The sequence below is a fragment of the Oenococcus oeni DSM 20252 = AWRIB129 genome, assembly GCF_000372485.1.
Classification (GTDB): Bacteria; Bacillota; Bacilli; order Lactobacillales; family Lactobacillaceae; genus Oenococcus; species Oenococcus oeni.
Map to the genome: position 1 here is coordinate 1 of NZ_AQVA01000008.1, position 56,016 is coordinate 56,016.

A 56,016-nucleotide genomic window follows, 5' to 3' on the forward strand; every position below is an offset into this window, starting at 1 on the left:
TTCCTAACCACTTTTAATGGTCCGGTGCACAGCTTTACTGTGGACCGTGGCACTGAGTTTAGTGGGCTAGTATCACTTGAATCACAATATGGTATTAAGACCTATTACTGCCATGCTTATACGCCAGCTGAACGTGGTAGTAATGAACGCTTTAATCGGAATTTACGTTATTTTTATCCTAAAGGGACTCGTTTTGAGCACATTAGTGCTCAAGATTTAACGACGACGTTACTCCAAATTAACCAGCGACCGCTTAAAATACTCGACTGGCAAACACCGTATCGGGTTATGCTGACAAATTTGTCCAAAAATTCGGATTAAATTTGCAATCTACCATTTCGAATTATTACGGTCGACTTGTTTTGAAATCCCGTTTTGAAACAGTAGAGGATCAACGGATCAAAATATTACCGTCTTTTGATAAAAATGGCTACTGTCAGCGCTGCCGACAACGGGCTGTTTGCTCCTTACCAGACCAAGAATACTTTTGTACTGTATGTTTAAAAATGGGCCGAAATTCGAGTTTAAACTGTTTTTGGCACGCTGAAGATATTCGTGGAAAAAAACAAGAGAGCTGTTTGAATTGGAATGGACAACTGACTCGGCAGCAGCAGAAAGTATCTAATGAAATAATTGCTTCGATTAACAATAAAGAGAACCGATTGATTTGAGCTGTAACAGGGGCTGGAAAAACAGAAATGATTTTTCCGGCGATCGATCATGTAATTAAAAAGGGTGGCCGGGTTGCAGTTGTTTCCCCAAGAATCGACGTCATTTTAGAGCTTGCGCCGCGCTTAAGAAAAGCTTTTTCCAAACTGGATTTAGTGCTTTTATATGGAGATACGCCGGAAGAGTATCATTATACGAAATTAGTTTTGGCAACAACCCATCAATTACTTAAATTTTCGCAGGCCTTTGATTTATTGATTATTGATGAAGTCGATTCTTTTCCTTTTCATGGCGATTTGATGCTGGAATCGGCTGCTTTACGAGCCAGGAAAAAAATTGATTCAACAATTTATTTAACAGCAACACCAACAAAAAAATTAATTAATGACTACCGAAAAAAGCGGTTGGATGCTTCTTTTCTCCCACTAAGGTTTCACCAACATTTATTACCGGAATTAACTTTTTCACGAATTGGCGATTGGCGCAAGCAAATAATAAAAAATCGTTTGCCAAGAAAATTGAAGATCCAAATCGAGAAATATCAAAAAAGCGGTCAGCGATTTTTACTGTTCGTCCCAAAGGTCAGCGATTTGAAAAATACTTTAGAAACTATTGAAAGTTTTTCGGAAATCAAGGGACTGTCTGTTCATGCGGCCGATCCTGAGCGCAAAAGCAAAGTTCAGCAAATGCGGGATCGAAAAATACAATTTCTTGTTACGACAACAATTTTGGAACGCGGGGTAACTTTTCCGGGAATCGACGTGATTATTCTTGGAGCCGACAATCAAATTTTTTCAGTTAACGCAATTGTTCAAATTGCCGGTCGGGTCGGCCGTAATAAAGATCGTCCGAGTGGTTTGGTTTTAGCTTTAATCGAAGAAAAAACGCAAGTTTTGATACGAGCGTCTCGACAAATTCGTTTTATGAATGAAAAAGGTCTAAAACAACTCAATAATGTTCAATAACTGTTTGGTTTGCGACAATTTATTTAATTCTGATCATCATTTTTCCGATTTAATCTGGCCAAATTTTAAGAATAATCCTTTGTGCCAGGAGTGCCGAAATAAAATCGAATTACTTTCCGGTGAAAAATGTGAAGATTGTGGACGCGTTACGTCAGAGAAAATTTGTCAGGACTGTTTATATTGGCGAAAGAAGTTTGATTTTAGTCTGTCCAATCATTCCTTGATTTGTTATAACGACTGGATGAAAAAATTTATGCATCAGTATAAATTCGTTGGTGATTATAGATTACGGCTGGTTTTTTTGGAAAAATTGTCCGACAAATTTAAAAATACAATTATTAAATCTGATTTTGTTATTCCGATCCCAATTAGTAAAAAAACATTGCAGATACGAGGTTTTAATCAAGTAACGGGTCTTTTTGATTTTGCTAGAAGTCGGATGTCGACGAAAATTCTTCAGGTTAAGCCAAAAGAACAGCTTTCAAAATTAAACCGTCGTCAACGTTTGAAAAAAGAGAATCTATTTTATTTGACCGGTTCCTCTATCGAAAATAAATCGGTGCTGCTGCTCGATGATGTGTACACTACCGGAACGACTCTTCATCAGACAGCGGCAGTATTATATGAAGCTGGAGCAAAAAAAGTTAACAGCATTACTTTGGCCCGTTAGAATATTTATGTCTTAGTTGCTATAATATTTATCAGTGAAAATGTGCCTTTTTGGGCAGAGGAGTTAATTTGGTTAATCCAGTTAGAAAGTTAATTGAAAATCCAAAACGTCAGTTACATAAATATGAACATTTAGCTGATTTGACAGAAGCGCATGCGGACGAAATGGCTGCTTTATCGGATAAGCAGTTACAGGCTAAGACCGACGAATTTAAAAGTCGTTATAAAAATGGTGAAACACTCGATCAACTTTTGCCAGAAGCCTTTGCGGCGGTTAGAGAAGCCGATAAACGCGTTCTCGGTCTTTATCCATTTAGAGTCCAAATTATCGGTGGTGCCGTTTTGCATGGTGGAAATATCGCCGAAATGAAGACCGGTGAAGGTAAGACGCTAACTGCCACGATGCCAGTTTATCTGAACGCCCTGCCGGGCGATGGTGTACATGTTGTTACCGTTAACGAATATTTAACCCAATATCAAGCCGAAGAAATGGGCCAGGTATATAAATTCATGGGTCTCTCGATTGGCGTCAATTTAAATGAAATGCCAAATGATGAAAAACGGGCTGCTTTTGCCTGTGACATCACTTATACAACCAATTCGGCAATCGGATTCGATTATCTGCGTGACAATATGGCTCAAACGATGGAAGAAAGGGTTGTCCGTTCTTTGAATTATGTCTTGATTGATGAGGCTGATTCTATTTTGATTGATTCGGCCCGTACTCCTTTGATTATTGGTGGCTCTTCCGATAATGTAAACATGTTCTATCAAAGAGCCGATCGTTTTGTTAAGACCCTTGATGAAGGGGAAGACAAAGATTATACGGTTGATGAAGAACAAAAGACTGCAATGTTAACCAATCAGGGAATTCATAAGGCCGAAATTTTCTTCAATATTGATAACTTGTACGATGATCAAAATGTTGCTCTGGCTCACTTTATCGAAACTGCTTTGCGGGCTAACTATTCTTTCTTCCGCGATAAAGATTATGTTGTCCGCGATGGAGAGGTTAAATTGATTGATCAATTTACCGGGCGTATTTCCGAAGGAACCAGAATGTCTGATGGCCTGCATCAAGCTTTTGAAGCCAAAGAAGGCGTCGAGATTCAGGGCGAAGGCACAACACTGGCTTCGATCACTTTGCAAAATTTCTTTAGAATGTACAAAAAAATCTCTGGTATGACTGGAACGGCTAAAACCGAAGAAGAAGAGTTAAAAGAAATTTATAATATGGAAGTTGTTCAGGTACCGACTAACGAGCCTGTCAGACGAGTCGATGAGCCAGATGTTTTGTATTTTAATTTACGCGGAAAATTTAATGCCGTTGTCGATGAAATCGACCGGCTTTATAAAAAAGGGCAGCCGGTCTTGGTCGGAACTGTTTCGGTTGATACTTCCGAGCTTCTCTCGCAGATGCTTGATAAAAAAGGTATTCAACATAATGTTTTGAATGCTAAAAATAATGCCAAAGAAGCGGAAATCGTTGCTCAAGCCGGTCAACGCGGTGCTGTAACGATTGCGACCAACATGGCGGGGCGTGGAACTGATATTAAGTTAGGCCCGGGAGTAGCTGATCTTGGCGGATTGGCCGTTATTGGAACCGAACGCCACGAGTCTCGTCGAATTGACAACCAGTTGCGTGGTCGTTCCGGACGTCAGGGAGACCCTGGATTTTCTCGTTTTTACCTAAGCCTGGAAGATGATTTGATGGTTCGTTTTGGTGCTGACCGAATCAAGCAGATGATGCAGCGGATGAATCTTGATAATGATGATTCGGTTGTTAAGAATCGTATGATTTCCCGTTCAATCGAATCGGCCCAAAAACGGGTTGAGGGAAACAATTACGATACTCGTAAGCAAGTCCTTCAGTATGATGATGTTATGCGCCAACAGCGTGAAATTATCTATGATGAGAGAACTCAAATCATGAAGTCGACCGAATCTTTGAAGAGTATTTTTTTGCCGATGGTTTATCGAACGATCGATCGGGTTGTCAATGCTCATACAACCGGTCAGCAAAAAGATTGGGATCTTCTATCAATTGTTGATTTTGTCGATAATGCTTTGGATAATTCCGGAGAAATAACGGTTGCTGATTTAAATGGTAAGAGTCTGAATGATATTAAAGTTTTGCTGTATGATTTGGCTAATCGTGAGTTTTTTGCAAAACAGGATGCATTGTCAGACAAAGAACAAATGGTTAATTTTGAAAAAACAATTATGCTGCGTTCGATCGATCAACACTGGATGCAGCACATTGACGATATGGATCGTTTACGCCAATCGGTTATGATTCGGTCTTATGGACAATATAATCCCTTAATCGAATACCAAACAGCAGCCTTTAGTACCTATAACAAAATGATTGACGATATCGAGTACGATACGACTCGTTTGTTTATGAAAGCTCAGGTTCGTCAGAATTTGCATTAAAAAAACGGAATTAATTTCCGTTTTTTTGTTGACTTGAATTCATTAATTTATAAAGCTGATAAAGAAAACTCCAAGCAAAAATCATGCTTAGGATAGCGCAAATTAATAAAGTAATCCGATTTCCGAGAAAAATCCCGGCAATCGTAATTATCCCGAGTACTAATAGGATTAACCCGTTGTAAAGGGTCATTTTTTTAACCTCTGGATATCTTTTTGCTTCCCAGAGCAATAATTTTTTTTGTTGAGTCAATAAAAAGGATCCTAAAAGCAAATCGACCCCTGCTAAGATGATTCCGATAATGTTCATAAATTAAATTCTACATTTTGCTTACAAAAAAAGCACCCGTTAAACGGATGCCGACACCGATGCTGCCGTTAGCTGACTTGCAGATTTTGACCCCTGAATAAAAGGTGGGAACCAAGATCATGCTGCGGGCGTCCAAATGAAAAGGCCTGCCTTAGACAATCACCGCTATTCCCTGGTCAATAGTTGTAAGGCAAAAACTGATAGTTAAGTCCAACGCGTACAGCCAAGTGCTTATACATATTATATCAGCTGCTTATTTTCATCAAGTAGCGATAACTTTTTTATTAAGATATCTCAAAAATTCATTCATTCTCGATTATTGATGGTCGCAGTTCCTCATTTATTTTCTTCACTATTATTCTTCCGGAAAATAAATCGATCAGTCGTTTTTGAAAATTTTTACTGTCACTTGTTTCAACCAAGATCACCGCTTGGACTTTTGTTTGATAGTTGGTTTCCATGACCACTGCTTTTTGTTTTTCTATAAAATATTTAAGCTTGTCGATTAAAGAGTAGTCAAAAATCAATTGAAGTCGATCATAATTGACCAAAGTGGCAAGTTGGGCATTTTCGATCGTTTGGGAGGCCGACTGGGAATAGGCTCGAATTAGACCGCCGGCTCCCAATTTTATTCCGCCGAAGTAGCGGGTGACGGTAATTAAAACATTAATCAAATTATTTTTTGTGATTGCGTCCAAAACCGGTTTTCCGGCAGTTCCAACAGGCTCTCCATTATCGGACATTCTTTGGATTTCCCGATTAAGGCCAACTGTGTAAGCGAAAACAACGTGGTTGGCGTTCGGATTTTTTTTCCGAACATTTTCGATGATTTTTTTAGCTTCTTGTTCTTCTTTGAGCGGGTAAATATCAGCAATGAAGCGCGACTTTTTAATTATTAATTCTTTTGTGGAATTTTGTTTTACTGTAATCAACTGTTTCAATTTTTTAGACCGTTTTGTTGGTTTTCTTTTAATTTGGTATACGTTTCGGATAAGATTTGTTCGAATTTAGAATTTCCTTTGGCCGCAAAATATCTTTTATTCTTTATCTTGTCGGGCAAATATTGTTGGGCTACCCAGTCGTTTGGAAAATCATGTGGATATAAATAATCGATTTGTTGATTCTTTGTTTTTCCCCAATTTCTTGTATTTTTTAAGTGAATCGGTACATCTCCGGTATTACCTTTTTCGATGTCGCCAATGGCACTGTTGATTGCTCCATAAGCAGAATTTGATTTTGGCGACAATGCTAGTTCGATGACTGCGTTGGCCAGTGGAATTCTTGCTTCGGGAAGGCCAAGTTGAAGAGCTGCTGTGACGGCCTGGACTGCATGGGCAGCTGCATTGGGATTAGCCAAGCCAACATCCTCGTAAGCGATCACTAAAAGCCTACGAGCAGCAATTGTCAGGTCGCCGGCTTCGAGAATTCTTCCAAGATAATAAATACCGGCGTCCGCATCTGATCCGCGAATTGATTTTTGAAAAGCGGAAATGACATCATAATGAGCGTCCCCATTTTTGTCGCCGGACATTGATTTTCGTTGGATGGTTTCCTCAATAATTGGTAGAGTAATATGAATTTCTTTTTCTTTTCCAACTGCTTTAGTCGATAAAACTGCTAGTTCTAAGCCGTTTAAAGCGCTTCTCAAGTCTCCGTTGGTTGCTGTTGAGAGATGATTTTTTGCCTGATCGTCCAATTTGATATTGTAATTTCCCAATCCGTTTTCTTTGTCCGATAAAGCGCGATTGATCGCAGTTTTGATATCTTTTTCCGAAAGTGCTTCGACGTGAAAAATTTGTGTTCGCGATCTAATCGCCGGTGTGACTGATAAATAAGGGTTTTCGGTGGTTGCACCTATTAAAACAATTCTTCCCGATTCCAAGTGAGGCAGAAGAAAATCCTGCTTTGTTTTATCCAATCGATGAATTTCATCAAGCAGCAAAATAACCGAGCCTGACATTTTTCCTTCTTCTGCAACTTCTTGAAGTTCTTTTTTTCCATCTGTTGCAGCATTTAAGATCCGAAAGGACAATTCCGTCGAGCCGGCAATTGCTGAGGCGATCGATGTTTTCCCGGTTCCTGGTTCTCCGTACAGTATCATAGAAGAAAGACGGTGTGCCTGTACCATCCGCCAAATTATTTTTCCTTTGCCAATTAAGTGCTGTTGGCCAACTACATCTTCAATTTTTTTAGGCCTCATTCGAAAGGCCAAAGGCTGCTTATTCATACATTTATTTTAGGTTAAAATATTCGATATTAAAAATATCTATTTTTGAGTTCGACCTTTGCTTATAGTTGACGGTTCGCCGGGGATGTTATACACTATTTACGTGCTTTCTTGCGCTTTTGTGCGGTTAAAAGCATTTTTTAAAGTCCAATTGAGGACACGCCTGGTACTGTGGACAGGCCATAAAAAAAGCAAGAAAAACCCAGTATTATCAATTATTTAGGAGAAATATATGCCAACTATTAACCAATTAGTTCGCAAGCCTCGCAAGCCAAGGACTTTCAAGTCCAAGGTTCCAGCTTTGAACTTTGGATATAATTCTATGTCCAGAAAACAAACCAACAATACTGCTCCGCAAAAACGCGGTGTTGCTACTCGTGTCGGAACAATGACACCTAAAAAGCCCAATTCGGCTCTTCGTAAGTATGCTCGTGTTCGTCTTTCAAACCAGTATGAAGTTACTGCCTACATTCCAGGAATTGGCCACAACCTTCAAGAACACTCTGTTGTTTTAATTCGTGGAGGACGTGTTAAGGATCTTCCTGGTGTTCGTTACCACATTATTCGTGGTGCCCTTGATACCGCCGGAGTTGAAGGCCGTATGAACGGACGATCAAAATATGGCGCAAAGCGGCCAAAGAAGTAAAGGAGTAGACCAATGCCTAGAAAAGCTTATACAAAGCAACAAGAAGTGTTGCCAGACCCAATTTATAATTCAAAACTTGTTAGTCGTTTGATCAACAAGTTAATGCTTGATGGAAAACGTGGAACTGCTTCATCTATCCTCTATAAAGCTTTCGATCGTATTCAGTCCGAGACTGGTAATGATCCGGTGGAAGTATTTCAGCAAGCAATGGAAAATGTCATGCCTGTCCTTGAAGTCAAGGCTCGCCGTGTTGGAGGATCCAACTATCAGGTTCCTATCGAAGTTCGTCCCGAGCGCCGAACAACCCTAGGCCTTCGTTGGATTGTTCAGTATGCACGCTTGCGTTCCGAACGGACGATGGAAGAACGTCTTTCAAAAGAAATCATGGATGCAGCCAACGGTACCGGAGCTTCAGTTAAAAAACGCGATGATACTCATAAGATGGCCGAGGCCAACCGTGCCTTTGCCCATTATCGTTGGTAATTAAGAAGGAGATTATATGGATACTCGTGAATTCCCTCTAGACAGGACCCGCAATATTGGAATTATGGCTCATATCGATGCCGGTAAGACGACAACGACTGAACGTATTCTTTATTACACGGGAAAAATTCATAAAATTGGTGAAACCCACGATGGCGCTTCACAAATGGATTTCATGGATCAGGAAAAGGAACGTGGAATTACTATCCAATCAGCAGCAACCACTGCGATTTGGCATGGTTTTCATGAACAATGGAAAGATACTCCATATCGTGTTAACATCATTGATACCCCTGGACACGTTGACTTCACGATTGAAGTTGAACGTTCATTGCGTGTTTTGGATGGAGCGATTGCCGTTTTGGATGGAGCTGCCGGTGTCGAACCACAGACTGAAACCGTTTGGCGTCAGGCGACTACCTATGCTGTTCCTCGTCTTGTTTTCGTTAATAAGATGGATAAAATGGGTGCCGATTTTCAAATGTCGGTTGATTCGTTAAAAGAGCGCTTGGATGTTAATGCCAAAGCTATCCAATGGCCGATTGGAGCAGAAGATGATTTTGCCGGTGTAATCGACTTAATTCAGCGAGAAGCTTGGTATCCCGACGATAAATTGGGAACTGAGTGGGAAAAGCGTCCAATTCCCGATGACCTAAAAGATTTAGTTGAAGAAAAACGTGACGAATTGATCGAAGCGGTTGCTGATGTTGATGATTCTTTGATGGAAAAGTATCTTGGTGAAGAAGAAATCACTGTCGATGACTTAAAAGCGGCTATTCGTCGTGCAACTCTTGCTTTGAAGTTTTATCCGGTTTTGGCTGGATCAGCTTATAAAGATAAAGGTGTTCAACTTTTGTTGGATGCTGTCGTTGATTATTTGCCGTCGCCGCTTGAAGTTCGCCCATATACCGCAACTGATCCTGATACCGGCGATGAAGTCGATTTGAAAGCCGACGACAAGAAGCCCTTTGCTGCTTTGGCATTCAAAATTATGACTGATCCTTATGTTGGCCGTTTAACCTTCTTGCGTGTCTACACAGGTACTTTAAAGTCCGGTTCTTATGTTCAAAATACGACTAAGGATACTCGTGAGCGTGTTGGTCGTTTGCTACAAATGCATGCAATTACTCGTCGTGAAATCGATGAGGTCTTTTCCGGCGATATCGCAGCTGCAATTGGTTTAAAAGCCACTTCAACCGGTGATTCGTTAACTTCGGTTGATCGTCCGCTTGTTCTTGAATCGATGGAATTTCCTGATCCGGTTATCCAGATGGCTGTTGAACCGAAGACTAAAGCCGACCAGGAAAAGATGGCCGAAGCTTTGCAGAAATTGTCTGAAGAAGACCCTTCTTTCCACGCTGAAACAAATTCGGAAACCGGTCAAACTTTGATTTCCGGAATGGGTGAGTTACATCTTGATATCATGGTTGATCGTATGCGTCGTGAGTTTAACGTTGATGTTAACGTTGGTACTCCACAGGTTGCTTACCGTGAAGCCTTCACAAAGACAGTTCAAGCTCAAGGTAAATATATTCGCCAGTCTGGTGGAAAAGGTCAGTATGGTGATGTTTGGATTGAGTTCTCGCCTAACGATGAAGGTAAAGGTTTTGAATTTGATAATGCAATTGTCGGTGGTGCTGTTCCCCGTGAATACATCCCGGCTGTTGAGCAGGGTCTAAAGGAAGCAATGCAGTCCGGTCCTTTGGCTGGTTATCCATTGGTTGATTTGAAGGCCAAACTTTATGATGGTAGTTATCATGAAGTTGATTCTTCCGAAGCAGCTTTCAAAATCGCCGCTTCTATGTCTTTGCGCGAAGCTTCTAAGACGGCTGGTGCTGTGATTCTTGAACCAATTATGAAGGTTTCTATTGTTAGTCCGATTGATAACCTTGGTGATGTGATGGGTCATGTCTCGGCTCGCCGTGGAATGATTGAAGACCAGGAAACTCATGGAAATACTGTTACTGTTACTTCCAAGATTCCTTTAGCTGAAATGTTTGGTTATACAACGACTTTGCGTTCGGCAACGCAGGGACGTGGAACATTCCAGATGTTCTTTGACCATTATGAAGCCGTTCCTCGTAATGTCCAAGAAGATATTATCAAGAATGCCGGTAAAGAATGATTATATAAATTAAGGCGAACCTTGGCTCGTCTTTTTTTATGGAAAATATCTTTTAATCCGGGCAAGTGCCAACCTGTTAACTGTAAAAAATTCCTTCGTAAAATGTTTTTTAAAGTTCCTGTCACTGAAGTAAAATTGTAGTCGTGGGTTGTTGGATTTATGAAAAATACTGATTTTTTAGATGGCTTTAATCGCCGATATTTTTTAGTGGGTCTCATTAAATAAATAATTTGGCAGGGAGATGGAATGTATAACGGAATTGTTTTGGTTGATAAGCCAGCAGGTTTGACCAGTTTTGATGTGGTTGCTAAATTAAGAAAAATATTCCAACAAAAGCAAGTTGGACACACCGGGACACTTGACCCTTCTGTTACCGGATTGCTTGTGATTGTACTGGGCAAAGCAACGAAATTAATTGATTATCTTCAAGAAAATCAAAAGCAATATCGCGGTACTTTGATTCTCGGATTAAAAACCGACACCCAGGATATGGATGGTCAGGTAACTGAGATGCAGTTTTTAAAAGAAGCGATCGCCGATTTTAAAAAAAAAGCCGCTTTCGATAGTTTCCTTGGAAGTTCCGACCAGCTTCCACCGATGTATTCGGCTGTTAAAGTTGGTGGAAAACATTTATACGAATTAGCTCGAAAGGGTGAAACTATCGAACGAAAATCCAGAAAAATAAAAGTGATGGAATTTCAACAGGTTGGCGGTTCAAAATTCGATGCTAGCAAGGGCCAGGAATATATTAATTTTGTTGCAACTGTATCAAAAGGAACTTACATACGAACTCTAATCGAAGATTTTGGCGCAAAATTAGGTTTACCGGCCACAATGATGAGACTGAGGCGTATCGAGGCGGATGGATACGATGTTAAAAATTCGATTAATTTAGAAGAAATATTAGCCAGCAAAACACCTAGGAAATTTATTATTCCAATGGAAAAGCTCTTACCAACGCTACCGAAGTATTCGGTTGGCAGCGATGACTGGCAGCTTATTAAAAATGGCGGTTGGCTAAAAGAATTACCGATTTCTGTTTCACCAGTTAAAATTTTTTACAATAATAGTTTTCAGGCTATTTATGAAAAACAGGATGGATTTTATAAGCCAAAAAAGATGCTGATTCATGAAGATCATTAATTTACAATTTCCGAATAAATATAGTGCCAAGAAAAAAGAATTTGTTTTGGCAATGGGATATTTCGATGGACTTCACTTAGGCCATCGAGCAGTTATTCAACAGGCAAAAAGAATTGCCGATAAACAACATTTAAAACTTGCTCTTTTAACTTATTCTCAATCTCCGGCTGGATTTTACGTTAATGACCCCGTTTTAAAGGTTCCAATTCTTCCTTTTCGGCAAAAAATGCAAATGCTTGAGAAATTAGGCGTTGATACCATTTTTTTGATTGATTATAATTTAACGTTCGGTTCGCAAAGCCCGGAGGATTACGTTGATAATTATTTGGCAAAACTCGGTGCCTCGGTTGTAGTTGCCGGTTTCGATCATACATATGGTTCTCTGAAGGACAAGGCTGATATGAAGCATTTACCAAGATATGCCAATGGACGTTTCGAGGTTTATACGGTCGGAGAATGTTCGGATTATTTTGGCAAGATATCATCAACGAGAATTCGTCGCTTACTATCTGAGGGAGATCTTCAGGCTGTTAACGAATTACTAGGTTATCAATTTCAGACAGTCGGTTTCGTTGTTCATGGCAATCAAATCGGCCGCCGGATTGGTTTCCCGACTGCTAATCAGGCTTTGGAGGAGAAACAATTATTGCCCAAAAGTGGTGTTTACGCTGTCAGAACAAAAATTGTTACCGGTCCGCTTGCCGGTAGGTCTTTTAACGGCATGGCTTCAATTGGCCGTAATGAAACTTTTGGTAGTGACAATCCAATAACGATTGAAATTAATTTGTTCGATTTTTCAGCCGATGTTTATGACGAAGAAATTATCGTTTATTGGATTTCCTTTCTGCGCGAACAGGTGAAATATGCTAATGCCGAAGCATTAATTGATCAATTAAAGCAGGATCGAATCGATAGTCTGGATCTTTTAAAAGAGATACCAAAAAGCAAGAATTACTCTTGATCCCATATACTATTTATCAATTATTAACTGATAGGCAATTCTGGCATTGTCTTGATATTCATTCACGTAAATAATGCCTCGTTTTTGAAAGGATAATTTTTCTCCGAGATGCTGCATGGCATAATTAAGCCGATGGGTATCAAAACGAACTTGATTAAAACCAAGTTTTTTTGATTCTTCGATTAATAATTGAAAGAAAATTGTTGCCAGGTGGCGACCTGCAAATTGATCAGCAATTGCTATTCGATGGATTGTTGTGTAATGCAAGTTATTCTCCTGCAGCCAACTGCCGTTTTCTATTTTTTCATAACTTTTTTCTGGAATCTGCATCAAGGCGGCAACTCCGGCAATTTCTTTATCGACAATCAGCAAGTAGGACCAATTTTTATCGATATCCGTTTTGAAAGAATTTTCGTCTGGATATATGCCTTGCCATTGGGGAGATCCGGCAGCTTTCAAACGTGATTTGGCCGATTTGATAATCTCCATAATTTCCGGAATATCTTTGTCTTTGGCTAATCTGATTGAAATTTTTTTCATGATTTAATCTTATCTCAAAAAAATGTTTGACCAATCTTGACTATTTGACCAATATTGTTTATTATTTTCAGGTACGAATTGAGGTGATCTTTTGGTAGAAAAAAAGAAATCGCAGGCAGAAAAGAACAATCAGTCAGCAACTGAAGAGGAAATCGAAAAAGCAGTGAAAGGATCCAAGCGTGATTCGAATGCAGCCGATGAAAAAAATTCGGCTTCAGCAGCAGCTTCGTCTTCAGCTGTTTCCGATGCTGAACCGGCAGTTGACTATGAGGACAAGTTCTATCGCGCTGAAGCGGAGATGCAGAATATGCAGCAACGTTTTAATAAAGAACGTGCCAGTATTCTCAAGTACGAGGGACAGGATTTGGCGAAAAGTATTTTGCCGGCACTTGATAATTTAGAGCGTGCATTGTCTGTTAGTGCTGACGATCCCGCTTCAAAAAAGATTCAGGATGGTGTTGAACTGACTTACAAATCTTTAAGCAATGCTTTGGCCGATAACGGTATCGTTAAAATTGGCAGAGCTGGTGATCAGTTTGATCCAAATCTTCACAATGCAATTCAAAAGACACCTATTGATGATCCCGAAAAGCAAAAAGAGGGTACAATTGCCGTTGTTTTGCAAAAGGGTTATCAATTGCATGACCGGGTTCTGCGTCCGGCAATGGTTAGTGTTTATACGAAATGAGGAGGACTTCGAATGTCAAAAATTATTGGTATTGATTTAGGAACTACTAATTCAGCTGTTGCCGTTATGGAAGGCAGCCAGCCAAAAATTATTACAAATCCAGACGGTGGACGTACCACTCCATCAGTTGTTGCTTTTAAAAACGGTGAAATTCAAGTAGGGGATGTTGCTAAGCGGCAGGCAATTGTTAATCCGGAAACAATTTCGTCTATTAAGCGTCATATGGGTGAAAGTAATTATCGTGTTAAGGCTAACGGCAAAGAATACCGTCCTGAGGAAATTTCTGCGATGATTTTGCAATATATCAAAAAGTATGCAGAGGATTATCTCGGAGAAACAGTTAATGATGCTGTTATCACAGTCCCGGCTTACTTTAACGATGCACAACGTCAGGCAACCAAAGATGCTGGTAAGATTGCCGGGTTGAATGTTCAGCGTATTATTAATGAACCGACTGCTGCTGCCTTAGCCTTTGGTTTGGACAAGCTGGACAAAGATCAAAAGATTCTTGTTTACGATCTTGGTGGTGGAACTTTTGATGTTTCCATCTTGGAACTGGGTGATGGAGTATTTGAAGTTCTTTCGACTAACGGTGATACTCATCTTGGTGGTGATGATTTTGATCAAAAAGTTATCGATTGGCTTGTCGAAGATTTCAAAAAAGAGAATGGAGTTGATCTTTCAACTGATTCTTTGGCTCTTCAACGTTTGAAGGATGAGGCTGAAAAGGCCAAAAAAACTTTGTCTTCTGCAAATGAAGCACAGATTTTGTTGCCATTTATTCATCAAAATTTGAATATCGATAAGACTTTAACGCGTGCACAATTTAATCAGTTGACTGCTGATTTGGTTGAACGTGCAAAGGGTCCAGTTCAAAATGCGATGAAAGATGCCGGTTTGAGCTTCTCTGACATTAATGAAGTTATCTTAAATGGTGGTTCGACTCGTATTCCGGCGGTTCAAGATTCGGTTAAAGAATTAACCGGTAAGGAACCAAACCATTCGATTAACCCGGATGAGGCCGTTGCTCTTGGTGCCGCAATTCAAGGTGCCGTTATTACCGGGGATGTTAAAGATGTTGTGTTGCTTGATGTTACTCCTTTGTCATTAGGTATTGAGACAATGGGTGGAGTAATGACCAAGTTAATTGACCGTAATACGACTATTCCAACTTCTAAGTCGCAGGTTTTCTCGACTGCTGCCGATAACCAGCCGGCTGTTGATATTCATGTTTTGCAAGGTGAGCGTCCAATGGCTGCCGACAACAAGACACTTGGAAATTTTCAATTGACCGATATCCCTGCTGCACCACGTGGTGTTCCACAAATTGAAGTCAGTTTCGACATTGATCGTAACGGGATTGTTTCTGTTTCTGCCAAAGATAAAGGAACCGGAAAGAGTCAAAAGATTACGATTCAAAATCCTGGAAATCTATCTGAAGATGAAATCAACAAGATGGTTAAAGATGCTGAATCCAACGAGGAAGCAGATAAGAAGAAGAAAGAGGAAGTCGACTTGCATAACCAGGTTGATCAATTGATTTTCTCTAGTGAGAAGACTTTGTCCGATGTTGGCGATAAACTTGGCGATTCTGATAAGAAACCGGTACAAGATGCTTTGGATGAGTTGAAGAAAGCCAAGGACTCAAATAACATCGAGACCTTAAAAGAGAAGAAAGACGCTCTTGAAAAGGCCGCTCAAGCATTGGCTGTGAAACTTTATCAACAGGCTGGGCCACAATCAGGTGCTGCCGGACAAACTGGCAAGGCTGGACAAGCCGGACCTAACAGTGATGGCAAGACTGGTGACGATGGAAAAACGGTTGATGGCGATTTTAAAGAAGTCAATCCAGACGATAAAAAGTAATTAATAAATTGTTGGGTGAAATTCCCAACCTACATAATTATGGATAATGAAGAATATTACAAAATTCTTGGCGTGGCAAAGAGTGCCAGTCAGGATGAAATAAAACATGCTTACCGGAAGATGTCAAAGAAATATCATCCGGATTTGAATCATCAGCCAGGAGCGGAAGACAAGTATAAGCAAGTTCAAGAAGCTTACGAAACTTTGGGCGATCCTCAAAAACGAGCGGCTTACGACCAATACGGCAAGGCTGGTGCAAATGCCAACAATGGCCAAGGTGGTTTTGGTGGTTTCCAACAGAGTGGATTCAATTTTAATGGTCAGGATTTTGGTGATTTTAGTGATATTTTCAGCCAGATGTTTGGAGGATCTTTTAATCCAAACGCACCAAGAAAAGGCCGCGATTTACAATATCGAATTAATTTAACTTTCGAAGAGGCTGTTTTTGGCAAAGAAACCGAAATCAAGTATGTTCGTCAGGAAAGCGGTGGCAATTCCAAAGAACACACCGTTAAGGTCACAATTCCAGCCGGTGTTGAAACTGGTCAGCAAATGCGTTTGGCTGGCCAAGGAGAAGCTGGAACGCACGGTGGCCCTTATGGTGATTTATATGTTGAATTTATTGTTGGCAAGTCCAAGGATGGTTTTGAACGTCAGGGAGCAAACATTTATCTTGAAGAACCGATTAATTTTGTGCAAGCTGCTCTTGGTGACAAGATCAAGGTTAAAACCGTTCACGGTGATGTCGAACTAACAATTCCGGCCGGAACTCAGACAGATACTGAATTCAGGTTGCGAGGAAAAGGCGCTCCGTATGTAAATTCTTCGCGAATTGGGGACGAATATGTTAAGGTCATTGTCCAAGTACCAAAGAGACTAAATGAGAAAGAAAAGAAGGCATTGAAAACTTATGCCGATCTGCGTGGAGAAAATGTTAATCCACAAAAAAGAAGGGGACTGTTTGGCTAACAAATAGTCTTTTTATTATGAAGAAAAATGTATATAAAGTTCAATTATTTTATGGTTTTCCAGTTGAACAGGATAATAATGGAAAATACTTCTGCTCTAATGATCAGGTTAAATTAAGTGTTTGGCGAACCGGTAAACATTCCACCGGACATTTTCAGCAAATCGGACAATTATTCTTGACAGAAAATAATTTTTTTGTAGTTATATTAAAGGTTGAGGATATTAATTTTAATAAACGTCACGCTTACACACCTTTGGCACGATTTTTGAATAAAAAAATAGACGATTCGGAACTGAATCGTCTGAGGAAATTATTGGTGTGAATCAATCCAAGCTTGGATGTCGAATAATCTTTTAATCCGAAGACTGGGCAGCCCATCTCGAGAAATGCCGTGAAAGCTTTGTGGATAACGGATAAATTTGGTTTCGTTGCCATTTTGTTTTAGAGCAGTATAAAATTGTTCGGATTGTTCAATTGGACAACGCATATCCCATTCGCCGTGCTGGATCAATAATGGAGTTTTGACATTTTTAGCGTAGGCTAGTGGCGATCTTTTCCAGTATTCAGTTACTCCCTGGGAATCGTATAAGTCGAGACCTAATTCAGATTTATTGAAGTACCAGCCGATATCAGAAGTACCCCACATCGAGATCCAGTTTATTACCGAACGTTGAGTAACCGCTGCCTTGAATCGATTGGTATGGCCAACAGCCCAACTGGTCATAAAACCGCCATAAGAACCACCGGCGATATATTGTCGCTTTCGATCTAGTTCTGGAAAATGGTCAAGTGCATAATCCAAACCCGAGAGCACATCGCTGTAATCTTTTTCTCCGTAATGACCAATAACGGCTGTTTCAAATTCCTGGCCATAAGTTGTTGATCCACGGGGATTAACGAAAACAACGGCGTATCCGTGATTCGCGTGAACTTGAAATTCATGGAAAAAGCTTTCGCCGTAGGCCGCGTGCGGGCCACCATGGACATACAAAAGAACTGGAATATTTCTTGGATCTTTCGGATTAACAGCCTGCATATACCAACCATCGTGGTTCCAACCATCTTCCGTTTGAAAATTAAAATGTTCGACATGGGCATATTCGTGTGTTGTCTCGAATTTAAGATTTGGATTATAAAGTTTAAAACGACCGTTATTTTTTAAGTCTAATTTAATTATTTCGTTAGCTTTTTCCTGTGCGGAAATGGAAAAAGCTATCTGTGCATTAGGCAGCAGAGCAAAATCGTAAATTTGATTTGTTTCATTATAAACAATCCTGAATTGTGTCCCGGATCCGGTAAAAGCCTGTGAATGTCCATGGTAACCGGCAGTGAAGAAATAGTTTGCATTATCAAGCCAGGCAATTACGTGACCGGAAGTCTGCTGCTCAAAATCCGCGGCCAGATGGCAGTCGATATCAAAATCGGCATGGCGGGTGAGGTTGACCAACTTTTTGTTCTCGATAGTATAAAGATATAATTCTTGTTTTGTATTGTTAACGAGGTGCTCGTCGTTGCCGACCAGAAGAATTTTTGTCAGATCTGGTGAAAATTTTGCATCGTAAAATTGCCCAGCTGGTTCCGACTCGGTAACAAAAGTTGTTTTTTTATTTGTCAAATTGTAGGCATAAATTCCTTCGCCGAAATCCAGATCGTTTTTTGGTTGGTTTTTCTCCGAAAAAAGTAACTGCTGATTATTGCTAGAAACGTCCAAAAAATTGATTTGGTCGTCTTTTTCAAAGATTTGACTGGAAGCCTGATTTTCAACATCGAATTCGAATGTTCTATAAACAGCTTTTTCGTCAAACCAACCGGTCCCATCCAAGCGATTAATTAAACGATTAATTTCCCTTGTCTTTGGGAATTCACTGGTTTTGAATTTATTTTCCAGCTCGGATTCTTTTGTTTGATAAAAGACAATTGATCCATCGTGACTGGCGATTAAATTAATCACATCGGTTTTTTCAAAGGTTAATTGGGTTGGAATACCACCATGAAAATTTACCGAAAATAATTGATTTTTCCTGCTTGTTTCGTCATGAGCAGTGAAGTAAAGATTTTCCTGAACGACAACTAAATTTGAGTTGATTCCTTTTCCGTTGGCCCAAGTTTGTATAACCCCTTTTTCGTTAACCGATTTAATTTCGGTCTGATAACTGTTCCTCTTTTCGTCAACTGAATTTTCAACGAAAAAGACTTTTTCATCGGCATAAGTCAATTGTGAGGTAGATTTTAATTTAAAAAAATCGTTAGCTGTAATACCTGTCATATCTTCTCCCATTTTTCTTTTAATTCTAGCGTTTTCGTAATGCAATTGTTTATCTCAATCATTAAAATTAAGTAAGGAGGCGCCCGAATGCAAAAAAAGAAAATGCGATGGAAGAAAATTTTATTAATTGGCAACTGCCACGCCTTAATTGAGCATTTTACAAATATTGTCCAAGAATATCGCTTCGCAGTTTTATGGAAACTTTTTGGCGGACGAGCTCATCGATTATGTTTGTTAACAAATACGAACCAGCGATTATTCGGTTCGAAGGTTCCTTTTAAATCGTTGGATGTTTGGATTTATGAAAATAAAATTTGAGCAATTGGAGTTGAACTTAGCGATGGATGAAGAAAAAATAATACAAAAAGAAAAAGATGCGGGGATACCGGTGGTTGGTATCTTGAAGCGCAAGAGTAGAAAACCGGCGATGGCGGCCAAGAAAAAAAACGGCGACCAAACAGGCAACAAGGCTTCTGCCAAAGGTCAACCTGATGAAGCTGATCATTATCGTAATGGACAAGCAAAATTTCAGGACCGTGATGGCATTCGGACAATTTATTTCATGGACGGCAATATAAAAGCCCGTGGTCCTTTTGATGGCAAAAATTTGCAGGGAGAGTGGCAATTCTTTAAAAATACTACTCGTTTATGGCAGATTGGGCATTATAAAGATGGGTTAAAGGATGGGAAATGGATGCGTTTTACTGACGAGGGTGTGATTGAAAAAAAGCAAAACTTCAAGGATGACGAAATTCTTAAAGATTGATTTCTGCCTTGTTTAGAAAGTTGTTTAGCATCAGATTGATTAACGATTGTGAAAATCATTGTTAGAATTAAACTATGACTGACTCTGTGTATATGAAGCTTGCGATTGAGCAGGCCAATGAAAATATCGTTTTAAAAGAAGGCGGTCCTTTTGGGGCTGTGATTGTCCGCGATCAAGAAGTTATCTGTGCGGCTCACAATATGGTTTTAGCTAATCTCGATCCAACTGCCCATGCGGAAATTATCGCAATTAGAAAGGCCTGCAAAGTTTTAGCTACCTGTGATCTATCCGATTGTACTTTGTACACGAGTGCTTATCCATGCCCGATGTGTTTATCAGCGACTATTTGGGCCAACATTAAAGAAGTTCGCTACGGGAATACTCCTAAAGAAGCCGATAGAATTGGTTTTCGAGATGACTTCATTTATAAATTTATTCAAGAGGGTTCTAAAGACCAGCATGTTTTAAAAATCACACAAACCGGTCACGACCAAAGTATCGAAACTTTTAAAAATTACGTGGAGGAACTCCACGCATGAAATTTATTAAAAATATCAAATATGTTTCTGTAGCGATTCTGTTTTTATTAATTACCCTTGTTGCCGGATATTTTATTGGAAGCCTGCACGGTTCCTTGTTCTCTTCATCAACCAAACGCAGTTATGGTCCGACAGTTATTAAACAGATTAAAAACTCGGATAAATTAGAAATTTTAACCGTTTCAAATTACAAAATTACAACAATTAATCATCCTGATAAAGTTTTTGGTATTACGATTAACGGCTTGATTTCCGGTTCTTCGATGAAAATTTTCGCTCCCAGCAAGACTAGTATTGATTTGGATTTAAGTTCTCTGGATACCAAAAAATCTAATTTGGACAATAAGGGTACTTTGAAATTGGTTTTTTCAAGGGCTTTGGAATACAACACTAAATTAAATTTAAAAAAATTGGAAATTTTAAGTTCCAATGAAGGCATTATCACTTCGATTATTAGTAAGTTTGGTGACCAGGCAAAAGTTTTGACGAAGCAAAATGCTGAATATCAGCGGATTGAAAATCGGATCAATCTTTCTGTAAAAAAAGATCCAAAAGTTAAATCAAGAGCGGTTAAAAGTGCCGAGATTGATCTCCGTAGTTTATTTAAAATTAATTTTGATAAGGTAAAACATGTCAAGGTTGTTTTTGAATAATTTTAAGGGCGATCCAATTAATTTGATCGCTATAAAAGCCGGACAGACTTAATTTTTTCTGTAACGGCTTTTGGTCAGGAAATCGAGAAAATAAATTTATGAATTTTTTTATTAATTCAAATATGCAGAAGAATAAATCTGGAATCGAGCATGCTGAATTAAAAAGAGCAGCTTTGTTTCGCGATCATCATGAATCCTTTAAAATCGTTTTGAGGGATTGGTCGCAAACACTTCATAAGGATATTAAAGATTCCGGACTTTCGGACGCGGAAGTTATCAATATGTTTGATTATTTCCAAGGCACAGAAAAGGTGACAGAAAAAAATATTCAGGCGAAAGATATCGATTTTGGTGTCGCAGTTGATTTATACGAGAATGATCCGAAAAATAATCGTGTATTGGCATGGCAGGTCATCAAGAAAATCAACGGTGAAAGCCAACGCCGTCTACTTGGCAGAATCAATTATTTTTCTTTTGCCAAAGACCGAATTTCAAGTACGGAAATGTTCGATGCCTTTGGCAATTTATATGCCGTAAATTATTATGATATTCGTGGTTTTCTTTCCCTAACCCAGTGGTATACACCTGATAATAAAATCGGTACCGAGTCTTGGCAAACATTGGATAGGCGTTCTGTGCTGGAATCTTTTAATAAGTTTGATGCCAAAGGGGAGTTTAAAAAATCCGGTTGGCGTTTAGTTGATAAAAACGGTTCAATTTATACTTTCCAAACAATTGAAGAGTTGACTAAACATTTTCTTGATTCGATTAATTTTGATTATTCCAGCCAGGAAAGAGGAAATGTTTTCATTCTCGACCGCACTCATCTGGGCGACTGGGCTTTACGTGATTTAAAAAAACCAGCCTATACTGTGATTCACTTACATAATTCCCAGGCTGGGAATGCCGAAGATGAGATGCACTCTATTTTAAATAACCACTATGAATATTCTCTATGGAATACTAACGATTACGATGCGATTATTAGTGCAACCAGTAAACAGACTGCCGATGTTGCCAAACGTTTCAAACCGCAGGCAAGGCTTTTCACAATTCCAGTTGGCGTGATTCCGTCGAAACATTTTCAAGAGCAACGCATTCCAATGAGTGACCGTTTTTCCCATAAAATTGTTGCTTTGGCGCGAATCGCTCCCGAAAAGCGTCTTAACGATTTGGTTAAAGCAGTTGGAATTGCCAAAAAAGAAATTCCTGACATCAGCTTGGACCTTTATGGATATCGAGATAGTAGTGATAATTTCAAAGCTTATCAAGACATTAAAAAGGCTGTCGAAGATTATCGACTTGCTGATGAGGTTAAAGTACACGGCTATACGACGAATGTTTCCGTGATTGAAAAAAAGGCGCAAATTTTCGCCGTAACTTCGATTATGGAAGGTTTCAATTTATCTATGATGGAGGCCTTAAGTGAAGGGGATGTCGGCTTGACTTATGATGTTAATTACGGCCCAAACGAATTAGTTGTTGATGGAGAAAATGGTTATATTGTTCCAAATGGCGATTATCATGCGCTGGCCGAGAAAATTATTTTTCTTTTCAAACATCCGGATGAACTTCAAAAAAAGTCTGAGCGGGCATATGAACTTTCCAAACGATATTCTGAAACAAAAGTTTGGCAGGATTGGAGAGAATTGTTGGATGATGCTCAGGATAAATGGCCTGAGAAGATTTCTCATTACAAATCACCGCTGCTTTTCGGTTTGGCTGAAAATGGAGGAAAGCTATGATTTTTTATTTCACTTCGGAAAACATTTTTAGTTTTAATTCAGGGACCGAATTTTCCCAAGCCAAAAGGACGAAACTTTTTAATTTAGAAAGACAAACGGCTTTTTATGTTGCCCGTAACTATAATCCCAATTTCCATCAAGTAGCCTTGCAGATGGAACTTTCAGATGATCAGCTTATAAATATGTATGACTATTTTCAGGAAGCGATAAACGTTCCTCGCAAAAAAATAAATGTTCGTTTTGCACCTTTTATTTCTAAGCGCGATTATCATCTTGATAGCGTCAATCCAAATTATTCTCTGATCAAATATCATGGTCGAACGACTGCTAAAGTGAATATTGCACCACTTACAGTCGGTTTGGTGGGCAGTGTCGAATATTATGATTCTTTTGGTAATATAGCGGCGATCGATTATTGGGACTGGCGTGGTTTCAAATCTTCGACGCAGTATTTCCATCCAAACGGCCAACCCGGAGCACAAAGATTTTTCAGCCCGGAAGGAAAACCTGTAATGGAAATTGCCAGGATGAATATCAGTGGGAAACTGTTTCCGACTATGTACAAGCTTTTCGATTACAGAGGCAGGAATTGGCGGTTCGATTCTGAAAATGAATTATTTATTTTTTTTATGAATGAATTAATTGCGCAAAGACCGGGAGTGGTTATTAATGATCGACCGAGTATGACGGATGTGATCGCCAGAATCGGTGGAGCAATTAAAAAATTTCAATATCTGCACGATGTTCATACGGCTGATTCTGGGAATCCATTCAGAGGCGAGATCATGACTGGTTTAAAACCCCTCTTTACCACTTACTCATCTGCTTACGACGGCATAATTGTCGCGACAAATGAACAGAGAAATGATTTAAAAAAACGTTATCCGAAAATGAATATTTATCAGGCTCCGGATACTTATATCGATCAAGAACAATTGGCAAAGCGACCTAAAAATTACTCTTCGCGTGTTTCGCATAAGTTACTTTATTTTGGTCGTTTATCTGAAGAAAAACATCCTGAACAGGCAATTAGAGCCTTTGGTGTCATTAAACAGATTGTATCTGATGCCACGCTCGAATTCCGTGGTTATTCAAGCTCGCCCGATTTTATGGCCCAATTGAAAAAGCAGGTAGTGGACGCCGGCTTAAAGGGATCGGTTGCTTTTTGCAGTTACGCAACCGGAGTTCATCGTGATCGCATTCTTGATCAAGCTGAGCTTGTCATTCAGACTTCGACTGGCGAGGGCTTCAGTATGTCGCTTCTTGAGGCCATGAGTCATGGCCTTCCAGTAGTTGCTTATGATGCTAATTATGGGCCGAGAAACTTCGTTAGAGATGCTTTTAACGGTTATCTCGTTAATAATGGTAACGTTGTTGGCTTGGCCGATAATGTTATCAAAATTTTTCAGGACAATTCTCTTTGGCAAAAATTATCTGTTGGAGCTTATCAGACAGCCAAAGCTTTTGACGCGAAAAACGTTTGGGATAACTGGCAGAAAAGCGGTATTTTGAATTGAAAATTATGAGGATTTATTTTTTTTGTTTCTAATTAAAGATCTTACCAATAGATCGACTGAATTCTAAAAAGATCCAAAATCGATCTTTTTTATATCTGCTTTCATATGTTGATTGTGAAGAAGTAGGTTTGATTAATGGTTACGCTTCCACTAAAATGGAGGTGATCCGAAGGTTATCGATCAATTTTTTTCACATGATGAGGAGAAATGAATGGCATACCAAACAGTTAGTCCATATACAAATGAAACGATTAAAAAATATGATTTTTCGACTCAGGATGATATCGAAAGAGCATTATCCCAAGGACATACTCTTTATAAGAAATGGCGTAACGGTCCACTCGACAAACGTGTCGCTACGTTGCACACAATAGCCAAATTATTCCGTGAACATGAAGATGAACTTGCAAAGACCGTAGTTAACGACATGGGAAAACTTCTTCGCGAAGCAAAAGGCGAAGTTGAGCTCTGTGCAATGATTGCTGACTATTTTGCTGATCACGGTCCAGAAATGTTAAAACCGACGCCACTCAAGACAATCGCGACCGGCGATGCTGAAATTGTGAAGCATTCAACGGGAGTTGTTTTCGCGGTTGAACCGTGGAACTTTCCTTATTACCAAATAATGCGTGTTTTTGCGCCCAACTTTATTGTTGGAAATCCAATGGTCCTAAAGGGTCCCTCTAACACGCCAGGCTCTTCGGATGCCTTTGGCAAGATTGTTCAGGAAGCAGGAGCACCGGAAGGCAGTTTTACAAATCTATTCTTGAATTATGATCAAGCGTCTGCTTTGGTAGCCGATCCACGAGTTCAAGGTGTTGCTTTGACAGGATCCGAGCGTGGCGGACGTTCGATTGCCAAGGCAGCCGGGGAAAATTTAAAAAAGAATACGATGGAGCTTGGCGGTACTGATGCTTTTATCGTCCTTGATGATGCCGATATTGATCAGGTTGCCGATATTGCTTGGCGGGCACGTCTATACAATGCTGGTCAAGTTTGCACATCTTCCAAGCGCTTTATTGTAGATGATAATTTGTATGACGAATTTCTGACTCGTTTGAAGGAGAAGTTCGCTGCAGTCAAACCAGGGGATCCGATGGATGATTCGACTACTTTGGCACCGATGAATTCTAAACGGGCGAAAGAAAAGTTGCAGGAACAAGTTGATCAGGCAATCAAGAATGGAGCAACATTATATTACGGGAATGAGCCGATTTATTTGGATGGCCAGTTCTTCCAACCGACTATTTTGACGGACATTAGGAAAGATAATCCAGCTTATTCCGAAGAAATGTTTGGTCCGGTTGCTCAAGTTTATAAAGTTCATAGTGAACAAGAAGCCATTGATCTGGCTAACGATGCGAATTACGGATTAGGTGGTATTGTCTTTTCCGGCGATCCTGATCGTGGTGCTAAAGTTGCCTCTCAAATCGAAACAGGAATGGTTTTCGTTAACAACTTTATGAGTTCTTTGCCAGAATTACCATTTGGTGGAGTTAAGAATTCTGGTTATGGGCGTGAAATGAGCCAACTTGGAATCATGGCCTTTGTTAATGAGGAGTTAATTGTCAAGGCCGACAAGCCGGATCTCAGCAATCCAGCCGGTGGATTAATATTCCTTTAATTTTAAAATTGATTTTGAATCGAAAAACACCACTGGTTCACAAAACCGATGGTGTTTTTTATTTAATGCAATTGTTGTGCCAGCCAATATCCAAGGTAAAACCAGGATAAGATTCCATGCCAGAAGGTCGTAAAAACATTTTGATGGCTGGTAAACCAAGTAATTCCGACACTGAGCATTAAACCCAGGCTATAAAAGTCCGCGCCGTGATCAATCACGATATTACGGTGCTAATGGCCATGACGATAAGGCTTGCCGTCGACGATTATATGACGAGGGTGTTTTTTTGCCCAATTTCTAAACTGAATATCGATTCGTCGACCAATTTTTTCGTCTAAATCATCATCGATATCATCGTTAAAATCATCTTCAAAATTTCCATTTTCCATTTTTGCCATAATTACTCTCCCAAAAAATTAAATATTTATATGGATATCTCCATCATCGAATTTAAAGTGACGTCCTATTGAATCGTTAACCATTTTGCTGATATAATCGCCAAAATCGACATCATTGAGATTTTCGGACACTCTTTTCAACAGCCTTAACAGTGTATCCTTTTCTTCTTCTGATAATCTGGCAAAAATTTCTTCGCTCAGGTCATCGGCTTCGTCTTTTTTATTTTTCAAAAAGGCGTGGCCTTTTTTGGTTAATTTAATTAGAGTAATTCTTTTATCGATTTCATCGACGATTCTTTCGACAAAATCATTTTCTTCCAACTTGTCTACGAGACTCGTAACGGAACTTGGTCGGACATCAAGAATTTCAGCAATTTCGCCAACTGACCAACCATCATATTTTTCTAGTAAATGCATTAAACGAGCTTGACCACGATGGTGGCCTCGCTGTCCTCTATGGTGAGGGCCCATCATCAAATAAAAGTTGGGGTTCTTCGCCAAACCACTGATTGTCTTCATTAATTCATTTGTTACTTCCGACATAGTTTATTCCTTTTTTATTATTCATAAATATTACGATCTTATTTAGGAAATGTAAACAAAACCTAACTTTTATTTAAAATAAAACCATTTCATTTAAGAAATGGTTAATAAAATGTTTATTTTTATTTCAATGGAACATCGACCTGCCAGCCATCTGGTCCTTTTTGATCGCCATCTTGAATGCCGCTCAAACGATCATATAGTTTTTGTGTATAGGGACCGACTTCGGTTTCACTATAGAAAACATGCTTATTTCCGTTATGGGTGATTGAGCCGACGGGAGAAATTACGGCTGCAGTGCCCATTGCGCCGGCTTCGGAAAATTGATCCAAGTCATAAATGCTGATCGTCGTTTCTTCAGGCTCCATTCCGAAACTGTCAGCGATTTGCAATAGTGATTTTTTTGTGATCGATGGAAGAATTGATGGGGACTTCGGTGTTTTAAACTTACCGTCTTTAGTGATTCCGAAGAAGTTGGCACCACCAAGCTCTTCGATATTTTCATGCAAACGCGGGTCCAAGTAAACCACATCGGAATAACCGTTTTTATGAGCAAGCGAACCCGGTAGCAAACTTGCAGCATAGTTTCCGGAAACTTTTGATTGGCCGGTTCCACCATGTGCGGCTCGATCATAAGGACTTGTTACGTATTCTGTCGGTTTCATGCCGCCTTTATAGTATGGCCCGACTGGCGTAACCAAAATATGAAATTGGAATTTGTCGGCCGGATGAACACCGATTACTTCGCCGGTACCGATGATAAAGGGGCGAATATATAAAGTTGCACCGGAACCATACGGAGGAACAAAATTCTGATTAGCTTTAACGACCATTTTAACTGCTTCAACAAAACGGTCTTCTGGGAAAGGAGCCATCAACAAACGTTCTGCTGAATTATGTAGACGCTTGGCATTCATGTCCGGACGGAACAAATTAACGCCACCATCTTTTCGACGATAGGCCTTTAAGCCCTCGAACGCTTCCTGACCATAATGTAACACGTTGGCGGCTTCAGACATTTTAATCGTCGAATCGCTTGTCAGTTTTCCTTCATCCCATTTTCCATCTTTATATTCGGCATGAAAACTATATGGTAAATCATAGTAATTAAAGCCTAAATTTGGCCAATCAAAATTTTCCGCTTTTGCTTTTTCCATTTTTTTATTCTCCTTTATAATAAATAATTGAATTTTTTATTAAATTAAACAACGTCCAGATGTAAGTCGTTTTCTCTTGTTTTACCAACACTTTTCAGTAATTTATACCAAAGCCAGGAAATTGCTACGGGACCAACTAAACCAAATATCAGCATTGTTGCAAGACCGGACAATCCATTTGAAAAACCGGAATTTGCAGACATCGAAAGAATATTAAGCGGTGCTGTTAGTGAAGAAAAGCCGAGGCCGCCAAGCGTTGCAGGAACTTTGAATCCACCAACTGTAACGGCTAGCGATGCCATTAACATGGCGGAAACCATCGGGCCGATTGCTGTTAAGGGTGATTTGATGATATTTGGAAATTGGACCTTAGGTGTTATCAATCCTTGAGCTATATTAGCTCCAGGATCGTTTTGATTAAAACTCATTGCTGTATAACCCGAGAAAGCTGCGCAGCAACCGATTAATGCCGCACCAGCCGATATTGGATCAAGATTGACTGCGACTGCCAGTGCAGCTGAGGAGGCTGGTGTCATTAAGAACCAGAACCAGGCAAATGAGACAACTACGGCTCCAAGAACTGGATTTACTTTCATTGTGTTTGCGAGATTTTCTGAAACCCAATTTAAGAATGGCGTTGTTACCGACGCTGCTGCCAGACCGACTAAAGAACCAACCAGCGTCGCACAAAAGGGAACGATGAACATATCCAACGCTGCTGCCAGACCGACTAAAGAACCAACCAGCGTCGCACAAAAGGGAACGATGAACATATCCAAAGGTGTTTTTCCGGTCAGCCACATACCGACTAAAGCGGCCGCTAATCCGGCGATTACAGCCGAGACCGGTTGGCCGACAGTCACAATCGTTGCTCCGCTTAATTGTGGCGCAACCCATCCGGTGGCTGTTTTTGTTGCTTTGATTACTGCTTCGGTGAAATAAATCGAATTAGCACCGACGGTTGCGGCAATCATTGCCGAAAAGGTTGTTAAAGTTGTTGAACGTAACTGAATCGCTATCCCGGCTCCAATTGCCGGAGCCAGTAAATGTTGACCAAGAATTCCCACCATTTGCAATGGGGCCCAGTGCAGCAAATTACCGGCTGTATTTAAAAGAATTGAAATTCCAAGAATTACTAAAACAGCATTGGAAATTCCCTGGCTGACTGTATAAACCCAGTCGGAGATCTTCATCTTCTTTTCCGGCCTTGTTAAGGGACCAGAACCGGGTCTTAATTCCTCGGTTTGAGGTCGATCGTTTTTAAATTTAGCTGCCGCGGCAACGGCTGCTGTATAAGCGGCGCTGCGTTGTTCAGCTGTCATTGAAGCTGGATCTTGATCAAATAGATTCGATTGAGCTTCTGATTGCTTCCTTGCTGTCATCTTTCTCTCCTTAAAATAAAAACCTGTTTCAGTTAATCAAACTAACCGAAACAGGTTTAAAAAATTTTCAACCATGCCAGCCAGCTGTCTTTCGACGGCTGACAAAATGATCAGTCGTCATTGCCTAATTAGCAACACGAGGCTGATCAAAATAATTGATTCACTCATATTCATTTGTTTGCAATTATTTAACATGTACTCTCTTGCTCTTTCGAGTTGTAACTTAGATTACTCGGCAAAATTTGGATTGTCAAGCGTTTTTAAATTTGTAATACAAATGTAATTTTTTATTTTTTGTTCTATAAAAAATGTAAAATTAATGAGACTGGAGGGGATAAAAAGTGTCTCTTATTTTATTTGTAATTTTACTAATTGTCGCAATTATTTTCGGTGTGATTTCTTTCGGAATCGGCATCGCTTTGTTACCGGTGCTTTTGATTGTTTTAGCAATCGGTATTTTCTTCTTTTTGGTTAATCTCATTTGGCACGGTATTCAAATAATTATTCTTTTTATGATTGCTTTAGCAATTTATGATTGGATAAAAAAAAGAAACTAATTTATTTCTTTATCGTCGAAACTGATGAAATGATATTGCCTGTCTTCGTATACCAATTTCGAAACAGAACCGTTTTTTGGTCGCGCATGAAGACTGATTTTATTGTTTCCGTAACGATCAGCTAGCGATAGAAGGGTATTGCCGTGAGATATCAAAAGGACTTTAGCTCCATCTTTAACATTTGGATCTTCTAATAATTTTGTGAATCCTTCATCGAGACGAGCCCAATATTCGTCGTTATTTTCTGCATCGTGCCAAGGATCGGCTGCTTTTAAAAAATCTTTCGTCGATGCTACTCCGTAATCATCGACAATTTCGGCGTAACTTTTTAACCCATAGGGAGCACCAGCATTTAACCAAGCAATGTCCATATTCGATCCCTCATAAGATCCGTAAAACTCCTCTCTAAAATTTGCCAGACAGCTTAATTCGGGTTGAAAATCTGTTGTATTTTTGTCAAGAATAATTTTTGCAGTTTGCATAGCTCTGCTTGTGTCCGATGAGTAAGCCGCCTCGAAACGAACACCGCTGAGTTTTTCACCGACTTTTCGTGCGTCGGAAAGACCGTTTTCGGTCAGTGGAGAATTGCTCCAACCTTGTAGCTTGTTATAACGATTAAAATAAGTTTGTCCATGACGAACAAGATAAAATGTAACTTTCATAAGCACCTCTACTAAGTATTTTAGTTTGTTAGAATGGCCATATGGCAAAGATTTTTGATATTAAGTATGGAAATGACGAAAAACAAAAATTAGATCTCTATTTACAAGATTCAGTTGCACCACTGGTTTTTTATACACATGGTGGCGGCTGGTGGCAAGGCGATAAGAGAAAAGATACAAAAATTTTCGATAGTTTGTTTTCGGCCGGTTTTTCAGTTGCGTCGGTCAATTATCGTTTAGCTGATAAAAATAATCCTTATCCGGCTCAATTGGATGATTGCCATTCTGCCTTAACCTTTTTGCAGCAAAGCGATTACAAATTCAGGAAAGATAAAATTGCTTTATTGGGGGCTTCCTCAGGTGCTAATATTAGTGTTTCCCTTTCGATAGAAACCGGCTATCCGACCGTTTCCTGGTCCGGCCAGTTTGATTTCAAAGGTTTTTTGAAAACACATACCGCGATTACCGGCCGAAAAGCTGTCGATAATCCTGATCCTGATAAAGGCAGCCGCCAACAGTCTTATTATAAGTGGCTTTTGGAAAAACTTTTCAATGGCGATCTCTCCAGAGTCGGAGAAGCTACTTTGCAACATAAAATTACTTCGAAAACTGGTCCCGTTTTGTTGATTAATTCAGCTGCCGAATTAGCTCCGGTTATGGAGGTTTACAAAATGCAGGAAGCCTATCTTGAAAACGGTATTGAAGTCGATACAATAATTTTCCCTGGTGATCGTCATGCACTTGGCTATGCCGATGATGCCCTTAAACCAACGATTGATTTTTTGGAAACTCATTTGCAATAATTTTTAAAAGCGAAAATTTTCCGCGTTATTATTTGGATGCAAAAAATATGAATGAAGATAAAATTCCAGAAACAATTCAAGATATCAAAGAACGTGCTGCTTTAATGAAATCGCGTGGTTTTTCAATTGGTGAAGAACAGGTTATGAGCCAGGCAATCAAAGATGGCTTACAGGCGATTGTTAATGATTTGATGGATGGGGAATATTTTACCGTTCAGTTAATAAATCCGAAGACCTTTATGATCCTTGGTGTTAATGGCAGGACCGAAGGAAAAATAATCGCTCGGGGAGAAAGTTTCAATAGCGATTTTAAAGAAAGCTCAGACAGGCTTTGGAATTATTTTTGGGACCAAGCGGAAAAAATAGTTGGTAGATAGAGAAAGGCTGCTTTAGCAGTCTTTCTCTATAGTTCAAGGATCAATTTCCCTAATGGATGGTCATTTTCAAATTCTTTATGCATACTCCGCAGATTTTTCAAACTAAATTGCGATATTTTCGCGATTTTAAGTACTGTCAGTCCTTGACTCATGTCTTTTAACAATTCAGTCAGGCAACTGCCTGAATCCAAATAAATTGCATCTGTATCAAAAGGGGACTTTTTTGCTTTATCAGTCAAACCGACAGTTGAACAAAGCTTGCCGTTTTCTTTTAAAAGCTTTAGTGATTTATCTTGTGTTTCCCCACCGACTGTATCAAGAATTGCGTCTATTTTTTCACTTATATTGGTAAAATTTTCTTTTTTATAATCATAAACAGCAATTGCCGGATTGAAACCATTTAAAAAAGCTTTTCCTTTTGTACCTGCAGTAGTATAAATTTTACCGGCACCGATTTTTTCAGCTGCCTGAATTGCTGCAAATCCAACTGCTCCGGAACCCCCATGTATCAAAATCGATTGACCTTTTTTTAATTTAATTTCCTTGATAACCGCCTGGTATCCAGTTTGGTACCCTAAGGCAACACCGGCAGCCTGAACAAAAGTCAGATTATCAGGAATTAGGGCAAGCTGCTTTTCTGATACTAAAACCTGTTCGGCATAACTTCTAAGATGCGTGCTGGCGACAACTCGATCGCCAACTGAATATTTGGTAACTTCAGAACCAATTTCCTGAACAATCCCAGCAACACTTGAGCCGAGAACCGTTGGAAGCTTGTCGCTTCCACCATAGAAACCGCTTCTGTATTTTACATCGTAGGGATCAATTGCTGTAGCAAAGTTTTTAACAAGGACTTGATTGGGTTTTGGATCAGCTAATTTTTTTTCGGTCGCATAAAAGACATCGACATCACCGAATTCGTTTATTTCAATTGCTTTCATTGGAGTACCTCCTAAGTTTCTTGAATATAACTATTTCTACCCACATTATAATGGAGAGTGCTAAGAAATCAGAATCAAGACGATTAAAATTTAAATTAACCGCTTGCAATTTTCCGATTGAATCTTTATTGACTGGCCACAAAGATTTTTGCCTTACAATTATATTTATGACTAAAGATCCCATAACATATGAGTTGCTTCATGTTGATAAGCATACTGGTGCTAGACGTGGGGTGATCCATACACCGCACGGCGACTGGCAGACGCCGATGTTTATGCCGGTGGGCACTCAGGCGACGGTTAAGTCGCTTCAACCACGCGAACTAAAAGAAATCGGTTCTCAATTTATCTTAGGAAACACTTATCATTTATGGATTCGTCCTGGCGATGATTTGATTGCTAAAGCTGGTGGTCTTCATAAGTTTATGGATTGGGACCAGGCGATTTTGACTGATTCTGGTGGTTTTCAGGTTTTTAGCTTGGCTGATTCTCGTTCAATCACTGAAAAAGGGGTTACTTTTAAGAACAATATCGATGGTTCGACTATGTTCCTTTCTCCTGAAGTTGCGATGAAAATTCAAAACAATCTCGGAGCCGATATCATTATGCAACTTGACGAAGCTGTCCCTTACTTTGAAACATATGATTATGTAAAAAAATCAACCGAGCGTTCAGCTCGTTGGGCCCAAAGAGCTTTGGAGGCTCACAAATGTTCCAAGCAACAGGCTCTTTTTGGGATTGTTCAAGGAGCCGGTTTTAGAAAATTGAGAGAAAATTCAGCGAAGGATTTAGCTTCTCTGAATCTGCCCGGTTATGCCATTGGTGGATTATCCGTTGGAGAATCGAAAACCGAAATGAACCGTGTTCTTGATTTTACGACACAATGGCTGCCGGAAAACAAACCGCGTTATTTAATGGGTGTCGGTGCCCCAGACTCTTTATTTGATTCTGTAATTCGTGGAATCGATATGTTTGATTGCGTTCTGCCGACCCGTATTGCCAGGAAGGGCAGTTTGATGACTAGATTTGGTCGCGTGGTTATTACCAATCACAAATATAAGGATGATTTTAGTCAGTTGGATGAAAATCTTGACGATTATGCTTCGACGCATTTTACAAAGGCCTATTTGCATCATTTATTCAATACGAATGAATTATTAGCCTATAATTTGGCTTCGATACATAACTTAAGATATCTTCTAAAATTAATGGAGGACATGCGCGCAGCGATTGAAAATGATCAGTTATTGGATCTTAAGGAGAAAGTACTTGAAGAATATGGCTATAATAAGGCAAATGCCCGTCTTTTTTAAGCCAGCTTTGATAAAATTAAATTTCGGAGGATTCTATGTTCAATAATCTTTTTATCGCGGCCGCTAAAACGGGCCTGTCTTCTTGGATACCAACAATTTTAATTTATGTGGTACTGATTGGTGGGTTGTTTTGGTGGTCGTCAAGACGCCGCAAACAGGCAAACGAGCAACAGCAAAAAATGCGGACCGGTTTAGTCAAGGGTGCCCAAGTTGTTACTATTGGTGGCTTACACGGCGTCGTTGATTCAATCGATACCGAGAAAAAAATCGTTACTCTCGATGTTGAAGGTGTTTATCTGCCTTTCGAGCAAAGGGCGATCGCTAGAATTATCGCTCCTACGGATGGCGACCAAGAAACAAATATCACCAAGAACGAAGACAAAAAAGAGAATAAATAAGCAGCTGTTCTTTTGGCTGCTTTTATTTTAGGAGCTAAAGATGAAAATTACGTATTTTGGCCAAAGTGCTTTTCAAATCAAAACCGGTAAAACAACAATTTTAATTGATCCGTTTTTAACCGGTAATAAGCATACAAAAGTCGACCCCTTCGATTTAAATCCTGAATACATCTTATTAACGCATGCTCATCAGGATCATACCGGCGATAGTTTCGATATAGCCAGGAGAACAGGAGCGACGATCATTACCCAAACGGATTATGCCCAGTATATTAATGATATTTTGCCTGAAGCCAAGGGTTGCCATGCTGAAGGAATTAATTTCGGTGGAACTTTTAGTGCTGATGATTTTTCTGTAAAACTTTATCCAGCCTGGCACACGGATGCAAGAATGGTTGGAAATGCTCTGGTGCCGGTTGGAGTCGCTGCTGGGATGGCTTTAACAATTGAAGATAAATTGATTTACGATACCGGTGATACCGCTTTGTTTTCCGACCTAAAATTAGTTGCGAGAAAACATCCGGTCGATTTGGCTTTAATTTGTATTGGTGGCCACTTCACGATGGATGCTGACGATGCACTTGTTGCTGCAGATTTTCTTCAGGCTAAACATGTCATCCCGACTCATTACAATACTTTTCCGTCTATTCAGGCCGACCCGCAAAAATTCGTTGAACAATTACCAACAGGCGTAGGAATAATCCCTGATTTTGATAAGGAATTTGATTTTTAATTCAGCTAGACTTAAAGACATGGACATTCAATATCAGATTTTAAGACAAATTGAAAAATATCAGACGATTATTATTCACCGGCATCAGCGCCCGGATCCGGATGCCGTTGGTTCGCAATTGGGTTTAAAAAACGGACTTCAAGCGGCTTTTCCGGAGAAAAATATTTATGCAGTTGGAAAAGAAATTACCGGTTTGGCATGGGTTGGATCGATGGATATTATTCCTGATTCTACTTACGAAAACGCGCTCGTTATTGTCATTGACACGGCTAATGTTGCTCGAATCGACGACGACAGGTTTAAAAATGGCGATAAATTAATTAAAATCGATCATCACCCAAATGATGAGCCTTACGGCGATTTGATGTGGGTCGAACCTGGCCGTTCTTCCTGTTCTGAAATGGTTACTTTCTTTTTGGACGATAACATCCCTCTTTTACTGACCGACGAAGCGGCTCGCAATCTCTATATTGGAATTGTTGGCGATACTGGACGTTTTATGTATGCTTCTACGCCGGAAACCTTTATTGCGGTCAGCAAACTGTATCATTTTTCGATTGACTATGAAAGGGTAAATCGGGAAATGTCCTCGATCAGTCTTGTTCAGGCACGTTTTTCCGGTAAAGTTTATGATGAAATGAAAGTTGAAGATCATGTTGGTTGGATCACGCTTACAAAAGCCGAGATTGAAGCCGGTCATTTGGGAAATGAAGGTACTAATTTCGTTGTTGGGATGTTTGGTTCGATTAAAGAGGTCCTTGTTTGGGCAAACTTTATTGAAAACGATGATGGCAGTTATAGAGTTCGCTTACGCTCTAAAGGGCCGAATGTTAATGAAATTGCCAAGCTGCATAATGGCGGTGGACATGATATGGCCAGTGGTGCAAAGGCCAAAGACCAGACTGAAATCGATCAAATTATTAAAGAACTAAAGGAATCTGCAAACATTTTTTCAACCAGCTTGGAAAAAACAGCAAAGTAAATTCTGATTTTAAGAGTTGATATTTTCTAAAAAATGTTTTTTTCTTTAAACTGTTAGACTGATTAAAGAGTATTGCGAACTTTTTACGAAGTATCTTATTAAAATGATCTTGAGTTAATTTTGTGGTTCGCTGGGTATATATAGATAAATGACTAATCAATTCGGACAATTTAATTTAAAAACGGAGATTGTTAAAGCAATCGATGGAATTTCGTTTAACAAACCGACGAAAGTTCAAAAACGTATAATCCCACCAATTATCGCTGGTCGTGACGTTGTTGGGCAATCACAAACCGGATCCGGCAAGACTCACGCTTTTTTGCTGCCGATATTTAACGGTCTGGATCCTTCTCTTGAAGAAACACAGGCGGTGATTACTTCTCCATCTCGTGAATTGGCTGAACAACTTTATCAGGCTTTTCGTGATTTTCAAAAATCATTAGCAGCAATTGATGAAAATTTTGCAGATTTGAGAATCGCTGATTATATTGGCGGAACTGATCGAAATAAACAAATTCGGCAATTGGAGAGGAAACAACCTCAGATTGCGATTGGAACTCCTGGACGTTTAAAAGATTTTCTTAGTAAAAATTTTCTATTGGTTAACCAAAATAGATTTTTTGTTGTTGATGAGGCCGATATGGCTTTGGATATGGGCTTTTTGGAAGATGTTGATACGATTGCCAGCGCAATGCCGGATAATTTGCAAATGCTGGTTTTCTCGGCAACGATTCCTGATAAATTGACACCTTTTTTGAAAAGATACATGAAAAACCCGTTAATTGAAGAGATTCCTGTTTCAACGGTCGTTGCTGATACAATTGATAATTATTTACTGGCAACTAAATCCAAAGACAAAAACGAAGTTATTTTTGACTTATTGACCAGAAAAGAAAGTTATTTAACGCTTGTTTTTGCCAACACGAAAGAACGTGTTCATGAATTAGCTCATTTTCTTGACTCCCAAGGTTTGAAAGCCGCTGAAGTTCACGGTGGAATCGAACCAAGAGAACGACGACGCACGATGAAAAGAATTAAAAAACAAGAATTTCAATATGTTGTTGCAACTGATCTAGCGGCTCGCGGTCTTGACATTCAAGGGGTTTCGGAAGTTATCAATGATGATATTCCAACGGATCTAGAATTTTTCATTCATCGAGTCGGTCGAACAGGCAGAAATGGATTGCCAGGTACGGCAATTACGCTTTATGGCCCGGATGAAGAAGATAAAGTTGAAGAACTAGAAAAGTTGGGAATCAATTTTCAGGCAAAGCAACTAAAAGATCATCAATTGATAGATGTTAAAGATCGTAATCGTCGGGCACGGCGTCGACCTTCACAGAAACAGTTGGATCCAGAATTAGTCGGTTTGGTGAAGAAGAAAAAAGCACACGTTAAGCCTGGTTACCGTCGGCAAATTAAGGGTGCGATTAGATTTAAGCAAATGAAAGAAAATAAAGTTAGTCAAAGAACCGCTTCAAGGTCGGCAAGAAAAGCAAAAAAAAATAGATAAAAGAAAAACCCGGTCATTGAACCGGGTTTTTCTTAATTTATAACATTCAAATTCATTTACTAGTTGCTGCCTTGAGCAATTTATAAAGACGGGCTTTATCGCGCGCAGCTTTATTCTTTTTGATCAAGTTTTTCGTTTCAGCTTTATCGATCGCTGCACTGGTTTTACTGAACAATTCTTGCAAATTGTCAGCTCCAGCAGCAGCAGCTTTTTCAAAGTTTTTAACAGCAGTACGATATGCACTGATTTGTGGAGCGCGCACGGCACGCTCAGCTTTGTTTAAGCGTTCACGTTGAATTGAAGATTCAATAATTGGCATTTTTTCCTCCTAAATAAAATATTAACGACGAAGTCCGAGCTTCGAAATAAGTGTCCGATAACGAGCAACATCAATGTCACGCAAATAACGTAATAAATTACGGCGGTGACCGATTTTCTTCATCAATCCACGCTGTGAAGAAAAGTCGTGTTTGTTTTCGCTCATATGGTTATTCAATTCGTTAATATCAGCGGTTAAAACAGCCACCTGAACCTCTACAGAACCGGTATCGCCATTATGGCGAGCATATTCTTTAATAATCTGGTTCTTTGCTTCTTGAGTTAAAGCCATGATTTTACCTCCTCAAAATTTCCAATTACCGAGCGATTCGTAAAAGGTAGGTTCGCGAAAAGCTAAGCAAAGGGATAGCTGCAAAATACAGCTCTTATATTGTACCAAACAAGTAGACGTTTTACATAATCAAGAAACTCTTGTAGAATAATAGACAACGAAACTCTCTTGGACTAACGTTCGCGCGTCCAGAAAACAGATTCGCAATTAAATATTGAGGTTATGAATAATATGGTAAAAACTGCTTTATCGATCATTCCTTTCGGCGGTGTTCGTGAAAACGGAAAAAACATGTATGCCGTTACTGTGAATGACGAAATTTATATATTGGATGCTGGATTAAAATATCCAGAAACAGATCTTTTGGGAGTCGACGTTGTCGTTCCTGATTTTAATTATTTGGTTGATCACGCTGATCAGGTTGTTGGAGTTTTCTTGACTCATGGACATGCTGATGCAATCGGCGCGCTTCCGTATTTGCTAGAAGTACTTCGTGTACCGGTTTTTGGAACTGAATTTACACTCGCGTTGGCGAAACAACAGGTTTCTCGTCGGCCTTCTTTGAGCGATTTTGACGATTATAATGTCATCACGCCTGATTCAATTGTTGAATTTGGCAAAACGAAAGTATCGTTTTTTAGCACCACACACTCGATTCCTGAATCGGTTGGAATTGTTTTGGAAACTGAATATGGTCAGATTGTTTACACGGGCGACTTTAAGTTTGACAATACGGCCAAGGGACCTTATAAAACCGACTATTCTCGTTTGACTCGGATTGGTCAGCGAGGCGTTTTGGCTTTGTTGGCTGATGTCAATGGGGTTGAAACGCCAGGCGAATCAGTCAGCGAGTCAGCGATTGATGAATTCGTTTTCCAAACATTTCGAGAAAATGCTGATCGCAGAATTATTGTTGCGACCGTTGCTTCCAATGTACAAAGAATTCAGGAAGTTATTAATTCGGCATATCAGACTGGTCGTAAAATTGCTATTTCTGGTAATGATTTAGAGCAGGTTGTTAAAACTGCTTTGGATTCAAAACGCTTGAATCTGCCAACCAGTTACAACAAATTGTTTACAAATATTAAAAACTTGAAGTCGGTTGAACCCAACAAGCTGGTTATTCTTGAAACCGGTAAAATGGGCGAACCGATTCGTGATTTACAGAGAATGGCTAAAGGGGACGATCGTTACGTAAGTTTTAATGAAAATGATTTAATTTTTGTCGCTACTACGCCTTCGATTTCCAGTGAATCGATTATGGCTAAAACCCGTGATCTGATTTTCCGCCGTGGTGCAAATGTTGTTTCAATTAAAGATAATTTGCGTTCTTCGGGACATGCAAGCCAAAATGATTTACAGTTTATGCTGAATTTCATTAAGCCTGACTACTTTTTCCCAGTTTCCGGAGAATATCGGGTTTTTTCTGTCGCTGATTTTCTTGCTCAAGAAGTTGGAATTAAAAAGAACCATATTTTCTTGTCTATGAAAGGTGACCAATACAAGTTCGATCCTGAAAATAAAAAGTTCACCCTTGAGGATTCCTTTGAAGTTGACGATACAATGATTGACGGTTCAGGCAATACCGATGTTGGAAATATTGTTCTTCGCGACCGTAAGATGCTTTCCGAAGATGGAGTTGTGATTGCTGCCGCAACAATAGATCGTAAAAAGAAAAAAGTTGTTGCCGCTCCGAGAATCACAACTCGTGGTTTTATTTTCGTAAAGACCAACCGAGAATTAATTCATGAATCAGCCAAGGTGATGGTTGATCAGATTGAACTTTATTTGGATAATACCGATGATTTTGATTGGAATGATCTAAAATCGGGCGTTAAGGATGCAATGTCCAAGTTCTTTTATGAACAGACCAAACGTCGCCCGGTTGTTATGCCGGTTGTTATGGAAGCCAATCAAAATCGTCGTCCGAACAGCAAAAAAAAGACTGAAAATAATCAGAATCAGAAAAAACAAGTCGCCGAAGAGCAAAGCAAGACTCGCAATAATCAAAATCGTCGCCCAAGGCAACGTGTTAAATCAACACCGCGTTCGATTCGGCCAAAAAAAGAAACAATTGAGAAGATTAATGCTAAACTAGCTGAAAAGCAACAAAATATCGAGGAGCATGTCTGAAAATTCGCAACAATTGACTTTTGATGAATTAGTAAAGCAGGGGCACTTGGAATTTGACCATAATAATTTTCATCAAGCTGCTTCTTATTTTGAGATGGCCTACGATAAAAAGCAAGAATTGGATTTAAATCGCATTCTTGTTGGTACTTTATATGAAGATCAACAATTCAGTTTGGCGAATGTCTATCTTGAAGATTTTCTTGATGATTATCTGAATACTGAAGAACTTTTTAAATTGGCAATCAACGTTTTGCTTAAGAACCAGAATTTCATTTATGCTCGGGAAATGACTAACTTTTCTGATCCTCGCTGGCAGAATTGGGCAATTGATGAGATTTCTAATCAAGAGTTAAGTACTCGTTCTCAAATGTCAGCGACTCAAAAGACTTTGATGCAGTCTTTTTATCACTTATCTGATGGTAATTTTGCCAAACAGCGCAGCCGCTTTGAAAGTTCGTTTAAATTACCTTTGCATGAGTGGTGGAGCGGTGTGAAGTTTTTGCTCTTGGATCCTTATATCAATCCGTTGATTCGTTCCAGTTTGATTGAAACGGCTCAAAAATTAGAGATTGATGAAAAAGTTGATTTTTACTGGATTGACAAGAAAATTTATCAGGTTAACCCTTCCAAACTAAAACCTCTTTTGCAGGTTGATGAATACATTAAATTAAAAAAAATGTTGGATGATGAACTTGGACCCGATGATCCATTGGCTGGCGAGATGCTGACGGCTAATTTGAGAATGCAAACCAGCATATTATATCCGAAGATTTCCGCAGGAATTTTTGAATTGAGAAATTGGATCGATGAAATGATTAATCAATATCAAGGGGCTGATAAAATTTCAAGGATGTCTGATAAGCAAAGGAAGATTTTCGAACAAATCGAAAAGTTGATTGATGAAATTGTAAAAAGTGAGCACGAACAGGAAAAACGTGCTTCTAATAACTAATTATGGTATAATATCTGAGTTGAATTAAGTAGAGGTTCCCGCCTCTCGCCGCATGTGCAAGACCATGTTGGCTTATCATTCTTTTTGAGGCGGGTTTTGCATGTTTGCATGACTCGCTTTTTCCAACCAAAAAATGGAGGATTTTTCTTATAGCAAGACCACAGCAAAGGCCCAAGCGCCAAATTGATTTAGTCAATGAAAATATTCACTTTCGTGAAGTGATGTTAATTGACAATGGATCAAAAAAGGTTATGAGCACACGCGATGCTCAAAGAATCGCTGATCAAAGAAATCTAGACCTGGTTATTGTTCAGGCGAAGGCTCAACCACCGGTTGCTAGAATTATGGATTGGGGTAAGGTTAGGTTTGAGCAGCAGAAGAAAATTCGCGAAAATAAAAAGAAACAAGTTATTGTTCAAACTAAAGAAGTTCGTCTAAGTCCTGTTATTGGCGAAGGGGATTTTGAGACACGAAAAAAGGCAGCTACCAAGTTTTTGGTTGCCGGTAATAAGGTTAAATTAAATTTACGTTTTCGCGGTCGAATGATGACCCACCAAGATGTTGGTCGCCAGGTATTGATGAATATGGCAAAACAGCTTGCTGATTTGGCAAATATTGATCAGATGCCGCAACTTTTGGGTCGTCAAATGTCCTTATTGCTTTCGCCTAAGCCGGAAGTCATTAAGAAAGCTCAATCCGAAAAGAAGAACAAATTAAAGGAGAATACAAATGCCAAAGATGAAGACTAATCGCGCTTCAGCAAAGCGTTTTAAAAAAACTGCTTCAGGCGGGTTTAAGGCTGGACAAGCATTTACTTCACACCGTTTTCATGGAAAAACTAAGAAACAGCGTCGCCAATTGCGTGGCACTGCTATGATGAATAAAGTCAATGTTAAGCGTTATGCAAAGATATTGAGTAATCTATAATTTTTGGTCAAGGAGATAAATTATGCGAGTTAAAGGAACTAACGTTACACGTATTCGTCGTAAGAAAATGATCAAGTTGGCCAAAGGCTATCGTGGTCAGCGACACATTAATTTTAAAGTTGCCAAGCAACAAGTTTGGAAGTCGTATCTTTATGCTTATCGGGATCGTAAGAATGTCAAACGAGACTATCGTAAGCTATGGATTGCTCGTATAAACGCTGCGAGTCGGATGAATGGTATTTCATATTCTCAGTTAATGCATGGGTTTAAAGTCGCCGGCATAGATTTGAATCGGAAGATGTTGGCCGAATTGGCTGTATCAGATTTTGCAACTTTCTCAAAACTTGCTGAAACTGCAAAGAAGCAGGTTTCTGCTCCAACACGCAAAGCCGCAACTTTGGATACCGATATTAAAATTGAGCGAATTGAAAAAGGTGCTGCTAAACCGGTTGTTTTGGAGCCTGGAAAGAGTACCAAGACTCAAGAAGTTGCTGTGGCCGAAAAACCAACAACAGCTTCAACGGTTGCTGAAATTAAAGCTTATCTTGATTCTGAAAGTATTAAATATCCTTCCAGTGCCAAGAAAGCAGATCTTTTGGCATTAGTTAAATAAAAAAGTGCTTTACATAAGCAAATTAAAACTCCAGTTCATTGAACTGGAGTTTTTTATCAGCAATTAATTATCTTTTACTTCTTTGAACTGGAAGAAGAGCTTGAAGAGGAACTCTTTGAAGAACTGGAACCACTCTTGCTCGATGATGATTTGCTAGATGAACTAGACGAACTGGAAGTGGATGTCGATGAAGTTTCACTAGATGTATTTGCTGAAACGATATATTGATCGATTGCGTTCTTTAACGCTGGATATTGTGAAGTTTTTACCTGGACGTCATTTTTATTCATAACTTTACCAATAATCTTTTGAATTTTGGTTGAGTTGCTTGAGGTATTAATCCATTTATTAATAATAGAGTCGGCCAAAACATCTCGATAACTGCCGATTGATTCTTTTTTAGACTTTGAGTTCAATTTAAGAATGATGTATTCGGAATTTACACTAATAGCTTTTTTGCTATATTCGCCAGTCTTTAAGGCTTTAGCTGCAGCGATAATTTTTGATGAAACAACTGGTGAAGCTGAATCGAAGCTTGGCATTTTGCCACCATTGGCGGCTGTTGTGGTATCGCCTGAGTATTGTTTGGCTTGAGAAGCGAAACTTTTACCGGCTTTTAAGTTCTTGAGTACTGTGTCGGCCTTTGATGAGCTGCTAACAGTAATAATTGAAACGTTCATCTTTGGCGTATAGGTCTTGTAGGCTTTTTTTAATTGAGCTTCTGTAACTTTATGATAGTTTTTAACAGCTTGAACTAAAAGCAGTTCTGTACGAATCTGTTTTTTATAGGCCTTTGCCGTAGTTTCTTCTTCCGATAGGAAACTAGACCAGCTGCTTCCATATTGTGCTTTTTCCTGAGTGTATTCATTATTGACGGTTGTTGTTGAAACAGAGCTTCCGTACAACCTTTCCAATGAATCATTCATAACCATGCTGACAAACAATTGTTCACCGGCCGAGGTTTTTGTAACCGATGACATATATTTTGCCTCAGTAATCGCACCTGCCTTTGACGTAACCAAAACCTTAGATGTGTTTAAGGCAAGGTAGGCAGAACCCGCCAAAAACAATAGCACGATTGCTGTCCAAACGAATTTACGCATATTTCCTCCGTGAATTTATAACCCTTTAATTCTAACGAAAGTTAGGACCTAACTCAAATCATTTTTTGTGAAAGGGATATTTAACAGTTGATAGTTCATTTTCTAATGAGCGAATATCTTCATTTAATTTTGTTTTGGATTTATCTATTTCTTCTTTGCTTCTTTGGAAATGATCGGAGAGCTCGGACAAATTCTTTTCTTGAGTCGGCTTGCTGCCTATTAATTTTTTAATCGCAAAAAAAGTTTTCCGAAGAATGTTTAGTTCGTTTTTTAAATAGTTAAATATTTTTTCGGTTTCATTTTGAAAAAAATTGTCATTTTTTTTAAATTTGGCCATCAGAACTGCTCACTAATTGATTTAGCAATTGCTTTATATCTTTTTTCATCGTATTGATTAGAATGATCGACGGCACCGGGGAGATCCAGGCCATCATTTTCATATCGTGGAATAATATGCCAGTGAGAGTGGGGAACCGATTGGCCGGCAGCAACTCCGTTATTTGAAAGAATATTTATGCCGAGAATTTTTGGGTTGGAGGCTTTGACTGCCCGAGCGATTATTGGAAGTTTTGTTAAAATTTTTTTGGCCAACTCATCATCGTAGGCAAAAATGTCTTTAACGTCAGCCTTTGGTACAACCAGAGTATGTCCGGGAGTGGCCTGTGATATATCTAAAAATGCAAAAACATCTTCATCATCATAGACTTTATAACTAGGTATTTCACCGTGAATTATTTTATCGAATATATCTTCCATGCTTACATTATATCGGTCTGCTAAAATTTAATCGATAACTATGACACTAAAGATTTCACATTTGACCGGTGGATATGGTCAAACAAATACAATTAAAGATCTGAATTTTACGATTGAAGCGGGAACTGTTACGGCTCTAATTGGTTTAAACGGTTCAGGGAAAACAACTACCATTAATCACGTTATCGGATTAATGCAGCCAAAGAGCGGTTCGATTTCTTTTAACGGCCAAGATAGTAAAAGCGATTCATCTAATTATCAGCGCAATTTGGCCTACATACCTGAATTACCGATTATATATGAAGACTTGACTTTAAGGGAGCATATTCAGACAACAATTGCTGCTTATCATCTAGATTCAAAACTGATTAAGGATAAAATCGCAAAATTGTTAAAAGTTTTCCGTTTGGAGGACAAGTTGGCTTGGTTTCCGATCGATTTTTCCAAGGGAATGCGGCAAAAAGTAATGATCGTATTGGCATTATTGACAGATGCTCCACTTTTGGTCGTCGATGAACCCTTTATTGGCTTGGATCCTTTGGCTGTCTCTGATTTGATTGATCTCTTAAAGGAGAAAAAGGCAGCTGGGACAACTATTTTAATGAGTACTCATTTAGTCGAGGGAGCGGAAAAATTTGTTGATCAGTTTTTATTGATTGACCGTGGCCGAATACGTGCCAAAGGAAAAATGAAAGATATTTTTAAAGCTTTTCCACAGCAAAAAACAATTAATGAAATATATTTGCATTTGGCAAGAGAGGCTGCTAATGGATAAAATCTTTAATCGTCGGCGTGAACTGTCTTTTCAAAGAAATTTTCGTTACTTAAGCCGAGCCTTCAACGACCAGTTTATCGGTTTTCTTTTTATTGCAGTCGCTTTACTGGGTTATGAATATTTACATAATTTAAATAGTATCCACGGCAATTGGTTGACAATTTTGCTTGTATTGTTTGCAAGCTCTTCCTTCTTATTTTTTGGCGATTTGTCGACTTATATACAAAATGCCGATCAAATATTTCTAATTGCCGATTTGCCGGACTTGAAAAAATACTTGAAGAAAAGCTTTCTGAGATCTTTGCTTTTGAACATCCTGCTTCAATTTTTTTTGAATTTATTATTGATGCCGATTTTACTTAAAATATTCGGCCTTGTAATTTCATTGATTTATTTGTTCCTTTTCCTATTGGCTAAAACTTTTTTACTTATTTTAAAATACCGAAATATCGTTAAAGACAATCGAGTTGATTGGACTTATGGAATAAATTCAGAACTAAGAAGGGTTAATCGAATTAATATTTTTTTAAATTTTTTTACCGATGTTAAGGAATTGAAGCATGATAATCGACCAACGAAGATTTGGGATTGGCTGATTAAATGTCTGCCGCAATTTAATCAAAGTTTCCATTGGATTCTTTTTACTCGTTATTTTTTTAGAAGTCGGCAGTTTATGCCAACAATTATTTTGACCACCTTTTTTGGAATGGCTTTGGCTTTTTTTCTGCCTTCGCTTTCTGCTGCCACAATTAGTGGGCTTTTTATAGTTTTTGCCCTCGCTTATCAAATGAAACCGATTTTTTCTCATTACTCGAATCATAAAATGGCTCAGGTATATCAACGAGATGGAAAAAGAAAGTTGACTGATTTTCAATTGCTAGCTGTTGCAGTCTTTGTGCCGATTGTGCTGTTATTGCTGCTTTCCCTCTTGGCAAGTCATAGAAAAGTTTCTGTTTTAATTAGTATTCTGTTAATAATTTCTTTTACTTGGGTGATCATCTGTTGGTATCTGCCACGTTTGGTAGGATTTAAATATGAGATTAAGAAGTAAGAAATGGGCAGTTCCTTTTATCGATGAGCATCCGGATTTGATCATCAAAGATCAAAGAGCCAAGCAATTAAAAGGGAGCTGGTCTTCGGTCTTTGGGAATAACCATCCGCTTTATTTGGAAATCGGATCCGGCAAAGGACAATTTATCTTGGATAATGCCATCAAATATCCAGAAAATAATTTCATCGGTCTGGAACTGCAACCAACCGCGGTTGCAATAGCTGGGAAGAAAGCTTTTAAACAAGAGCCTCAATTAGCTAATTTAAAACTTATTTTAGGGGATGGAGGCGATGTGAGCGATTATTTTGCTGACAATGAAATTAGCAAAATTTTCTTGAATCATAGTGATCCCTGGCCGAAAGCAAAACATGAAAAAAGACGTTTGACTGCTGAAAATTTTTTAAAGTCATATTCAAAAATTTTGCTTCCCAATGGATCCTTGGAATTAAAAACCGATAATCTTGGGCTCTTTGAATACTCTCTTTCGAGCTTTAAAAAATTTGGTCTTTCTTGGCCTGAAGAACAAATCAGCTACGATCTGCATCACGAACTCAAAAAAAATCCCGTAAATATCGAAACGGAATACGAGAAAAAATTTGCGGAAATGAATCAACCCGAGTACTGGATTAGAGTTAATTTTTAATTTTAATCAACCACCTCAAGTTTAAAGAGTTCGCCAGTGTCGGCATCGGCAATAAAGTCGATGCTTTTTGTTTCTCCTTGATCACTGGTTATATTTGCGCCCCCATTGTAGATGGTTCTCGTTCCATAATGTTCTCCACTGATTCTTTCGCTGTTTATCCAGGCATTTGACACTGTTCCTTGGGCTGAAAGCGTCTCTTTGACAGTTTCGAGAATCTGATCAGCATTGTTTTCCTTGATTTTTTTGGCGATAAAAATTGAGATCCCGCTTCCAACCAAAAAACCGGCCGTTGCAGCAATTAAGTTCTTGTGTTTTTTATTCATGCAAATAATTATATTGTTTTTTGTTTTAAGATAGAAATATGCTTGTTGCCGATTATAATTCAGACACATTGATGACTTTTTTAGCTCCCGAGGAGCCAGACTCGTCTTTTGAAACAAAAAAAAGAATTACACGTATTTATAAAAACGATCAAACGCTTGCTTATCACTTTTCTGGTATAGCCCCTTTGGACAAAGGACCAATCAAATTAACAGTGAAAAAGATTGAAGAATTAAATGAACTTCTCATTCAAGCTGGCTTTAAACCTGAACTTGTTTATGATCCAGAGGCGAAATTCGTGATTGCTTATGTTGATTCATTTGTTAAACACCCTGATTCTGATCACTTGCATGTTGCTCAAGTTAAAATTTCTTCCGACAAAAGTGTTCAGATTGTCTCAGGAAGTCCAAATCTTCGTCGAGGCATTAAAACGGTTGCTTGTCTGCCTGGGGCAATCATGCCTTCGGGAAAGATTATTTGGCCGGGGAAACTTCGCGGTGTTGACTCATATGGAATGATGGCCGCTCCAAAGGAACTCGGCTTGAAAAATGCGCCGGATCGTCCGGGAATGATTGTTTTGCCCGATGATTTTGGTAAAGTTGGCGAAACTTTTGATTTTATAAAAGGGAATGAATTGGAGTTTAATAATTAAATATGACAAATTACTATTTTATCGGGATTAAGGGAACTGGGATGGCCAGTTTGGCTTTGATTCTTCATGATCAGGGGAACAAAGTTCTTGGGTCTGATATCGACAAAGAAACTTTTACACAGTTCCCGCTGGTCAAAGCCGGTATTCAAATTACCGATTTCGATCCGGATTTGATCAAGAGTAATTATGTTGTCGTGAAAGGAAACGCGTTTTCGGATGATCATCCCCAAGTTTTGGCAGCTAAAAAAGTTGGGGCAAAACTCTTGACCTATCCTCAGGCAGTTGAAGAAGTTATTCGTCGACATTTTTCAATCGCCGTTTCCGGAGCACACGGGAAAACCAGTACCACCAGCTTACTCGCACACATTTTGTCGAATTTCGAATCAACGAGTTATTTAATTGGCGATGGTGTTGGAAAAGGGGTCTTCTCCTCTAAATATTTTGTTGTCGAAGCAGACGAGTATGACCGTCATTTTCAGCCTTTTACTCCCGATGTTGCTATCATCACGAACATTGATTGGGACCATCCCGATTATTATAAAAGTCTCGATGATGTCAAAAGCGCATTCTCTGAATTCGCCGACCATGTTAAAAAGATTATTTTCGCTTACGGCGAAGATCCGGAGATAAAAAAAATAAAGCCGAAGACGGCTCGAATTCTATCTTATGGCTTTGAAAAGTCCGATTACTTTTGTGCGAATAATATTGACAAACGAACCGAAGGAAGTTATTTTTCGCTTTCAAAGGGCGGCCGAAAATTAGGTGATTTTTTTGCCACGATTGAGGGAGATCACGGAATTTTGGATACGACTGCTGCGATCGCTGTAGCTGATTATCTTGGTTTTTCGGTTGACCAAATCCAAAAGGGTCTTTTGACTTATCAAGGTGCTAAGCGTCGTTTTAATATCAGCCAAGTAGCTGATTTAACAATTGTTGATGATTATGCCCATCACCCAACTGAAATTAAGGCAACAATCGATGCTGCCCGACAGAAATTTCCGAATAAGCGTTTAGTAGCTGTTTTTCAACCACACACATACACACGCGTCAATGCTTTTAAGGATGAATATGTTAATGCTTTAAAATCAGCCGATAAAGTTTACATTACACCGATTTTCGGATCTCTAAGAGAAAAGGCCGGTAATGCTAAAAGCGAAGATATTTTAGATAAACTACCGAATGCGGGAGCAATTATTTCGGAATCGAATGCCTATGACAAATTAAGTGCCGAACATGGATCGGTACTTGTTTTCATGGGGGCCGGCGATATCGAAAAATATGAAGATGCTCTTAAAAAAGGGTTTGAATAAAATGTAAATTAAAAGGTCAATAATAGTCAGACTTTTTTTATGATATCCTGCTATAATATTCAGAAAGGAGGTTAGAATGCAAAATTATTCTGATAATCGCATCATAAAAGATGTTACTGATTCAACTAATGAATCGGGATTAGCAGCATTCTTCCAACGGACATACGCCTATATGGGAGCGGCGTTATTAATTACTTTTGGATTGGCTTATGCTTTGGCTTATCCATTCTATGCCGAGTTTGTTCGTTTTTATGCCAGCAATGGTGCATTGACTTGGATCGTTCTGGCGATCGCTCAGTTGGCTGTTGTCTTTCTAATTGGTCGTAACGCCTTAAAAAATCCGGCGTTGGCTTTTGGGGGATTGCTTGCTTTCGCAGTTGTGGAAGGAATTTTCTTTGGTGCCATTTTTGCGATGTACGACTTGCAGTCGATTGTTTCTGCTTTTCTAATGGCAGCAGTTGATTTTGGAGCTATGGCCTTGTATGGATTCTTTACGAAGAAAAACCTTTCTAGACTTGCTCCAATTCTTTTCGGCGCGATGATCGCATTAATGGTTGGCCTTGTGGTTAGCATATTCGTTCCCGGATTTAGCTTTATTATGTCTGTTTTGGGAGTTCTTGTCTTTAGTGTTTATGCTGCTTATGATAATAATCGTTTAAAACAAATGTATTTCGAACTTCAGGGACAGGGCAACCAGACAATCAACGGCTTGGCCATCTCGGGTGCGCTTAGTTTGTATCTTGACTTTGTTAACTTGTTCTTGTATTTGCTTAGAATTTTTGGAAATCAAAGAAATTGATTCTTTTATCATTGAATCTTTAATTCCGCTATACTTAATAGCGGAATTTTTTTTTATGACAAATTTTAAAGAAGAATACAAAAAACGTGTCACTTTTGCAATCATTTCGCATCCTGATGCCGGTAAAACAACTTTGACCGAACAACTCCTGTTACACGGCGGCGTTATCAGAAAAGCTGGCACAGTCAAAGGTCGTGGATCGAATAAAATGGCCTCCTCGGATTGGATGGCAATTGAACAGCAGCGAGGTATTTCCGTTACTTCTTCTGTTTTGCAGTTCAATTATGCCGGCAAAAGGATTAATATCCTTGATACCCCAGGCCACGAGGATTTCTCAGAAGATACTTATCGTACTTTAATGGCGGTTGATTCGGCAGTAATGGTGATTGATTCGGCAAAGGGAATCGAACCTCAGACAAGGAAATTGTTTGAAATAGTTTCAAAGCGCCATATCCCGATTTTTACTTTTTTTAATAAATTGGATCGTGATGGTCGTCAAGCGCTTGATTTGGTTGATGAATTAGAAAAAACACTTGGCATTCAAGCCTATGCTATGAATTGGCCGATTGGTTCCGGCCAGGTTTTACAGGGAATTTACGATTTACAACGGAACAAGTTTATTCAATATGATAATGTGAAAAATCCCGATCAATCTGTTTATAACGAATCAATGGAAGAGATCGAGCTTTTAAAGGATGCCGGTAATCAATTAGATGAGGACAAAGTCCTTCGGGGTGCTCAAACACCAGTCTTCTTTGGGTCGGCTTTAAGTAATTTTGGAGTTGAGCAGTTTTTGACTGAGTATTTAAAATATGCCCCCTCGCCATCGGACAAGGCCACGATTGATCATAAAGAGGTTCAACCGGATAACGACCAATTCACGGGATTTATTTTTAAAATTCAAGCGAACATGAATCCTAATCATCGTGATCGGATTGCTTTTGTCAGAATCGTTTCCGGGGAGTTTAAAAAAGGGATGGATGTGACGCTTGCCAGAAATGGAAAAAAATTGAAGCTCAGCAACGTTACTCAATTCTTGGCTGATGAACGTGAAAATATTGAAACAGCTGTTCCAGGAGATATTATCGGCCTTTACGATACCGGTAACTTTCAAATTGGTGATTCAATCTATACTGGTAAACAGAAAGTCGAATTTGAACCATTACCGACATTTACTCCGGAACTTTTTAATCGGGTAATCGCCAAAGACGTTATGAAACAAAAATCTTATCATAAGGGTATTAGGCAATTGGTTCAGGAAGGGACTGTCCAATTATTCGAGTCGTGGCATGGCCAAGAATATATCATTGGGGCGGTTGGCCAGCTTCAATTCGAAGTATTCCAGTTCAGAATGGCTAATGAATATAATTCTCAAGTTATTTTCGAACCGCTTGGTAAAAAGATCGCTCGCTGGATCAAACCGGATCAGTTGGATGAAAAAATGAATACCTCGCGTTCGATACTGATGAAAGATCAACAAGACAACCCGGTTATATTGTTTGAGAATCGTTTTGCTCTGAATTGGTTTGTCGATAAGTATCCTGATATTGATTTGGAATCAAAACTTTAGTAATTTGTCACATCTTTAAAATTTTGTTAAAATTTGTCTCGTTAAGTAAGGAGAGAAAATGCCAGAAAAGAAAACAGCAGCAACTGGTCGAACGACAAAAAAGACAACCAGCGCTGCTAAAAAAGCTGCTCCTGCGACTAAATCCACTGTTAAAAAAGCTGCTTCTACTGCAAAGAAAAACACTAAGACTGCAAAAAATTCTGCTAAGAAAACGACGTCTCAAGCAGCCTCTGCTGTTAAAACGGCGGCTAAAAAGACAACAGCCAAAGCAAGCAGCAAGGGGAAGTCGGTAGCCAAAGGCGCTAAAACGAACGCTGCAAAGGGCAAAAAAACTGTTCGTAAAGCTGCCAAAAAAACCACCGAAGCTGCAAAACCGGCTGTGAAGAAAACTCAGGATGCAGCAAAAAAAGCTGCTGATAAAAGTAAAGAGAGTGTTGATGAAGTTTCAAAACAGGTTGCCCAAACGGCAGAATCCGCTACTAAAGAAACGAAGTCATGGTTTGAAAAATTCTTAGATATGTTCCGTAAATAAACTTAAACATGACATCTATTATTTATTTTTATCGAGTGATTTTATTTTGACAAAACTAACTCATGAATTGGAAAGAGTTCTCTCTACAGATGTAAACTCAAGCATTTTAGTCGATACGGTAAATGATCGTTCTTATAGCAAGGCTGAAATTTTGCAAAAAATCAATCGATTTCAAGAACAGTTGCAGCAATTGCGACTTAGCCAACCAGGAATTATTCTGACGGCCTCTGGAAATTTGGTTGATTTTGTTGTTCGTTTTTTTACAGAAATATTTAGCGGTTTAACAATGTATGCTGTTAATCCTAATTTAAAGGTTGAGGAATTGGCAGATATTGCAAAACAAAGTCAGCTATCGGCTGTAATTTTAAATCATAATTATGAAGATCAATTTACTAATTTTGCTCAGTTATCGGGAATAGATTTTGACGAGGCTTTGGAACTACCAAATGGTGATACTATTCATCGTGTTTCAGATCAAGAAATAATCGAGCATCATTTTGATTTTCCCGATAAAAATGAACTGGAAGAACAATATGCCAGTTTGCTATATACTTCCTGCACAAGTGGGAGACCCAAGGCAGTTGGAATTAATCATAAGCAGGTTTTTGCTGCTGCTAAAAGTGTCATTGAATCTCATAACTTGTCGTCTTCGGATATTGGATATCAAATTTTACCTTTATTCCATGTTAACGGACAAATCATTGCCTTGATTTCCCAAATTTTAGCCGGTGGGAAATTAGTAATTCCAGAAAAATTTTCGGCATCCAAATTTTGGCCACAAATAGAGAAATATCATATCACCTGGGCTTCGGCTGCTCCAGCAATTATCGGTATTTTAAATAAAACAAAAAGTAATGCTGCTGAATATTTAAATTTACCAAAAGGACGGAAAAGTTTGCGTTTTTTGCGTTCGGCTAGTGCACCACTTTCTAAAAAAACAGCTGATTTATTCCAAAAGAATTTTGGAATATTATTAGTTGAATCTTACGGAATGACTGAAGCCGCCGGCCAAATCTCTGTTAATCCCCAGCGTAAAAATGGTCAGAAACTTGGTTCCGTTGGTCTCCCAACGGTTGAAAAATTAACAATCCGCGATTCTGATTCTCATCAAGAGAAAAAAGTTGGCGAAATTGGCGAAATTGCTTTGTCCGGTCCAAGTGTTATTCAAAAATATTTATGGTCCGAGAATAAAAAGGATTTTGTCGATGGGTGGCTTTATACCGGAGATCTGGGCTATTTGGATGAAGATAATTATTTATTTATTGTCGGCAGAAAAAAAGAGATTATCAATCGTTCCGGTGATAAGATCAGTCCGACAACGATTGAGGAACCTTTTCGAAAATTAAGTGAAATAGATGATTTGGTTGCTCTTGCTATTCCGGACGAAATATATGGCGAAGTTCCAGCTTTAGTTGTTCAAACATCATTTAACGATCTAAAAAAACTGAAGTTCGATTTAGAGAATATTTCCAAAAATAGTTTATCTCCGATTGAACAACCGGTAAAGTTTTTTCTTAGTAAAAAGCTGATAAAAAATGCGATGAATAAAGTTCAGAGAAGAAAGATTCAAAAACAAATTTCAATTGGAAGGTTGAAGCAACTATAATCTACTTGTGTTTATCCATTTCTTGATTTAAAAGTTCGTCGACACGAATATTTCCAACAGTATTTTTGTGTCCTTTTACCCAGTGAAAAATTAAATAGGGTTTTAATTCTAAGTACATTGGATAAAGAGTCTGCCACATCGTAAAATTCGGCCGCTCTTTTTTTGTTTTCATCCATTTTTCCAACCAACCTTTTTCCATCGGGTCCAAAACATAATGCGAGTCGCTGATTAATTCGATTTTTTGTTTTTTTAATTCTTCCGTCTTGGTAATTTTTCTAAAAGCCGAGCCAACCGCCATCAGTTCCATTGCGTTATTTGTTGCTCCAAACTGAAAGCCTGAAGCAATGTACTGTTTTTTTTCGTATTCGATTATATAAGCCCATGCCGATAAATCCCGTTCATGAACATGTTGGCCGGGTTTGTTTCCCGTATTTCGATTCCCACCGTCCGTGTAAACTTTGATTAGTGAATTATTCATATTTTTATCTTGCCATAGTTCTCAAGGATAATCTGTATTGATAGAATGAACAGGTGAGTAAAATAATCAAACAATTAGATTGGTTCCTTATTGGACCTTTTTTATTTTTAAGTCTGATTGGCGTGTTGATGGTTTTTTCCTCTTCGGATGATTATTCGGCCGGGGCATTTAGTTTTTTGATTCGGCAGTCTATTTTTGCTTTGATCGGTATTGCTACAGTCTTTGTTTTTTATTTTTTTGTCAAGATCGATTGGCTTGCTTCTCCTAAGTGGACTTCTTTAGCGATGTTGATTACTTTTGGCCTACTGTTGTTTGCCCGCTTTATTGCTCCTGCTACTGCAGGAACAGGGGCACACGGTTGGATTAACCTACCGATGTTCAATATTGAACCGGCCGAAATTTTTAAAATTGTGATCATTCTTTATTTGGCTTCTTTATCCTCCCATCGTTTGGACAAGTATCAAAGAAAATCCAGGGGAACTCGTCCCCATCGTCCGCCTAACTTGAATAATCAAAATACAACCGAAAAAGTGAAAATGATTTTTGGATATACGCGTTTTCAGGTTATCTTCGTTTTATCGAATTTGTTGATTGTTGTTTTGATGCCTGATTTAGGGAATGCTTTAATTGCTCTTTTTTTAATTGCTGTAATTATTTTTTCCTCTGGTCCGAATCCCAAATATCTTTTTTTATCAATTGCTTTGATTTTGCTTATCTATATTTTTTTGCCGTTAATTATCAAACAAATTCCGGAAAGCTTTTTGTCAAGTCACTATCAGGCCCGGCGTTTATTGATATTCATGGATCCTTGGCCATATGCGAAGAATCAGTCGTTGCAGTTGGTTAATTCTTTTTATGCGATTGCTCACGGTGGATTATTTGGAGTTGGTTTAGGGAATTCGATTGAGAAGATGGGCTATCTTCCGGAAGCTAATACCGATTTTATTATGGCCATTTTCGTTGAGGAACTTGGATCGATCTCGCTATTTATCGTTCTTGGTCTTCTATTGATTATGATTGGAAGGATGTTTTATATCGCTTTTCATGTCAGAAATAATTTTGGGCGTTTGGTTCTTTATGGTATTGCCAGTTATTTCTTTATCCAGGCTTTGGTTAATTTGGGTGGAATTATCGGCGCTCTTCCTTTGACGGGAGTGACATTTCCTTTTATCTCTTACGGAGGATCTTCCTTTTTGATTAGTTCGATATCGGTTGGGATTGCATGTGTAGTCTCACGAACCTATAGCGAACAGATAAAGACAAGAAGGAGAGAAAGCCGGCAGAGGGCAAGGATGAGAAAATGAGAGTTATTGCAGGAAAAAACCATGGTCTGCGTTTGAAAATGGTTCCTTCGAAATTGACCAGACCGACAACCGAAAAAGTCAAAGAGGCGCTTTTTTCTATTATCGCCCCCTATAACAAACCAGGGATCGTTTTAGATTTGTATGCCGGTTCCGGTTCTTTGGGAATTGAGGCAGTTTCTAGGGGCTATCGGAAAGCTTATTTAGTCGATCATGCCAGACCGGCAATTGAAGTAATCAGAAATAATGTCATTGCGACGAAAAGTCCGGAAAATTTTGAAATAATCAAGGCGCCGGCCAGCCAGGCAATTAAGCAGTTT

63 protein-coding genes and 2 pseudogenes (1 of these 65 only partly in view) are annotated in these 56,016 nt (G+C 39.0%); 47 read left to right on the forward strand and 18 right to left on the reverse strand.

Going from position 1 to position 56,016, the window contains the following annotated elements:
* From A3G9_RS0106085 to secA, 6 genes and pseudogenes are all read left to right on the forward strand, one after another.
* The coding region (locus A3G9_RS0106085; RefSeq protein WP_018025264.1) for an IS30 family transposase at positions 1-321 on the forward strand (321 nt) is incomplete at its 5' end.
* A 185-nt stretch (positions 322-506) separates the two neighbouring features.
* Positions 507-671, forward strand: coding sequence for a hypothetical protein (locus A3G9_RS1000000110450; protein WP_002819207.1), 165 nt, complete (start codon positions 507-509; stop codon positions 669-671).
* A gap of 12 nt (positions 672-683) precedes the next feature.
* Positions 684-1,034: pseudogene (locus A3G9_RS1000000110640) on the forward strand (DEAD/DEAH box helicase); the annotation flags it as partial.
* Between the two features lie 153 nt (positions 1,035-1,187).
* Positions 1,188-1,634, forward strand: a complete 447-nt coding sequence (locus A3G9_RS1000000110645; RefSeq protein ID WP_257841782.1) for a helicase-related protein — start codon at positions 1,188-1,190, stop codon at positions 1,632-1,634.
* 241 nt (positions 1,635-1,875) lie between these two features.
* Complete coding sequence (locus A3G9_RS1000000110455) at positions 1,876-2,304, forward strand: ComF family protein (protein ID WP_226489978.1); 429 nt, start codon at positions 1,876-1,878, stop codon at positions 2,302-2,304.
* Positions 2,305-2,372: 68 nt separating this feature from the next.
* The gene (gene secA, locus A3G9_RS0106105; RefSeq protein ID WP_002821513.1) at positions 2,373-4,739 is read left to right on the forward strand and encodes a preprotein translocase subunit SecA; all 2,367 of its coding nucleotides are present in this window, start codon (positions 2,373-2,375) and stop codon (positions 4,737-4,739) included.
* 10 nt (positions 4,740-4,749) lie between these two features.
* Here secA and A3G9_RS0106110 read toward each other — a convergent pair whose 3' ends face one another.
* The 3 genes from A3G9_RS0106110 to A3G9_RS0106125 all read right to left on the reverse strand — a co-directional run bounded on the left by A3G9_RS0106110 (position 4,750) and on the right by A3G9_RS0106125 (position 7,273).
* Complete coding sequence (locus tag A3G9_RS0106110; protein WP_002819200.1) at positions 4,750-5,046, reverse strand: hypothetical protein; 297 nt, start codon at positions 5,044-5,046, stop codon at positions 4,750-4,752.
* A 302-nt stretch (positions 5,047-5,348) separates the two neighbouring features.
* Complete coding sequence (locus tag A3G9_RS0106120; RefSeq protein ID WP_002821055.1) at positions 5,349-5,987, reverse strand: YigZ family protein; 639 nt, start codon at positions 5,985-5,987, stop codon at positions 5,349-5,351.
* Complete coding sequence (locus A3G9_RS0106125) at positions 5,984-7,273, reverse strand: replication-associated recombination protein A (protein ID WP_002816785.1); 1,290 nt, start codon at positions 7,271-7,273, stop codon at positions 5,984-5,986. Before A3G9_RS0106125 ends, A3G9_RS0106120 begins: the two co-directional genes overlap by 4 nt.
* 232 nt (positions 7,274-7,505) lie before the next feature.
* Between A3G9_RS0106125 and rpsL the strand changes: the two genes are divergently transcribed.
* The 5 genes from rpsL (at position 7,506) to ribF (ending at position 12,631) form a co-directional block, all read left to right on the forward strand.
* A complete protein-coding gene (rpsL, locus tag A3G9_RS0106130) occupies positions 7,506-7,919 on the forward strand; it encodes a 30S ribosomal protein S12 (RefSeq protein ID WP_002816784.1) in 414 nt (137 codons plus the stop codon).
* 12 nt (positions 7,920-7,931) lie between these two features.
* Complete coding sequence (gene rpsG / locus A3G9_RS0106135; protein ID WP_002816782.1) at positions 7,932-8,402, forward strand: 30S ribosomal protein S7; 471 nt, start codon at positions 7,932-7,934, stop codon at positions 8,400-8,402.
* Positions 8,403-8,418: 16 nt separating this feature from the next.
* The gene (gene fusA, locus A3G9_RS0106140; RefSeq protein WP_002819197.1) at positions 8,419-10,527 is read left to right on the forward strand and encodes an elongation factor G; all 2,109 of its coding nucleotides are present in this window, start codon (positions 8,419-8,421) and stop codon (positions 10,525-10,527) included.
* A gap of 246 nt (positions 10,528-10,773) precedes the next feature.
* Positions 10,774-11,670 carry a tRNA pseudouridine(55) synthase TruB gene (truB, locus tag A3G9_RS0106145; protein ID WP_002819196.1) on the forward strand — a complete coding sequence of 299 codons (897 nt, stop codon included), beginning with the start codon at positions 10,774-10,776 and terminating at the stop codon, positions 11,668-11,670.
* Positions 11,657-12,631, forward strand: a complete 975-nt coding sequence (gene ribF, locus A3G9_RS0106150; protein ID WP_002819195.1) for a riboflavin biosynthesis protein RibF — start codon at positions 11,657-11,659, stop codon at positions 12,629-12,631. Before truB ends, ribF begins: the two co-directional genes overlap by 14 nt.
* Positions 12,632-12,640: 9 nt before the next feature.
* Here ribF and A3G9_RS0106155 read toward each other — a convergent pair whose 3' ends face one another.
* Entirely contained in the window at positions 12,641-13,171 is a 531-nt protein-coding gene (locus A3G9_RS0106155) for a GNAT family N-acetyltransferase (protein ID WP_002819194.1), read from the reverse strand.
* A 91-nt stretch (positions 13,172-13,262) separates the two neighbouring features.
* On the opposite strand from A3G9_RS0106155, the gene grpE reads away from it, so the two are divergent.
* From grpE to A3G9_RS0106175, 4 genes are read left to right on the forward strand one after another with little or no spacing between them, the layout of a single operon-like run.
* The gene (gene grpE / locus A3G9_RS0106160) at positions 13,263-13,859 is read left to right on the forward strand and encodes a nucleotide exchange factor GrpE (RefSeq protein WP_002821514.1); all 597 of its coding nucleotides are present in this window, start codon (positions 13,263-13,265) and stop codon (positions 13,857-13,859) included.
* Positions 13,860-13,871: 12 nt separating this feature from the next.
* The gene (gene dnaK, locus A3G9_RS0106165) at positions 13,872-15,725 is read left to right on the forward strand and encodes a molecular chaperone DnaK (protein ID WP_002819191.1); all 1,854 of its coding nucleotides are present in this window, start codon (positions 13,872-13,874) and stop codon (positions 15,723-15,725) included.
* A 39-nt stretch (positions 15,726-15,764) separates the two neighbouring features.
* Positions 15,765-16,694 (forward strand): DnaJ C-terminal domain-containing protein, encoded by a 930-nt coding sequence (locus A3G9_RS0106170; protein WP_002821515.1) that lies wholly within the window; start codon positions 15,765-15,767, stop codon positions 16,692-16,694.
* A 17-nt stretch (positions 16,695-16,711) separates the two neighbouring features.
* A complete protein-coding gene (locus tag A3G9_RS0106175; protein ID WP_002819184.1) occupies positions 16,712-17,017 on the forward strand; it encodes a DUF7671 family protein in 306 nt (101 codons plus the stop codon).
* Here A3G9_RS0106175 and A3G9_RS0106180 read toward each other — a convergent pair.
* Entirely contained in the window at positions 17,006-18,961 is a 1,956-nt protein-coding gene (locus tag A3G9_RS0106180) for an alpha/beta hydrolase family protein (RefSeq protein WP_002821516.1), read from the reverse strand. The genes A3G9_RS0106175 and A3G9_RS0106180 overlap by 12 nt on opposite strands.
* An 87-nt stretch (positions 18,962-19,048) precedes the next feature.
* Between A3G9_RS0106180 and A3G9_RS0106185 the strand changes: the two genes are divergently transcribed.
* The 7 genes from A3G9_RS0106185 to A3G9_RS0106215 all read left to right on the forward strand — a co-directional run bounded on the left by A3G9_RS0106185 (position 19,049) and on the right by A3G9_RS0106215 (position 25,805).
* The gene (locus tag A3G9_RS0106185) at positions 19,049-19,279 is read left to right on the forward strand and encodes a hypothetical protein (RefSeq protein WP_002819181.1); all 231 of its coding nucleotides are present in this window, start codon (positions 19,049-19,051) and stop codon (positions 19,277-19,279) included.
* A gap of 22 nt (positions 19,280-19,301) precedes the next feature.
* On the forward strand, positions 19,302-19,727 hold the full coding sequence (locus tag A3G9_RS0106190) for a toxin-antitoxin system YwqK family antitoxin (RefSeq protein WP_002819180.1): 426 nt from the start codon (positions 19,302-19,304) through the stop codon (positions 19,725-19,727).
* Positions 19,728-19,819: 92 nt separating this feature from the next.
* On the forward strand, positions 19,820-20,266 hold the full coding sequence (locus A3G9_RS0106195; protein WP_002819179.1) for a nucleoside deaminase: 447 nt from the start codon (positions 19,820-19,822) through the stop codon (positions 20,264-20,266).
* Positions 20,263-20,919, forward strand: a complete 657-nt coding sequence (locus tag A3G9_RS0106200; protein WP_002819177.1) for a DUF4230 domain-containing protein — start codon at positions 20,263-20,265, stop codon at positions 20,917-20,919. The genes A3G9_RS0106195 and A3G9_RS0106200 overlap by 4 nt, the downstream gene beginning before the upstream one ends.
* A 98-nt stretch (positions 20,920-21,017) precedes the next feature.
* Complete coding sequence (locus A3G9_RS0106205; RefSeq protein ID WP_002819175.1) at positions 21,018-22,664, forward strand: glycosyltransferase; 1,647 nt, start codon at positions 21,018-21,020, stop codon at positions 22,662-22,664.
* A complete protein-coding gene (locus tag A3G9_RS0106210) occupies positions 22,661-24,181 on the forward strand; it encodes a glycosyltransferase (protein ID WP_002821517.1) in 1,521 nt (506 codons plus the stop codon). The genes A3G9_RS0106205 and A3G9_RS0106210 overlap by 4 nt, the downstream gene beginning before the upstream one ends.
* Positions 24,182-24,392: 211 nt before the next feature.
* A complete protein-coding gene (locus A3G9_RS0106215) occupies positions 24,393-25,805 on the forward strand; it encodes an NAD-dependent succinate-semialdehyde dehydrogenase (RefSeq protein ID WP_002821518.1) in 1,413 nt (470 codons plus the stop codon).
* Between the two features lie 230 nt (positions 25,806-26,035).
* On the opposite strand, the gene A3G9_RS1000000110240 is transcribed toward A3G9_RS0106215, so the two are convergent.
* From A3G9_RS1000000110240 to A3G9_RS0106235, 4 genes are all read right to left on the reverse strand, one after another.
* Positions 26,036-26,203, reverse strand: coding sequence for a hypothetical protein (locus A3G9_RS1000000110240; protein WP_002819170.1), 168 nt, complete (start codon positions 26,201-26,203; stop codon positions 26,036-26,038).
* 18 nt (positions 26,204-26,221) lie between these two features.
* Positions 26,222-26,746, reverse strand: coding sequence for a MarR family winged helix-turn-helix transcriptional regulator (locus A3G9_RS0106225; RefSeq protein ID WP_002821519.1), 525 nt, complete (start codon positions 26,744-26,746; stop codon positions 26,222-26,224).
* Positions 26,747-26,868: 122 nt separating this feature from the next.
* On the reverse strand, positions 26,869-27,921 hold the full coding sequence (locus A3G9_RS0106230; protein WP_256207123.1) for a branched-chain amino acid aminotransferase: 1,053 nt from the start codon (positions 27,919-27,921) through the stop codon (positions 26,869-26,871).
* A 26-nt stretch (positions 27,922-27,947) separates the two neighbouring features.
* Complete coding sequence (locus A3G9_RS0106235; protein WP_002821521.1) at positions 27,948-29,285, reverse strand: PTS sugar transporter subunit IIC; 1,338 nt, start codon at positions 29,283-29,285, stop codon at positions 27,948-27,950.
* A 341-nt stretch (positions 29,286-29,626) separates the two neighbouring features.
* Between A3G9_RS0106235 and A3G9_RS0106240 the strand changes: the two genes are divergently transcribed.
* A complete protein-coding gene (locus tag A3G9_RS0106240) occupies positions 29,627-29,842 on the forward strand; it encodes a hypothetical protein (RefSeq protein WP_002816939.1) in 216 nt (71 codons plus the stop codon).
* On the opposite strand, the gene A3G9_RS0106245 is transcribed toward A3G9_RS0106240, so the two are convergent.
* Positions 29,839-30,504: a histidine phosphatase family protein gene (locus A3G9_RS0106245; RefSeq protein WP_002821523.1), complete on the reverse strand. Its 666-nt coding sequence runs from the start codon at positions 30,502-30,504 to the stop codon at positions 29,839-29,841. The genes A3G9_RS0106240 and A3G9_RS0106245 overlap by 4 nt on opposite strands.
* Before the next feature lie 41 nt (positions 30,505-30,545).
* Between A3G9_RS0106245 and A3G9_RS0106250 the strand changes: the two genes are divergently transcribed.
* Positions 30,546-31,307 (forward strand): alpha/beta hydrolase, encoded by a 762-nt coding sequence (locus tag A3G9_RS0106250; RefSeq protein WP_002819163.1) that lies wholly within the window; start codon positions 30,546-30,548, stop codon positions 31,305-31,307.
* A gap of 47 nt (positions 31,308-31,354) precedes the next feature.
* A complete protein-coding gene (locus A3G9_RS0106255; protein ID WP_002819161.1) occupies positions 31,355-31,684 on the forward strand; it encodes a hypothetical protein in 330 nt (109 codons plus the stop codon).
* Between the two features lie 26 nt (positions 31,685-31,710).
* Here A3G9_RS0106255 and A3G9_RS0106260 read toward each other — a convergent pair whose 3' ends face one another.
* Positions 31,711-32,625, reverse strand: a complete 915-nt coding sequence (locus A3G9_RS0106260; protein WP_002820325.1) for an NADP-dependent oxidoreductase — start codon at positions 32,623-32,625, stop codon at positions 31,711-31,713.
* Between the two features lie 167 nt (positions 32,626-32,792).
* On the opposite strand from A3G9_RS0106260, the gene tgt reads away from it, so the two are divergent.
* The 5 genes from tgt (at position 32,793) to A3G9_RS0106285 (ending at position 37,564) form a co-directional block, all read left to right on the forward strand.
* Positions 32,793-33,938: a tRNA guanosine(34) transglycosylase Tgt gene (tgt, locus tag A3G9_RS0106265; RefSeq protein ID WP_032804725.1), complete on the forward strand. Its 1,146-nt coding sequence runs from the start codon at positions 32,793-32,795 to the stop codon at positions 33,936-33,938.
* Positions 33,939-33,973: 35 nt separating this feature from the next.
* Positions 33,974-34,336, forward strand: coding sequence for a preprotein translocase subunit YajC (gene yajC, locus A3G9_RS0106270; RefSeq protein WP_002819157.1), 363 nt, complete (start codon positions 33,974-33,976; stop codon positions 34,334-34,336).
* A gap of 40 nt (positions 34,337-34,376) precedes the next feature.
* On the forward strand, positions 34,377-35,069 hold the full coding sequence (locus A3G9_RS0106275; protein WP_002819156.1) for a metal-dependent hydrolase: 693 nt from the start codon (positions 34,377-34,379) through the stop codon (positions 35,067-35,069).
* A 19-nt stretch (positions 35,070-35,088) separates the two neighbouring features.
* A complete protein-coding gene (locus A3G9_RS0106280; protein WP_002821525.1) occupies positions 35,089-36,051 on the forward strand; it encodes a DHH family phosphoesterase in 963 nt (320 codons plus the stop codon).
* Between the two features lie 148 nt (positions 36,052-36,199).
* A complete protein-coding gene (locus A3G9_RS0106285) occupies positions 36,200-37,564 on the forward strand; it encodes a DEAD/DEAH box helicase (protein WP_002821526.1) in 1,365 nt (454 codons plus the stop codon).
* 52 nt (positions 37,565-37,616) lie between these two features.
* Here the strand turns inward: A3G9_RS0106285 and rpsT are convergent, their stop codons facing one another.
* Entirely contained in the window at positions 37,617-37,883 is a 267-nt protein-coding gene (gene rpsT, locus A3G9_RS0106290) for a 30S ribosomal protein S20 (RefSeq protein ID WP_002819151.1), read from the reverse strand.
* 21 nt (positions 37,884-37,904) lie between these two features.
* Entirely contained in the window at positions 37,905-38,174 is a 270-nt protein-coding gene (rpsO, locus tag A3G9_RS0106295; protein ID WP_002816946.1) for a 30S ribosomal protein S15, read from the reverse strand.
* A 231-nt stretch (positions 38,175-38,405) separates the two neighbouring features.
* Between rpsO and A3G9_RS0106300 the strand changes: the two genes are divergently transcribed.
* The 6 genes and pseudogenes from A3G9_RS0106300 (at position 38,406) to A3G9_RS1000000110460 (ending at position 42,799) form a co-directional block, all read left to right on the forward strand.
* Positions 38,406-40,307, forward strand: a complete 1,902-nt coding sequence (locus A3G9_RS0106300; RefSeq protein WP_002819149.1) for a ribonuclease J — start codon at positions 38,406-38,408, stop codon at positions 40,305-40,307.
* Positions 40,300-41,259 (forward strand): hypothetical protein, encoded by a 960-nt coding sequence (locus tag A3G9_RS0106305; RefSeq protein ID WP_002821527.1) that lies wholly within the window; start codon positions 40,300-40,302, stop codon positions 41,257-41,259. The genes A3G9_RS0106300 and A3G9_RS0106305 overlap by 8 nt, the downstream gene beginning before the upstream one ends.
* Positions 41,260-41,363: 104 nt before the next feature.
* Entirely contained in the window at positions 41,364-42,008 is a 645-nt protein-coding gene (gene infC / locus A3G9_RS0106310) for a translation initiation factor IF-3 (RefSeq protein ID WP_002820322.1), read from the forward strand.
* On the forward strand, positions 41,989-42,186 hold the full coding sequence (gene rpmI / locus A3G9_RS0106315) for a 50S ribosomal protein L35 (RefSeq protein WP_002816950.1): 198 nt from the start codon (positions 41,989-41,991) through the stop codon (positions 42,184-42,186). The genes infC and rpmI overlap by 20 nt, the downstream gene beginning before the upstream one ends.
* 22 nt (positions 42,187-42,208) lie before the next feature.
* A pseudogene (gene rplT, locus A3G9_RS0106320) lies at positions 42,209-42,610 on the forward strand (50S ribosomal protein L20); the annotation flags it as partial.
* A gap of 69 nt (positions 42,611-42,679) precedes the next feature.
* The gene (locus A3G9_RS1000000110460) at positions 42,680-42,799 is read left to right on the forward strand and encodes a HeH/LEM domain-containing protein (protein ID WP_226490000.1); all 120 of its coding nucleotides are present in this window, start codon (positions 42,680-42,682) and stop codon (positions 42,797-42,799) included.
* A 74-nt stretch (positions 42,800-42,873) separates the two neighbouring features.
* Here the strand turns inward: A3G9_RS1000000110460 and A3G9_RS0106325 are convergent, their stop codons facing one another.
* From A3G9_RS0106325 to A3G9_RS0106335, 3 genes are read right to left on the reverse strand one after another with little or no spacing between them, the layout of a single operon-like run.
* Positions 42,874-43,902, reverse strand: a complete 1,029-nt coding sequence (locus A3G9_RS0106325; protein ID WP_002819143.1) for a peptidyl-prolyl cis-trans isomerase — start codon at positions 43,900-43,902, stop codon at positions 42,874-42,876.
* A gap of 58 nt (positions 43,903-43,960) precedes the next feature.
* Positions 43,961-44,239 (reverse strand): hypothetical protein, encoded by a 279-nt coding sequence (locus tag A3G9_RS0106330; RefSeq protein ID WP_002821528.1) that lies wholly within the window; start codon positions 44,237-44,239, stop codon positions 43,961-43,963.
* Positions 44,239-44,658 carry an HIT family protein gene (locus A3G9_RS0106335; RefSeq protein WP_002819140.1) on the reverse strand — a complete coding sequence of 140 codons (420 nt, stop codon included), beginning with the start codon at positions 44,656-44,658 and terminating at the stop codon, positions 44,239-44,241. Before A3G9_RS0106335 ends, A3G9_RS0106330 begins: the two co-directional genes overlap by 1 nt.
* A 40-nt stretch (positions 44,659-44,698) precedes the next feature.
* Here A3G9_RS0106335 and A3G9_RS0106340 point away from each other — a divergent pair, with 40 nt between their 5' ends.
* Genes A3G9_RS0106340 through trmB form a run of 3 tightly spaced genes read left to right on the forward strand, consistent with a single transcriptional unit; the run spans position 44,699 to position 47,127 of the window.
* A complete protein-coding gene (locus tag A3G9_RS0106340; protein WP_002816955.1) occupies positions 44,699-45,433 on the forward strand; it encodes an ABC transporter ATP-binding protein in 735 nt (244 codons plus the stop codon).
* Positions 45,426-46,484, forward strand: coding sequence for an ABC transporter permease (locus A3G9_RS0106345; protein ID WP_002821529.1), 1,059 nt, complete (start codon positions 45,426-45,428; stop codon positions 46,482-46,484). Before A3G9_RS0106340 ends, A3G9_RS0106345 begins: the two co-directional genes overlap by 8 nt.
* Complete coding sequence (trmB, locus tag A3G9_RS0106350) at positions 46,468-47,127, forward strand: tRNA (guanosine(46)-N7)-methyltransferase TrmB (RefSeq protein WP_002820317.1); 660 nt, start codon at positions 46,468-46,470, stop codon at positions 47,125-47,127. The genes A3G9_RS0106345 and trmB overlap by 17 nt, the downstream gene beginning before the upstream one ends.
* A gap of 2 nt (positions 47,128-47,129) precedes the next feature.
* Here trmB and A3G9_RS0106355 read toward each other — a convergent pair whose 3' ends face one another.
* Complete coding sequence (locus A3G9_RS0106355) at positions 47,130-47,450, reverse strand: hypothetical protein (RefSeq protein ID WP_002819136.1); 321 nt, start codon at positions 47,448-47,450, stop codon at positions 47,130-47,132.
* A 38-nt stretch (positions 47,451-47,488) separates the two neighbouring features.
* Here A3G9_RS0106355 and ytpR point away from each other — a divergent pair, with 38 nt between their 5' ends.
* The 6 genes from ytpR to A3G9_RS0106385 all read left to right on the forward strand — a co-directional run bounded on the left by ytpR (position 47,489) and on the right by A3G9_RS0106385 (position 53,917).
* On the forward strand, positions 47,489-48,100 hold the full coding sequence (gene ytpR, locus A3G9_RS0106360) for a YtpR family tRNA-binding protein (protein ID WP_002819135.1): 612 nt from the start codon (positions 47,489-47,491) through the stop codon (positions 48,098-48,100).
* Between the two features lie 2 nt (positions 48,101-48,102).
* The gene (gene murC / locus A3G9_RS0106365; RefSeq protein ID WP_002821531.1) at positions 48,103-49,410 is read left to right on the forward strand and encodes a UDP-N-acetylmuramate--L-alanine ligase; all 1,308 of its coding nucleotides are present in this window, start codon (positions 48,103-48,105) and stop codon (positions 49,408-49,410) included.
* 76 nt (positions 49,411-49,486) lie between these two features.
* Positions 49,487-50,209, forward strand: a complete 723-nt coding sequence (locus A3G9_RS0106370) for a Bax inhibitor-1/YccA family protein (protein ID WP_002819133.1) — start codon at positions 49,487-49,489, stop codon at positions 50,207-50,209.
* A gap of 55 nt (positions 50,210-50,264) precedes the next feature.
* Positions 50,265-51,779, forward strand: coding sequence for a peptide chain release factor 3 (locus tag A3G9_RS0106375; protein WP_002816962.1), 1,515 nt, complete (start codon positions 50,265-50,267; stop codon positions 51,777-51,779).
* 58 nt (positions 51,780-51,837) lie between these two features.
* On the forward strand, positions 51,838-52,311 hold the full coding sequence (locus tag A3G9_RS0106380) for a hypothetical protein (RefSeq protein WP_002819131.1): 474 nt from the start codon (positions 51,838-51,840) through the stop codon (positions 52,309-52,311).
* 46 nt (positions 52,312-52,357) lie between these two features.
* Positions 52,358-53,917 (forward strand): AMP-binding protein, encoded by a 1,560-nt coding sequence (locus A3G9_RS0106385; RefSeq protein ID WP_002821532.1) that lies wholly within the window; start codon positions 52,358-52,360, stop codon positions 53,915-53,917.
* Between the two features lies 1 nt (position 53,918).
* Here A3G9_RS0106385 and A3G9_RS0106390 read toward each other — a convergent pair whose 3' ends face one another.
* Positions 53,919-54,395 carry a ribonuclease H family protein gene (locus A3G9_RS0106390; RefSeq protein ID WP_002821533.1) on the reverse strand — a complete coding sequence of 159 codons (477 nt, stop codon included), beginning with the start codon at positions 54,393-54,395 and terminating at the stop codon, positions 53,919-53,921.
* Positions 54,396-54,484: 89 nt separating this feature from the next.
* Between A3G9_RS0106390 and A3G9_RS0106395 the strand changes: the two genes are divergently transcribed.
* Positions 54,485-55,699, forward strand: coding sequence for an FtsW/RodA/SpoVE family cell cycle protein (locus tag A3G9_RS0106395; RefSeq protein WP_075646595.1), 1,215 nt, complete (start codon positions 54,485-54,487; stop codon positions 55,697-55,699).
* A protein-coding gene (gene rsmD / locus A3G9_RS0106400; RefSeq protein ID WP_002819127.1) for a 16S rRNA (guanine(966)-N(2))-methyltransferase RsmD crosses the window boundary here: on the forward strand, positions 55,696-56,016 show its 5' portion. The gene runs 240 nt beyond the window's last position; only the first 321 of its 561 coding nucleotides appear in the window; its start codon is at positions 55,696-55,698; its stop codon lies off the right edge, out of view. The genes A3G9_RS0106395 and rsmD overlap by 4 nt, the downstream gene beginning before the upstream one ends.

What these genes read in the sequence shown, in the direction of transcription:
- A3G9_RS1000000110450 (WP_002819207.1), top strand. Translation starts at nt 507, where the DNA reads ATGGGCCGAAATTCGAGTTTAAACTGTTTTTGGCACGCTGAAGATATT.
- A3G9_RS1000000110455 (WP_226489978.1), top strand. Translation starts at nt 1,876, where the DNA reads ATGAAAAAATTTATGCATCAGTATAAATTCGTTGGTGATTATAGATTA.
- A3G9_RS0106110 (WP_002819200.1), bottom strand. Translation starts at nt 5,046, where the DNA reads ATGAACATTATCGGAATCATCTTAGCAGGGGTCGATTTGCTTTTAGGA.
- A3G9_RS0106125 (WP_002816785.1), bottom strand. Translation starts at nt 7,273, where the DNA reads ATGAATAAGCAGCCTTTGGCCTTTCGAATGAGGCCTAAAAAAATTGAA.
- rpsL (WP_002816784.1), top strand. Translation starts at nt 7,506, where the DNA reads ATGCCAACTATTAACCAATTAGTTCGCAAGCCTCGCAAGCCAAGGACT.
- rpsG (WP_002816782.1), top strand. Translation starts at nt 7,932, where the DNA reads ATGCCTAGAAAAGCTTATACAAAGCAACAAGAAGTGTTGCCAGACCCA.
- fusA (WP_002819197.1), top strand. Translation starts at nt 8,419, where the DNA reads ATGGATACTCGTGAATTCCCTCTAGACAGGACCCGCAATATTGGAATT.
- truB (WP_002819196.1), top strand. Translation starts at nt 10,774, where the DNA reads ATGTATAACGGAATTGTTTTGGTTGATAAGCCAGCAGGTTTGACCAGT.
- ribF (WP_002819195.1), top strand. Translation starts at nt 11,657, where the DNA reads ATGAAGATCATTAATTTACAATTTCCGAATAAATATAGTGCCAAGAAA.
- A3G9_RS0106155 (WP_002819194.1), bottom strand. Translation starts at nt 13,171, where the DNA reads ATGAAAAAAATTTCAATCAGATTAGCCAAAGACAAAGATATTCCGGAA.
- dnaK (WP_002819191.1), top strand. Translation starts at nt 13,872, where the DNA reads ATGTCAAAAATTATTGGTATTGATTTAGGAACTACTAATTCAGCTGTT.
- A3G9_RS0106170 (WP_002821515.1), top strand. Translation starts at nt 15,765, where the DNA reads ATGGATAATGAAGAATATTACAAAATTCTTGGCGTGGCAAAGAGTGCC.
- A3G9_RS0106175 (WP_002819184.1), top strand. Translation starts at nt 16,712, where the DNA reads ATGAAGAAAAATGTATATAAAGTTCAATTATTTTATGGTTTTCCAGTT.
- A3G9_RS0106180 (WP_002821516.1), bottom strand. Translation starts at nt 18,961, where the DNA reads ATGACAGGTATTACAGCTAACGATTTTTTTAAATTAAAATCTACCTCA.
- A3G9_RS0106185 (WP_002819181.1), top strand. Translation starts at nt 19,049, where the DNA reads ATGCAAAAAAAGAAAATGCGATGGAAGAAAATTTTATTAATTGGCAAC.
- A3G9_RS0106190 (WP_002819180.1), top strand. Translation starts at nt 19,302, where the DNA reads ATGGATGAAGAAAAAATAATACAAAAAGAAAAAGATGCGGGGATACCG.
- A3G9_RS0106195 (WP_002819179.1), top strand. Translation starts at nt 19,820, where the DNA reads ATGAAGCTTGCGATTGAGCAGGCCAATGAAAATATCGTTTTAAAAGAA.
- A3G9_RS0106200 (WP_002819177.1), top strand. Translation starts at nt 20,263, where the DNA reads ATGAAATTTATTAAAAATATCAAATATGTTTCTGTAGCGATTCTGTTT.
- A3G9_RS0106205 (WP_002819175.1), top strand. Translation starts at nt 21,018, where the DNA reads ATGAATTTTTTTATTAATTCAAATATGCAGAAGAATAAATCTGGAATC.
- A3G9_RS0106210 (WP_002821517.1), top strand. Translation starts at nt 22,661, where the DNA reads ATGATTTTTTATTTCACTTCGGAAAACATTTTTAGTTTTAATTCAGGG.
- A3G9_RS0106215 (WP_002821518.1), top strand. Translation starts at nt 24,393, where the DNA reads ATGGCATACCAAACAGTTAGTCCATATACAAATGAAACGATTAAAAAA.
- A3G9_RS1000000110240 (WP_002819170.1), bottom strand. Translation starts at nt 26,203, where the DNA reads ATGGCAAAAATGGAAAATGGAAATTTTGAAGATGATTTTAACGATGAT.
- A3G9_RS0106225 (WP_002821519.1), bottom strand. Translation starts at nt 26,746, where the DNA reads ATGTCGGAAGTAACAAATGAATTAATGAAGACAATCAGTGGTTTGGCG.
- A3G9_RS0106235 (WP_002821521.1), bottom strand. Translation starts at nt 29,285, where the DNA reads ATGACAGCAAGGAAGCAATCAGAAGCTCAATCGAATCTATTTGATCAA.
- A3G9_RS0106245 (WP_002821523.1), bottom strand. Translation starts at nt 30,504, where the DNA reads ATGAAAGTTACATTTTATCTTGTTCGTCATGGACAAACTTATTTTAAT.
- A3G9_RS0106250 (WP_002819163.1), top strand. Translation starts at nt 30,546, where the DNA reads ATGGCAAAGATTTTTGATATTAAGTATGGAAATGACGAAAAACAAAAA.
- A3G9_RS0106255 (WP_002819161.1), top strand. Translation starts at nt 31,355, where the DNA reads ATGAATGAAGATAAAATTCCAGAAACAATTCAAGATATCAAAGAACGT.
- A3G9_RS0106260 (WP_002820325.1), bottom strand. Translation starts at nt 32,625, where the DNA reads ATGAAAGCAATTGAAATAAACGAATTCGGTGATGTCGATGTCTTTTAT.
- tgt (WP_032804725.1), top strand. Translation starts at nt 32,793, where the DNA reads ATGACTAAAGATCCCATAACATATGAGTTGCTTCATGTTGATAAGCAT.
- yajC (WP_002819157.1), top strand. Translation starts at nt 33,974, where the DNA reads ATGTTCAATAATCTTTTTATCGCGGCCGCTAAAACGGGCCTGTCTTCT.
- A3G9_RS0106275 (WP_002819156.1), top strand. Translation starts at nt 34,377, where the DNA reads ATGAAAATTACGTATTTTGGCCAAAGTGCTTTTCAAATCAAAACCGGT.
- A3G9_RS0106280 (WP_002821525.1), top strand. Translation starts at nt 35,089, where the DNA reads ATGGACATTCAATATCAGATTTTAAGACAAATTGAAAAATATCAGACG.
- A3G9_RS0106285 (WP_002821526.1), top strand. Translation starts at nt 36,200, where the DNA reads ATGACTAATCAATTCGGACAATTTAATTTAAAAACGGAGATTGTTAAA.
- rpsT (WP_002819151.1), bottom strand. Translation starts at nt 37,883, where the DNA reads ATGCCAATTATTGAATCTTCAATTCAACGTGAACGCTTAAACAAAGCT.
- rpsO (WP_002816946.1), bottom strand. Translation starts at nt 38,174, where the DNA reads ATGGCTTTAACTCAAGAAGCAAAGAACCAGATTATTAAAGAATATGCT.
- A3G9_RS0106300 (WP_002819149.1), top strand. Translation starts at nt 38,406, where the DNA reads ATGGTAAAAACTGCTTTATCGATCATTCCTTTCGGCGGTGTTCGTGAA.
- A3G9_RS0106305 (WP_002821527.1), top strand. Translation starts at nt 40,300, where the DNA reads ATGTCTGAAAATTCGCAACAATTGACTTTTGATGAATTAGTAAAGCAG.
- rpmI (WP_002816950.1), top strand. Translation starts at nt 41,989, where the DNA reads ATGCCAAAGATGAAGACTAATCGCGCTTCAGCAAAGCGTTTTAAAAAA.
- A3G9_RS0106325 (WP_002819143.1), bottom strand. Translation starts at nt 43,902, where the DNA reads ATGCGTAAATTCGTTTGGACAGCAATCGTGCTATTGTTTTTGGCGGGT.
- A3G9_RS0106330 (WP_002821528.1), bottom strand. Translation starts at nt 44,239, where the DNA reads ATGGCCAAATTTAAAAAAAATGACAATTTTTTTCAAAATGAAACCGAA.
- A3G9_RS0106335 (WP_002819140.1), bottom strand. Translation starts at nt 44,658, where the DNA reads ATGGAAGATATATTCGATAAAATAATTCACGGTGAAATACCTAGTTAT.
- A3G9_RS0106340 (WP_002816955.1), top strand. Translation starts at nt 44,699, where the DNA reads ATGACACTAAAGATTTCACATTTGACCGGTGGATATGGTCAAACAAAT.
- A3G9_RS0106345 (WP_002821529.1), top strand. Translation starts at nt 45,426, where the DNA reads ATGGATAAAATCTTTAATCGTCGGCGTGAACTGTCTTTTCAAAGAAAT.
- trmB (WP_002820317.1), top strand. Translation starts at nt 46,468, where the DNA reads ATGAGATTAAGAAGTAAGAAATGGGCAGTTCCTTTTATCGATGAGCAT.
- A3G9_RS0106355 (WP_002819136.1), bottom strand. Translation starts at nt 47,450, where the DNA reads ATGAATAAAAAACACAAGAACTTAATTGCTGCAACGGCCGGTTTTTTG.
- ytpR (WP_002819135.1), top strand. Translation starts at nt 47,489, where the DNA reads ATGCTTGTTGCCGATTATAATTCAGACACATTGATGACTTTTTTAGCT.
- murC (WP_002821531.1), top strand. Translation starts at nt 48,103, where the DNA reads ATGACAAATTACTATTTTATCGGGATTAAGGGAACTGGGATGGCCAGT.
- A3G9_RS0106370 (WP_002819133.1), top strand. Translation starts at nt 49,487, where the DNA reads ATGCAAAATTATTCTGATAATCGCATCATAAAAGATGTTACTGATTCA.
- A3G9_RS0106375 (WP_002816962.1), top strand. Translation starts at nt 50,265, where the DNA reads ATGACAAATTTTAAAGAAGAATACAAAAAACGTGTCACTTTTGCAATC.
- A3G9_RS0106380 (WP_002819131.1), top strand. Translation starts at nt 51,838, where the DNA reads ATGCCAGAAAAGAAAACAGCAGCAACTGGTCGAACGACAAAAAAGACA.
- A3G9_RS0106390 (WP_002821533.1), bottom strand. Translation starts at nt 54,395, where the DNA reads ATGAATAATTCACTAATCAAAGTTTACACGGACGGTGGGAATCGAAAT.